Annotated in this window: 59 protein-coding genes and 1 tRNA gene (2 of these 60 cut by a window edge); 31 read left to right on the top strand and 29 right to left on the bottom strand. The window is 50.5% G+C overall.

Annotated elements, in window-relative coordinates:
• A protein-coding gene (locus ACF8OF_RS13030) for a helix-turn-helix transcriptional regulator (RefSeq protein ID WP_262882927.1) crosses the window boundary here: on the top strand, positions 1-247 show its 3' portion. It extends 53 nt beyond the left edge of the window; only the last 247 of its 300 coding nucleotides appear in the window; its start codon lies off the left edge, out of view; it ends in the stop codon at positions 245-247.
• A gap of 66 nt (positions 248-313) precedes the next feature.
• Positions 314-1,294 (top strand): tyrosine-type recombinase/integrase, encoded by a 981-nt coding sequence (locus tag ACF8OF_RS13025; RefSeq protein WP_392496922.1) that lies wholly within the window; start codon positions 314-316, stop codon positions 1,292-1,294.
• Positions 1,295-1,421: 127 nt separating this feature from the next.
• On the opposite strand, the gene lpxM is transcribed toward ACF8OF_RS13025, so the two are convergent.
• The 3 genes from lpxM to znuA form a co-directional block, all read right to left on the bottom strand.
• A complete protein-coding gene (lpxM, locus tag ACF8OF_RS13020; protein ID WP_392496871.1) occupies positions 1,422-2,402 on the bottom strand; it encodes a lauroyl-Kdo(2)-lipid IV(A) myristoyltransferase in 981 nt (326 codons plus the stop codon).
• Positions 2,403-2,560: 158 nt separating this feature from the next.
• Positions 2,561-3,931 carry a murein DD-endopeptidase MepM gene (mepM, locus tag ACF8OF_RS13015; RefSeq protein WP_262859955.1) on the bottom strand — a complete coding sequence of 457 codons (1,371 nt, stop codon included), beginning with the start codon at positions 3,929-3,931 and terminating at the stop codon, positions 2,561-2,563.
• A gap of 22 nt (positions 3,932-3,953) precedes the next feature.
• Complete coding sequence (znuA, locus tag ACF8OF_RS13010) at positions 3,954-4,871, bottom strand: zinc ABC transporter substrate-binding protein ZnuA (protein WP_392496869.1); 918 nt, start codon at positions 4,869-4,871, stop codon at positions 3,954-3,956.
• Positions 4,872-4,947: 76 nt separating this feature from the next.
• On the opposite strand from znuA, the gene znuC reads away from it, so the two are divergent.
• Positions 4,948-5,757: a zinc ABC transporter ATP-binding protein ZnuC gene (gene znuC, locus ACF8OF_RS13005; RefSeq protein ID WP_392496868.1), complete on the top strand. Its 810-nt coding sequence runs from the start codon at positions 4,948-4,950 to the stop codon at positions 5,755-5,757.
• The gene (gene znuB / locus ACF8OF_RS13000) at positions 5,750-6,535 is read left to right on the top strand and encodes a zinc ABC transporter permease subunit ZnuB (protein ID WP_262882925.1); all 786 of its coding nucleotides are present in this window, start codon (positions 5,750-5,752) and stop codon (positions 6,533-6,535) included. The genes znuC and znuB overlap by 8 nt, the downstream gene beginning before the upstream one ends.
• A 62-nt stretch (positions 6,536-6,597) precedes the next feature.
• Here znuB and ACF8OF_RS12995 read toward each other — a convergent pair whose 3' ends face one another.
• The 7 genes from ACF8OF_RS12995 to aspS form a co-directional block, all read right to left on the bottom strand.
• Entirely contained in the window at positions 6,598-7,350 is a 753-nt protein-coding gene (locus tag ACF8OF_RS12995; protein ID WP_262882924.1) for a glutamine amidotransferase, read from the bottom strand.
• Positions 7,351-7,547: 197 nt separating this feature from the next.
• Positions 7,548-8,558, bottom strand: a complete 1,011-nt coding sequence (gene ruvB, locus ACF8OF_RS12990; RefSeq protein ID WP_004237292.1) for a Holliday junction branch migration DNA helicase RuvB — start codon at positions 8,556-8,558, stop codon at positions 7,548-7,550.
• 37 nt (positions 8,559-8,595) lie between these two features.
• Positions 8,596-9,210, bottom strand: a complete 615-nt coding sequence (gene ruvA, locus ACF8OF_RS12985) for a Holliday junction branch migration protein RuvA (protein ID WP_392496866.1) — start codon at positions 9,208-9,210, stop codon at positions 8,596-8,598.
• Between the two features lie 99 nt (positions 9,211-9,309).
• On the bottom strand, positions 9,310-9,834 hold the full coding sequence (gene ruvC / locus ACF8OF_RS12980; protein ID WP_262859876.1) for a crossover junction endodeoxyribonuclease RuvC: 525 nt from the start codon (positions 9,832-9,834) through the stop codon (positions 9,310-9,312).
• An 89-nt stretch (positions 9,835-9,923) separates the two neighbouring features.
• On the bottom strand, positions 9,924-10,667 hold the full coding sequence (locus tag ACF8OF_RS12975) for a YebC/PmpR family DNA-binding transcriptional regulator (RefSeq protein WP_025154188.1): 744 nt from the start codon (positions 10,665-10,667) through the stop codon (positions 9,924-9,926).
• A 51-nt stretch (positions 10,668-10,718) separates the two neighbouring features.
• Positions 10,719-11,171: a dihydroneopterin triphosphate diphosphatase gene (gene nudB / locus ACF8OF_RS12970; RefSeq protein ID WP_025154187.1), complete on the bottom strand. Its 453-nt coding sequence runs from the start codon at positions 11,169-11,171 to the stop codon at positions 10,719-10,721.
• Positions 11,172-11,176: 5 nt separating this feature from the next.
• Positions 11,177-12,946: an aspartate--tRNA ligase gene (gene aspS / locus ACF8OF_RS12965; protein WP_262861895.1), complete on the bottom strand. Its 1,770-nt coding sequence runs from the start codon at positions 12,944-12,946 to the stop codon at positions 11,177-11,179.
• 257 nt (positions 12,947-13,203) lie between these two features.
• On the opposite strand from aspS, the gene ACF8OF_RS12960 reads away from it, so the two are divergent.
• The 3 genes from ACF8OF_RS12960 (at position 13,204) to cmoB (ending at position 15,418) form a co-directional block, all read left to right on the top strand.
• A complete protein-coding gene (locus ACF8OF_RS12960) occupies positions 13,204-13,602 on the top strand; it encodes an MAPEG family protein (protein WP_262859878.1) in 399 nt (132 codons plus the stop codon).
• Between the two features lie 84 nt (positions 13,603-13,686).
• On the top strand, positions 13,687-14,451 hold the full coding sequence (gene cmoA, locus ACF8OF_RS12955; protein WP_392496863.1) for a carboxy-S-adenosyl-L-methionine synthase CmoA: 765 nt from the start codon (positions 13,687-13,689) through the stop codon (positions 14,449-14,451).
• A complete protein-coding gene (cmoB, locus tag ACF8OF_RS12950; RefSeq protein ID WP_392496861.1) occupies positions 14,444-15,418 on the top strand; it encodes a tRNA 5-methoxyuridine(34)/uridine 5-oxyacetic acid(34) synthase CmoB in 975 nt (324 codons plus the stop codon). Before cmoA ends, cmoB begins: the two co-directional genes overlap by 8 nt.
• A gap of 55 nt (positions 15,419-15,473) precedes the next feature.
• Here cmoB and cutC read toward each other — a convergent pair whose 3' ends face one another.
• Entirely contained in the window at positions 15,474-16,226 is a 753-nt protein-coding gene (cutC, locus tag ACF8OF_RS12945; protein WP_262859881.1) for a copper homeostasis protein CutC, read from the bottom strand.
• Between the two features lie 161 nt (positions 16,227-16,387).
• Positions 16,388-16,942, bottom strand: coding sequence for a VOC family protein (locus ACF8OF_RS12940; protein ID WP_392496859.1), 555 nt, complete (start codon positions 16,940-16,942; stop codon positions 16,388-16,390).
• Positions 16,943-17,110: 168 nt separating this feature from the next.
• On the opposite strand from ACF8OF_RS12940, the gene argS reads away from it, so the two are divergent.
• A complete protein-coding gene (gene argS / locus ACF8OF_RS12935; RefSeq protein ID WP_279799384.1) occupies positions 17,111-18,841 on the top strand; it encodes an arginine--tRNA ligase in 1,731 nt (576 codons plus the stop codon).
• Between the two features lie 73 nt (positions 18,842-18,914).
• Here argS and ACF8OF_RS12930 read toward each other — a convergent pair whose 3' ends face one another.
• Complete coding sequence (locus ACF8OF_RS12930; protein WP_392496857.1) at positions 18,915-19,790, bottom strand: leucine-rich repeat domain-containing protein; 876 nt, start codon at positions 19,788-19,790, stop codon at positions 18,915-18,917.
• Between the two features lie 165 nt (positions 19,791-19,955).
• Between ACF8OF_RS12930 and ACF8OF_RS12925 the strand changes: the two genes are divergently transcribed.
• Positions 19,956-20,675, top strand: coding sequence for a hypothetical protein (locus ACF8OF_RS12925; protein ID WP_392496856.1), 720 nt, complete (start codon positions 19,956-19,958; stop codon positions 20,673-20,675).
• 59 nt (positions 20,676-20,734) lie between these two features.
• Here the strand turns inward: ACF8OF_RS12925 and murJ are convergent, their stop codons facing one another.
• On the bottom strand, positions 20,735-22,270 hold the full coding sequence (gene murJ, locus ACF8OF_RS12920) for a murein biosynthesis integral membrane protein MurJ (protein ID WP_262859885.1): 1,536 nt from the start codon (positions 22,268-22,270) through the stop codon (positions 20,735-20,737).
• A gap of 74 nt (positions 22,271-22,344) precedes the next feature.
• Entirely contained in the window at positions 22,345-22,929 is a 585-nt protein-coding gene (gene rimJ / locus ACF8OF_RS12915) for a ribosomal protein S5-alanine N-acetyltransferase (protein WP_045138698.1), read from the bottom strand.
• A gap of 167 nt (positions 22,930-23,096) precedes the next feature.
• Here rimJ and mdtH point away from each other — a divergent pair, with 167 nt between their 5' ends.
• Together mdtH and ACF8OF_RS12905 are read left to right on the top strand one after the other, a co-directional pair.
• Positions 23,097-24,296, top strand: coding sequence for a multidrug efflux MFS transporter MdtH (gene mdtH / locus ACF8OF_RS12910; protein WP_262859886.1), 1,200 nt, complete (start codon positions 23,097-23,099; stop codon positions 24,294-24,296).
• A gap of 64 nt (positions 24,297-24,360) precedes the next feature.
• Positions 24,361-24,918 carry a lipoprotein gene (locus tag ACF8OF_RS12905; RefSeq protein ID WP_274370052.1) on the top strand — a complete coding sequence of 186 codons (558 nt, stop codon included), beginning with the start codon at positions 24,361-24,363 and terminating at the stop codon, positions 24,916-24,918.
• A gap of 148 nt (positions 24,919-25,066) precedes the next feature.
• On the opposite strand, the gene ACF8OF_RS12900 is transcribed toward ACF8OF_RS12905, so the two are convergent.
• Complete coding sequence (locus ACF8OF_RS12900) at positions 25,067-25,300, bottom strand: hypothetical protein (protein WP_392496855.1); 234 nt, start codon at positions 25,298-25,300, stop codon at positions 25,067-25,069.
• Here ACF8OF_RS12900 and ACF8OF_RS12895 point away from each other — a divergent pair.
• Positions 25,291-26,604 carry a CitMHS family transporter gene (locus tag ACF8OF_RS12895; RefSeq protein ID WP_392496853.1) on the top strand — a complete coding sequence of 438 codons (1,314 nt, stop codon included), beginning with the start codon at positions 25,291-25,293 and terminating at the stop codon, positions 26,602-26,604. The genes ACF8OF_RS12900 and ACF8OF_RS12895 overlap by 10 nt on opposite strands.
• A gap of 64 nt (positions 26,605-26,668) precedes the next feature.
• On the opposite strand, the gene ACF8OF_RS12890 is transcribed toward ACF8OF_RS12895, so the two are convergent.
• Complete coding sequence (locus ACF8OF_RS12890) at positions 26,669-27,229, bottom strand: molecular chaperone (RefSeq protein ID WP_392496852.1); 561 nt, start codon at positions 27,227-27,229, stop codon at positions 26,669-26,671.
• Positions 27,230-27,292: 63 nt separating this feature from the next.
• The gene (gene ghrA / locus ACF8OF_RS12885; protein ID WP_279799368.1) at positions 27,293-28,234 is read right to left on the bottom strand and encodes a glyoxylate/hydroxypyruvate reductase GhrA; all 942 of its coding nucleotides are present in this window, start codon (positions 28,232-28,234) and stop codon (positions 27,293-27,295) included.
• 336 nt (positions 28,235-28,570) lie between these two features.
• On the opposite strand from ghrA, the gene ACF8OF_RS12880 reads away from it, so the two are divergent.
• From ACF8OF_RS12880 to ACF8OF_RS12870, 3 genes are all read left to right on the top strand, one after another.
• A tRNA-Ser gene (locus tag ACF8OF_RS12880) sits at positions 28,571-28,660 on the top strand.
• A gap of 268 nt (positions 28,661-28,928) precedes the next feature.
• Positions 28,929-30,653: a C4-dicarboxylic acid transporter DauA gene (gene dauA / locus ACF8OF_RS12875; protein ID WP_392496850.1), complete on the top strand. Its 1,725-nt coding sequence runs from the start codon at positions 28,929-28,931 to the stop codon at positions 30,651-30,653.
• Between the two features lie 78 nt (positions 30,654-30,731).
• A complete protein-coding gene (locus ACF8OF_RS12870; protein ID WP_392496849.1) occupies positions 30,732-31,181 on the top strand; it encodes a methyltransferase family protein in 450 nt (149 codons plus the stop codon).
• 466 nt (positions 31,182-31,647) lie between these two features.
• Here the strand turns inward: ACF8OF_RS12870 and ACF8OF_RS12865 are convergent, their stop codons facing one another.
• The 8 genes from ACF8OF_RS12865 to hemA all read right to left on the bottom strand — a co-directional run bounded on the left by ACF8OF_RS12865 (position 31,648) and on the right by hemA (position 38,731).
• Positions 31,648-32,229: a hypothetical protein gene (locus tag ACF8OF_RS12865; RefSeq protein WP_392496848.1), complete on the bottom strand. Its 582-nt coding sequence runs from the start codon at positions 32,227-32,229 to the stop codon at positions 31,648-31,650.
• A gap of 13 nt (positions 32,230-32,242) precedes the next feature.
• Positions 32,243-32,722: a type VI secretion system tube protein TssD gene (tssD, locus tag ACF8OF_RS12860; RefSeq protein WP_392496846.1), complete on the bottom strand. Its 480-nt coding sequence runs from the start codon at positions 32,720-32,722 to the stop codon at positions 32,243-32,245.
• A gap of 162 nt (positions 32,723-32,884) precedes the next feature.
• The gene (locus tag ACF8OF_RS12855; protein WP_392496845.1) at positions 32,885-33,787 is read right to left on the bottom strand and encodes a TIGR01212 family radical SAM protein; all 903 of its coding nucleotides are present in this window, start codon (positions 33,785-33,787) and stop codon (positions 32,885-32,887) included.
• A gap of 6 nt (positions 33,788-33,793) precedes the next feature.
• The gene (kdsA, locus tag ACF8OF_RS12850) at positions 33,794-34,645 is read right to left on the bottom strand and encodes a 3-deoxy-8-phosphooctulonate synthase (RefSeq protein WP_004237321.1); all 852 of its coding nucleotides are present in this window, start codon (positions 34,643-34,645) and stop codon (positions 33,794-33,796) included.
• A 66-nt stretch (positions 34,646-34,711) separates the two neighbouring features.
• Complete coding sequence (gene sirB1 / locus ACF8OF_RS12845; RefSeq protein ID WP_392496843.1) at positions 34,712-35,518, bottom strand: invasion regulator SirB1; 807 nt, start codon at positions 35,516-35,518, stop codon at positions 34,712-34,714.
• Entirely contained in the window at positions 35,515-36,351 is an 837-nt protein-coding gene (gene prmC / locus ACF8OF_RS12840; protein WP_392496842.1) for a peptide chain release factor N(5)-glutamine methyltransferase, read from the bottom strand. The genes sirB1 and prmC overlap by 4 nt, the downstream gene beginning before the upstream one ends.
• A complete protein-coding gene (gene prfA, locus ACF8OF_RS12835; protein ID WP_004237324.1) occupies positions 36,351-37,433 on the bottom strand; it encodes a peptide chain release factor 1 in 1,083 nt (360 codons plus the stop codon). Before prfA ends, prmC begins: the two co-directional genes overlap by 1 nt.
• 35 nt (positions 37,434-37,468) lie before the next feature.
• On the bottom strand, positions 37,469-38,731 hold the full coding sequence (gene hemA / locus ACF8OF_RS12830; RefSeq protein WP_262859899.1) for a glutamyl-tRNA reductase: 1,263 nt from the start codon (positions 38,729-38,731) through the stop codon (positions 37,469-37,471).
• 280 nt (positions 38,732-39,011) lie between these two features.
• Here hemA and lolB point away from each other — a divergent pair, with 280 nt between their 5' ends.
• From lolB to prs, 3 genes are all read left to right on the top strand, one after another.
• Complete coding sequence (gene lolB, locus ACF8OF_RS12825; RefSeq protein ID WP_025154162.1) at positions 39,012-39,641, top strand: lipoprotein insertase outer membrane protein LolB; 630 nt, start codon at positions 39,012-39,014, stop codon at positions 39,639-39,641.
• On the top strand, positions 39,626-40,501 hold the full coding sequence (gene ispE / locus ACF8OF_RS12820) for a 4-(cytidine 5'-diphospho)-2-C-methyl-D-erythritol kinase (protein ID WP_279799352.1): 876 nt from the start codon (positions 39,626-39,628) through the stop codon (positions 40,499-40,501). Before lolB ends, ispE begins: the two co-directional genes overlap by 16 nt.
• Positions 40,502-40,577: 76 nt before the next feature.
• The gene (gene prs / locus ACF8OF_RS12815; RefSeq protein WP_262859902.1) at positions 40,578-41,525 is read left to right on the top strand and encodes a ribose-phosphate diphosphokinase; all 948 of its coding nucleotides are present in this window, start codon (positions 40,578-40,580) and stop codon (positions 41,523-41,525) included.
• 120 nt (positions 41,526-41,645) lie between these two features.
• Here the strand turns inward: prs and ACF8OF_RS12810 are convergent, their stop codons facing one another.
• Positions 41,646-41,915 carry a stress-induced protein YchH gene (locus ACF8OF_RS12810; RefSeq protein WP_046892240.1) on the bottom strand — a complete coding sequence of 90 codons (270 nt, stop codon included), beginning with the start codon at positions 41,913-41,915 and terminating at the stop codon, positions 41,646-41,648.
• 302 nt (positions 41,916-42,217) lie between these two features.
• Here ACF8OF_RS12810 and pth point away from each other — a divergent pair, with 302 nt between their 5' ends.
• The 4 genes from pth (at position 42,218) to ACF8OF_RS12790 (ending at position 45,496) form a co-directional block, all read left to right on the top strand.
• Complete coding sequence (gene pth / locus ACF8OF_RS12805; protein ID WP_262859903.1) at positions 42,218-42,808, top strand: aminoacyl-tRNA hydrolase; 591 nt, start codon at positions 42,218-42,220, stop codon at positions 42,806-42,808.
• 106 nt (positions 42,809-42,914) lie between these two features.
• Positions 42,915-44,006: a redox-regulated ATPase YchF gene (gene ychF / locus ACF8OF_RS12800; protein WP_004237332.1), complete on the top strand. Its 1,092-nt coding sequence runs from the start codon at positions 42,915-42,917 to the stop codon at positions 44,004-44,006.
• A 185-nt stretch (positions 44,007-44,191) separates the two neighbouring features.
• Positions 44,192-44,482, top strand: a complete 291-nt coding sequence (locus ACF8OF_RS12795; protein WP_392496839.1) for a hypothetical protein — start codon at positions 44,192-44,194, stop codon at positions 44,480-44,482.
• 237 nt (positions 44,483-44,719) lie between these two features.
• On the top strand, positions 44,720-45,496 hold the full coding sequence (locus ACF8OF_RS12790) for an FRG domain-containing protein (RefSeq protein WP_392496838.1): 777 nt from the start codon (positions 44,720-44,722) through the stop codon (positions 45,494-45,496).
• Positions 45,497-45,662: 166 nt separating this feature from the next.
• Here the strand turns inward: ACF8OF_RS12790 and ACF8OF_RS12785 are convergent, their stop codons facing one another.
• Complete coding sequence (locus tag ACF8OF_RS12785) at positions 45,663-46,526, bottom strand: hypothetical protein (protein WP_392496836.1); 864 nt, start codon at positions 46,524-46,526, stop codon at positions 45,663-45,665.
• A gap of 231 nt (positions 46,527-46,757) precedes the next feature.
• Between ACF8OF_RS12785 and yedE the strand changes: the two genes are divergently transcribed.
• The 9 genes from yedE to ACF8OF_RS12740 all read left to right on the top strand — a co-directional run bounded on the left by yedE (position 46,758) and on the right by ACF8OF_RS12740 (position 56,914).
• Entirely contained in the window at positions 46,758-47,837 is a 1,080-nt protein-coding gene (gene yedE / locus ACF8OF_RS12780; protein WP_392496834.1) for a YedE family putative selenium transporter, read from the top strand.
• Positions 47,827-48,081: a hypothetical protein gene (locus ACF8OF_RS12775; RefSeq protein ID WP_392496833.1), complete on the top strand. Its 255-nt coding sequence runs from the start codon at positions 47,827-47,829 to the stop codon at positions 48,079-48,081. Before yedE ends, ACF8OF_RS12775 begins: the two co-directional genes overlap by 11 nt.
• Positions 48,082-48,250: 169 nt before the next feature.
• A complete protein-coding gene (locus ACF8OF_RS12770) occupies positions 48,251-49,717 on the top strand; it encodes a TrkH family potassium uptake protein (protein ID WP_392496832.1) in 1,467 nt (488 codons plus the stop codon).
• Positions 49,718-49,809: 92 nt separating this feature from the next.
• Complete coding sequence (locus tag ACF8OF_RS12765) at positions 49,810-50,301, top strand: YbaK/EbsC family protein (protein ID WP_392496831.1); 492 nt, start codon at positions 49,810-49,812, stop codon at positions 50,299-50,301.
• A gap of 503 nt (positions 50,302-50,804) precedes the next feature.
• The gene (locus tag ACF8OF_RS12760) at positions 50,805-51,779 is read left to right on the top strand and encodes a substrate-binding domain-containing protein (RefSeq protein ID WP_392496829.1); all 975 of its coding nucleotides are present in this window, start codon (positions 50,805-50,807) and stop codon (positions 51,777-51,779) included.
• A gap of 60 nt (positions 51,780-51,839) precedes the next feature.
• On the top strand, positions 51,840-53,333 hold the full coding sequence (locus ACF8OF_RS12755) for a sugar ABC transporter ATP-binding protein (RefSeq protein WP_279799333.1): 1,494 nt from the start codon (positions 51,840-51,842) through the stop codon (positions 53,331-53,333).
• Positions 53,326-54,321, top strand: coding sequence for an ABC transporter permease (locus ACF8OF_RS12750; RefSeq protein WP_262882895.1), 996 nt, complete (start codon positions 53,326-53,328; stop codon positions 54,319-54,321). Before ACF8OF_RS12755 ends, ACF8OF_RS12750 begins: the two co-directional genes overlap by 8 nt.
• Positions 54,321-55,268, top strand: a complete 948-nt coding sequence (locus tag ACF8OF_RS12745) for an ABC transporter permease (RefSeq protein ID WP_392496921.1) — start codon at positions 54,321-54,323, stop codon at positions 55,266-55,268. The genes ACF8OF_RS12750 and ACF8OF_RS12745 overlap by 1 nt, the downstream gene beginning before the upstream one ends.
• 11 nt (positions 55,269-55,279) lie before the next feature.
• Entirely contained in the window at positions 55,280-56,914 is a 1,635-nt protein-coding gene (locus ACF8OF_RS12740; RefSeq protein WP_349467399.1) for an FGGY-family carbohydrate kinase, read from the top strand.
• A gap of 151 nt (positions 56,915-57,065) precedes the next feature.
• Here ACF8OF_RS12740 and ACF8OF_RS12735 read toward each other — a convergent pair whose 3' ends face one another.
• Positions 57,066-57,125, bottom strand: partial view of an Lrp/AsnC family transcriptional regulator gene (locus ACF8OF_RS12735; protein WP_004237343.1) — the final stretch only. The gene runs 405 nt beyond the window's last position; 60 of the gene's 465 nt are visible here — the last part of the coding sequence; its start codon lies beyond the right edge, outside the window; it ends in the stop codon at positions 57,066-57,068.

Below are 57,125 nucleotides of genomic sequence, written 5' to 3'. Positions count from 1 at the left end.
AAAACTAAAGGAACTTACTGATTTGATAGGGGTTAATTACCATACCTATCATGGATACGAATCAGGAAAAATGAATATGTCTCTTGAATCAGCTGAAAAGCTATTTGCTGTTCCCCGATTCAGAAAATATATGACCTGGTTCATGTTTGATGAAGTCAATCCCGAGGCTGGTCAGATAGCACCAGCCCTCGCACACAATGGGCAGGACGAAACAACATCACCCCGCTCAGACAAGAAAACTGGTTAACAATACATCTGGATTTTTGTGAATTCATTGATTCACAAAGTCTTTGCGCCTTCGGAGGGCTTTCTTATGTCGATTAAGAAACTCGAAGATGGTCGCTATGAAGTGGACATTCGTCCGGCTGGCCGTAACGGAAAACGTGTCAGACGGAAATTTGGTAAGAAGTTCGAAGCAATCAATTTCGAACGGTACATCATGGCCAACCATTCAAAAGAATGGGAGCCGAAGCTGACAGATAAACGTAAGCTGAGTGAACTGACAAATTTATGGTGGAATTCGATAGGAAAACACCAGGAGCATTCACACAATCACAAATACCGTGTTGAACAGTTCTGCCGCCTGATGTCTGACCCGACAGCAGCACAGATCACGAAATCACTGATATCCCGTTATTGTCAGCTCAGGATGTCACAAGGGATCAAGGCATCGACAATTAACAGGGAAATCACATGTGTGAGAAGTGTATTCACTTATCTGATAGAAACGGAATTATTTAAAGCGGAGCATCCGTTTAACGGATTTAAAAAGCTGAAGGAACAACCGACAGAAATGTCGTATCTGAGTAGTGAGGAAATTGCAGCGTTACTGAGGAAATTAGAAGGTGACGACTATAACATTGCCGTTTTGTGTCTGAGTACCGGCGCACGCTGGGCGGAAGCTGTACGGCTGAAACGGGAACATATTATTCAGAACAAAGTGCGGTTCACTTATACAAAAACACGTAAACCGCGCATTGTCCCGATCTCGGACGAACTGGCTGAACTGATTTGCCGGGATAAAAAAGACCTGCTTTTCCCGAAGGTATCTTATCTACATTTCAGGAAGATTTTAAAAGAGACAAAGCCCTCTTTACCGGCAGGACAGGCAACCCATGTTCTGAGACATTCTTTCGCGACGCACTTCATGATGAACGGAGGGAGCATTATCACATTGCAGCGGTTACTTGGTCATTCAAGCCTCAGCCAGACGATGACCTATGCGCACTTTGCGCCTGACTTTTTGCAGGATGCGGTTATGTTCAATCCGTTGAAAGGAGGATGCGGGATCTGACAGAAAGTGTCCACACAGTGACCACGCTATAGCTAATTACGGCACTGTGTGGCTCTCAAAAGAGCACTGATAACATTATGATTTTATTACAAACCCTGATGTAATCAGGCCTGAGAATTGCCCCGTCTCAGGGCAATTCTTTGTGTTTATAGATTTTATACGGCTCTTCTTCGCCGTCTTTGCGGGTTTTCAGCAGTTTCAGAATCCAGGTGTATTGTTCTATATTCGGGCGCACCAGCGCTTCCACTTCTTCGTTCATGCGGCGGGCAATATACGGGTCATCCTGTCCGTCAATGTCATCCATCGGCGGGCGGACGTGGATATGGAACTGGTGATTTTTATGATCGTACACCGGAAACAGCGGGACAATCGCCGCTTTGCAGACTTTCATCAGCCGGCCGATAGCAGGCAGTGTGGCTTTATAGGTACTGAAAAACGGGACAAATTCACTGTGCTCTTCACCGTGATCCTGATCCGGCAGATAGTAGCCGCTGTAACCATTACGTACGCTGGCGATAAACGGTTTGATACCGGCCTCGCGGGAATGCAGACGGCCGCCGAAGTGAACCCGGGCTTTATTCCACAGGTAATCCGCCACCGGGTTTTTCTGATGGTGGAACATCCCCGCCACTTTGTTGCCCTGCGCGGCAAACAGCATCGCCGGTAAATCAATCGCCCAGCCGTGCGGCACCATAAAGATGATATTGCGCCCTTCTGCCTGTAATGCGTCAATAATGTCCTGCCCGTGAACCTGCGTGCGGGAAATCACCCGCTGCGGGTTGCGCAGACACAATTCCGCCAGCATCACAAAGGCATGCGGTGCGCTGGCAAACATCTCATCCGTGATCCTTTCCCGCTCCACTTTCGGCATATCCGGGAAACAGTAATACAGATTGATCAGTGCCCGGCGGCGTCCGCCTTTGGCAAAACGTCCGGCAATCCGGCCGATACCGGCCAGCATCGGATCACGTAATTTGACCGGCAGGTAGCTCAGACCTGCCAGTGCGCCTGCCGCGACCCACATACCCCAGTATTTCGGGTGCAGGTAGTGGCGGTGAAATGTCGGGATATAGCCCGCTTTGCTGTCTGTATCGTTTTCTTTATACACAGAGGGATACCCGTATTAAATTAAGCTTATTTATCATGATATTATAAATACCGTGATCTATTATTATTGATTATCTGAACTCAGAAGTACATTAAAATTCTGCATTCTGAAAATGCGCCGGACGGGCTTTTTCATACCCGTCCGGCGAAATGAGAGGATTAATCAAGTGTCAGCTGAGGACGATATTGTTTGACCAGCGCCAGGTAACCGGTACGATCTTTGCCGGTCAGCCCGCCGGAACTCGGCAGTTTTGCTGTCAGCGGATTCACCGCCTGTTGCCCGTTCCAGACTTCAAAGTGCAGATGCGGCCCGGTAGAGCGCCCGGTATTACCGGATAACCCGACTTTATCACCGCGTTTGACTTTCTGGCCCGGTTTGACCAGCAATTTACGCATATGCATATAACGGGTGGTGAACTGACGACCGTGACGGATAGCCACGAAATTCCCCGCCGCACCACTGAATTTAGCCACAACCACTTCCCCGTCACCGACTGCCAGAACCGGTGTGCCGACCGGCATAGCGAAATCGACCCCTTTATGCGGGGCAACACGCCCGGTGACCGGGTTTACACGGCGCGGGTTAAAGTGTGAGGAAACACGGAATTGTCTGGTGGTCGGGAAACGCAGGAAACCGCGCTCCAGCCCGTCACCTTTGGCATCATAAAAACGGCCGTCTTCGGCACGGAATGCATAATAGTCACGCCCGTTAGTATGCAGACGCACCGCCAGCATCTGGCTCTGTTCCTGTTTACCGTCCAGCATTTCACGGGAGGTCAGTACAGTGAAGCGATCGCCGTTTTTCACCTTACGGACATCCACCTGCCACTGTAACGCTTTGGAAATATCACGCACTTCGCTGCGGGTCAGTCCCGCTTTTGATGCACTGGCATTCAGGCTGCCGCTGACTTTACCGGTCAGGCGTTTTGTCTGCCATTCCCCTTCGCGCATCTCTTTGGTTTCTTTGAATCCGTTGCCGCTGCGGGCATAGGTGCGGGTTTCACGGCGGTTAACCGCCCAGCTCAGAGATTTCAGTTCGCCGTCGTCATTCAGTTCCCAGGAAAGGGTCTGGCCGATTTGCAGATTACGCAATTCTTTGAACTGGTTAGATAATAAGGCCACATCAGAAGAATCTATCCCGTACTGTGTCAGGATAGCAGACAGGCTGTCACCGCTGGCAACAGTGTATTCACGTGAGGTCGGGATAACGGTATCAGTCGGGGAGGCATCATCGAGATCATCAGATTCTTTGGCGAGACCTTCATCCGGCAGCTGATCGCTGCTGTCAGTGATAATATCGTCGGTATCCGTGTCCGTGCCGGTTCCCGCCTGTATGGCAAAAGTGTCCGCAGGCGGTGCAAAATCAGTTTCAGTATATTGTTCGTTATCAGCATTCCGCTCATGATATACAGCAAACGGGTGCCAGACAGCGACACCCAGTGTTGCGGCAGTTAACATTCCCAGCATCATACGATGCGCTTTGGGTAACTGGTTGTATACCAGAACGGCGGATTTTGCCAGTTGCTGCAATTGCACGCGTTCTGTTCCTTATTTATTGCTCCAGGCAGGATGCGTACTGTGCTGATAACCGTGACAGGAAGTTGGTATAACCGTCCCGATCCACTGCAATTCCGCTGCCCAGCGGGTCAAGGACGCCCATCTTCGCGTTCGTCCCTTTGGCCACCGCTTTAATGACTGCCGGCCTGAACTGCGGCTCAGCAAACACACACAAGGCGTTTTGCTCAGCCAGCTTTAATTTGATGTTATTGAGTGTCTGCGCACCCGGCTGAATTTCAGGGTTGACCGTAAAATGCCCGGAAGGCGAAAGATCAAAGCGTTTTTCAAAATAACCATAGGCGTCATGAAAAACAAAATAACCGTGTGTTTTCACCGGTGCCAGCTGCTGAGCAATATTCTTCTCAGTTTCAGTAAGTTGTCCATTGAATTTACGCAGGTTTACGTCCAGCACAGATTTTTTATCCGGATAACTCACCAAAAGTTTATTATACACTGCCTGAGCGGTCTGCCGGGCAATATCCGGCGACATCCACAAGTGCATATTGTACTCACCGTGATGATGATGATGACCGTCCTCATCATGATCATCATCTTCATCGTTTTTCAGCAGAAAAGGTCTGACAGACTCAAGTTCGCTGATAACGATCTGTTTTTGCTCCGGAACAGCTGAAAGCGGCTTTTGCAGGAAGGTTTCCAGCTCCGGCCCGACCCAGACAACCAAATCCGCTGAACGGATTTTTTTCAGATCAGACGGTTTGAGTGCATAATCATGCGGTGAAGCACCATCCGGCAGTAAAATCTGTGTGTCCGTGACGCCATCTGCAACCGCAGCAGCGATTAACCCGACAGGACGTACTGATGTTAACACATCTGCGCTGGCGGTTTGTGCGGTCAGACTCAAAAATGTGGCAATAAACGCTGTTTTTATTCCGTGCCGTGACTGGTGCTGCATAATGGAAACTCCGTGACATGAATGTTGAAATGTTATATTATAACGTTTCATTCATTCTGCAAGATAATAATTTGCCATGTCAACACTTATCGCGGTAAATGATGTCTCAGTCGCTTTTGGTGCCAATACGGTACTGGAGGACATTTCATTTACATTATCCCCCGGAAAAATTATCACCCTTCTCGGGCCGAACGGTGCAGGAAAATCCACCATTGTCCGTGTGGTTCTCGGCCTTACCGAACCAACGTCCGGCACCGTCACCCGTACGCCGGGACTGACTGTCGGCTATGTCCCGCAGAAACTCTATCTTGACCCGACAATGCCGCTGACGGTTGCCCGTTTTCTGCGTCTGAAGCACGGTGTCAGCAAAGGTGAATGCCTCGCGGCACTTGAGCGCGTCAATGCCGCCCACCTGACCGGAAAACCGATGCAACGGCTGTCCGGCGGGGAGATGCAGCGAGTGCTGCTGGCTCGCGCCCTGCTCGCCCGGCCGCAGTTGCTGGTGCTGGATGAGCCGACTCAGGGTGTGGATGTCAACGGCCAGGTCGCGCTGTATGACCTGATTACCCGGCTGCGCGATGAACTGAATTGCGCGGTCCTGATGGTTTCTCACGATCTGCATCTGGTGATGGCAAAAACCGATACCGTGTTGTGTATCAACCGCCATATCTGCTGTTCCGGTGAGCCGGATGTGGTCGCCGCCCATCCTGAGTTTACCGCCATGTTCGGTACCCGCGCCGCGACACAGATCGGCGTGTACCGCCATCATCATAATCACAGCCATGAAAACGGCAGCGCAGTGTTATCCCCTTCTGCGCCCTGCTGCGGGAATCACTCCCCGGCAGATACCTCTGTAAAATCCGCTCCGGAGTGCCGCCATGATTGAATTACTGTTACCGGGCTGGCTCGCCGGGATACTACTGGCGATCGCCGCCGGCCCGCTCGGCTCCTTTGTGGTCTGGCGGCGGATGTCCTATTTCGGTGATACGCTGGCGCATGCGTCACTGCTCGGGGTCGCCTTTGGTCTGCTGCTGAATGTCAGTCCGTTTTATGCTGTGATTGCCGTGACGCTGATTCTGGCTATGCTGCTGGTCTGGCTGGAGCGTCGTCCGCAACTGGCGGTGGATACCCTTCTGGGCATTATGGCGCACAGTGCGTTGTCTCTCGGTCTGGTGGTGGTCAGCCTGATGTCGAATGTGCGGGTGGATCTGATGGCTTACCTGTTCGGTGATCTGCTGTCAGTGACCTATGAAGATTTGCTGCCGATTGCCGTGGGTGTGACTATCGTGACCGGTTTGCTGATGTGGCAGTGGCGCAATCTGCTTTCTCTGACTATCAGCCCGGAGCTGGCGTTTGTTGATGGTATCAACCCGGGCAGACTGCGGATGATGCTGATGCTGGTCACCGCACTGACCATCGGCCTTGCCATGAAATTTGTCGGCGCGCTGATTATCACATCACTGCTGATTATTCCTGCCGCCGCTGCCCGCCGTTTTGCACGGACACCGGAGCAGATGGCAGTCGGTGCGGTTGTCACCGGAATGATTTCCATCACCGGCGGATTAGCCTTCTCTGCTTTTTATGACACCCCTGCGGGACCGTCCGTCGTGCTGTGTGCCGCCTGCTGCTTTATTCTCAGCCTGCTGGTGAAACCACATAATTAATTGTCTGCACAGCAAAAAGCCCTGTTTTTTCAGGGCTTTTTACTTTCTGCTAAACTGCATTATTACGCTGTTTCTGATTTTGTCCGCACTTTCGGTTTCACCGGATTCACACTCAGCACCAGCTTATCGAGGAATGTGATCAGTTTTTCATTCATTTCACTGTAACTGTGTCTGCGGATCGCACTTGGTGTATCAACAAAACGGAATCCGGAGGCCGATTTCAGATCATTTTCGCCGTTGAGGATCAGATACTCCACCACATCACGGGTCAGCTCCATATGGCACTGGAAGCCGTAAACACGTTTGGTATATTCAATAATCTGACGCGGACAACCGGCACTGAAAGCGATAATCTGCGCACCTTCAGTTAATCCCGGCATATCGTAATGCCAGTGGCCCACACCCAGCGAGTCGCCGAAATGAGAAAACAGCTGGCTGCGTTTCCCGGCGTTGGTCATGTGGATGGTAAATTTACCGAACTCTTTTTCCGGGCTTTGTGTATACGGCGCGCCTAATGCCTCACCGATAAGCTGTGCGCCGAGGCAGACCCCGATGACAACTTTATTTGAATTGATGGCGTTGGCGATAAACGCCTGCTCTTTTTTGGAATCAAAATAAGCGCACTGAGCAGTGGTGGTTTCCGGGTTTTGCGGCCCGCCCATGACAATCAGAAAATCAATTTCACTGATGCTGTCAGGTAACTTGTCACCTTCATACAGACGGGTGAACGTGACATCGTAATTGTTCTTCCTTGCCCAATACTCGTAAGCGCCGGGTGCTTCAAAATAGTCATGAATGATAAAATGAACACGCATAATCAGTTCCTTTTCCCTTTAACGAAATCCTCTTTTTACATTACAGGGTTCAGACAATGCATACCAATTTTTAAATGTCGAAAAACAACCAATTACAGGGAAATCCTCCCGGATTATTTCCCAAAAAGCCATTTAATTATCACATGAACAAAAGGGTAAACATATTAGGTTTACCCTCAGGTCTGAGGTCCGGGTTTTTAATCGTTTCCGCTGTGATCAATACCAAAGTGGCGATAGGCATGTGCGGTGGCAAGGCGTCCGCGCGGGGTCCGCTGAATAAAGCCCTGCTGGATTAAGAAAGGTTCGATGACATCCTCAATGGTTTCCCGCTCTTCGCCGATAGCCGCCGCCAGGTTATCCAGCCCGACCGGGCCGCCCATAAATTTATCAATAATGGTAACCAGCAACTTGCGATCCAGATAATCAAACCCGGCGGAATCCACATTCAGCATATCCAGAGCCTGACCGGCAATCAGCCCGTCAATACCGCCGTCACCTTTCACCTGGGCAAAATCCCGCACTCGGCGCAGAAGGCGGTTAGTGATACGTGGTGTGCCGCGTGAACGCATGGCAATCTGGCGGGCACCGTCATCCGAAATATCCAGCCCCATATAACGGGCACTGCGGCTGACAATATGCTGTAAATCGTCCGTATTATAAAATTCCAGCCGCTGCACGATCCCGAAACGGTCACGCAGTGGTGATGTCAGGGAACCTGCACGGGTGGTGGCACCGATCAGGGTAAACGGCGGCAGGTCGATTTTAATGGAGCGGGCAGCCGGCCCTTCCCCGATCATGATATCCAGCTGGTAATCTTCCATTGCCGGATAGAGAATTTCTTCCACCACCGGGGACAGGCGGTGAATTTCATCGATAAATAACACATCGTGGGGTTCGAGGTTGGTCAGCATCGCCGCCAGATCACCGGCTTTTTCCAGCACCGGCCCGGAGGTAGTGCGCAGATTAACCCCCATTTCATTGGCGACAATATTCGCCAGTGTGGTTTTCCCGAGCCCCGGCGGGCCGAAAATCAGCAGATGATCGAGGGCATCACCGCGCTGACGGGCAGCCTCGATAAAGATTTCCATCTGCGAACAGACCTGCGGCTGACCCACATATTCCGCCAGTAATTTCGGCCGGATAGCGCGATCCACCACCTCATCATCCGGCAGCGTTTCCGCCGTAATTAGTCTGTCAGCTTCAATCATGACCTGTCACCCCGTTGTGTCATCATCGTTTTTATTATTACAGCGCGGCGCGCAGTGCTTCGCGGATCAGTGTTTCGCTGTCTGAACCGGCTTTGGATACCTTCGCTATCATCCGGCTGGCTTCCTGCGGTTTATAGCCGAGGGCAATCAGTGCCTCAATGGCTTCAGATTCCGCATCTGCCTGGCTGTTGCCCGCCTGCTGACTGGCCGGAAGTGACATTTCCGTATCACGGAACAGGTCACCGTTAAGCCCTTTGAAACGATCTTTCATTTCCACCACCAGACGTTCGGCGGTTTTCTTGCCGACACCCGGCAGTTTGATTAACTGTGCTACGGCCCCCTGCTCAACCGCCGCCACAAACTGCTGCGCAGACATACCGGAGAGGATCGCCAGTGCCAGTTTCGGCCCGACACCGTTCACTTTGATTAATTCACGGAACAGCGCGCGTTCCTGTTTATCATTAAAACCGTACAGTAACTGTGCATCTTCCCGCACAATAAACTGCGTGAACAGAATAGCTTCCTGACCGGCATCCGGCAGTTCATAGAAACAGGTCATCGGCATATGGACTTCATAGCCCACACCGTTGGTTTCCAGTAATACGACAGGCGGCTGTTTTTCCAGCACAATACCTCTTAAGCGACCGATCACGCGTGTCTCCTTTATGATTGCGGCAGAGCCTGTTTATAGCATAAAAAAAGCTGGACGTATATCCAGCCATCAGAAAATCACGGGTATCTGCGACACCGGTTACTCTTTCAGTCGTCCGCGTGCCATCACCAGACGCGGCTGCCCCATCTGCACCAGATTCTGGTTAAAATGACAGTGGGTGATCGCAATCGCCAGTGCATCTGCCGCATCCGCCTGCGGTGCAGCTGACAGTTTCAGGATCGAGCGCACCATATGCTGAACCTGGGCTTTTTCCGCCGCCCCGGTGCCGGTGACCGTTTGTTTCACCTGACGCGCCGCATATTCAAATACCGGCAGATTATTATTCACCGCCGCCAGAATCGCCACACCACGGGCCTGTCCCAGCTTCAGGGCAGAATCAGCATTTTTGGCCATAAAGACCTGTTCGATAGCAAAACCATCCGGCTGATACTGGGTGATGATTTCACTGACACCGGCGTAAATTTTACCCAGACGGGACGGAAGATCATCCACCTGTGTGCGGATACAGCCGCTGCCGATATACAGCAGACGCCGTCCCTGCTGGCGGATAACACCATATCCGGTCACCCGCGAGCCGGGGTCAATACCGAGAATAATTGCCATAGGAGGACCGTATTGTCACAACAGGAAAAAAGCACGAAAACAGAGGGATGCGCACAACAGCGCATCCTCTGCGGAGTGAGTGACGGAAATTACAGCAGTGCTGCAACTTCGTCTGAGATATCGCCGTTATGGTAGACTTCCTGCACATCGTCAGAGTCTTCCAGCATATCGATAAGGCGCATCAGTTTTGGTGCGGTTTCCGCATCCAGATCCGCTTTGGTGGACGGGATCATCGATACTTCGGCAGATTCAGCGTTGAAACCGGCTGCATCCATCGCGTCTTTGACATCACCCAGAATTTCCCAGGCGGTGTAAACGTCGATAGCGCCGTCGTCAAAGGTTTCAACGTCATCAGCACCGGCTTCCAGCGCTGCATCCATCACCGCATCTTCATCCAGACCCGGTGCATAGGAAATGATACCTTTGCGGGTAAACAGATAGGCTACGGAGCCATCCGTTCCCAGGTTGCCGCCGGTTTTGGTGAACGCGTGGCGCACATCCGAAACCGTACGTTTACGGTTATCCGTCAGGCACTCCACCATCACAGCAGTGCCACCCGGGCCGTAACCTTCGTATACGATGGATTCCATGTTATCGTTTTCATCATTACCCGCCCCGCGTGCAATCGCACGGTTCAGGGTATCGCGGGTCATGTTGTTTGATAACGCTTTATCCACTGCCGCACGCAGACGTGGGTTAGATGCAGGATCAGGACCACCAATGCGCGACGCCGTGACTAATTCACGAATGATTTTCGTGAAAATTTTACCGCGCTTCGCATCTTGCGCGGCCTTGCGGTGTTTGGTGTTGGCCCATTTACTATGACCTGCCATTCTCTAATCTCCAGATTAAGTCTTACGACGTTCATTCATTTAAATCCGCTGTCACTGCGGAAGAACACACTGACGAACGAATTCTTCAATTGCTTCCCCGTTACTGGGTGAGATAGTTTTCACGGCGGCATCCGCTGCCGGTAACCATTCATACGCCAGATGCTCCGTTAAGGGAACCGCCTTCGGCGCGGGTAAGCATAACACAAACCAGTGTTCCGTATTGTGCGTCACGTCCGGTGCATACCGGTGACGGAAATGCGGAAAAATGGTATAGCGGACGGTGCGCTGACAATCCGTCAGCCGCAATCCTTCCGCAAGAATATCAATACCGGTTTCTTCTTTTACTTCCCGCAATGCGGCATCACGGGGAGTCTCTCCCGGTTCCAGACTGCCGGTGACGGACTGCCAGAAAGCAGGATCGTCACGGCGCTGTAACATCAGAACACGCCCCGTTTCCTGCTCACAGATAACCACCAGCACAGATTCAGGGCGTTTAAAAGCCATCAGATTCAGTCACTCTCTTTCTGAGTTACTGTGATCGCCAGCTCTTTCAGGGCATCGTCATTCGCGAAGCTCGGTGCGTCTGTCATCAGACAGGCGGCCGCCGTGGTTTTCGGGAACGCGATAACGTCACGGATGTTTTCAGTACCGGTCAGCAGCATCACCAGACGGTCGAGACCAAAGGCCAGACCGGCATGCGGTGGTGTGCCGTATTGTAACGCATCGAGCAGGAAGCCGAATTTGCGGCGCTGTTCTTCCGGGGTGATCCCCAGGATACCGAATACGGTCTGCTGCATTTCGTTACGGTGGATACGGACAGAGCCGCCACCCACTTCGTAGCCGTTGATAACCATATCGTAGGCATTGGCGATCGCCTCTTCCGGTGCATTCTTCAGCTCTTCCGGTGACATGTCACGCGGTGAGGTGAACGGATGGTGCATCGCGGTCAGGCCGCCTTCGCCGTCATCCTCAAACATCGGGAAGTCGATCACCCACAGCGGACGCCAGCTGTTCAGGTCGGTCAGATTCAGGTCACGACCGGTTTTCAGACGCAGCGCGCCCATTGCATCGGTTACGGTGCCTTTCGCGCCCGCGCCGAAGAAAATGATGTCGCCGGTCTGCGCATCGGTACGTTCCAGAATCGCTTCAACGGTTTCTGCGGTCAGGAATTTGGCGACCGGAGACTGAACACCCTCAATACCCACAGAGCGATCGTTCACTTTCATCCACGCCAGGCCTTTCGCGCCATAGATGCCGACAAATTTGCCATATTCATCAATCTGTTTGCGGGTCATTTCCGCGCCGCCGGTGACACACAGTGCCACAACACGGCCTTTCGGATCATTTGCCGCATCAGCAAACACAGAGAATTCAGAATTTTTCACCAGATCGGCGATATCAGTCAGTTCCAGCGGGTTACGTAAATCCGGCTTATCAGAACCGAAGCGGCGCATCGCTTCCGCAAATGTCATCACCGGGAAATCGCCCAGTTCAACATTGATGATTTCATTCCACAGTGAGCGGATCATGCGTTCCATGGTCGCACGGACCTGGTCCGCGGTCATGAAGGAAGTTTCCACATCGATCTGGGTGAATTCCGGCTGACGGTCAGCACGTAAATCTTCATCACGGAAACATTTGACAATCTGATAGTAACGGTCAAAACCGGACATCATCAGAAGCTGTTTGAACAGCTGCGGAGACTGCGGCAGTGCGTAGAATTTGCCTTTATGGACACGGCTCGGCACCAGGTAGTCACGGGCACCTTCCGGTGTGGCTTTGGTCAGCATCGGGGTTTCGATATCGAGGAACCCTTCGGTATCCATAAAGCGACGGACAAACCCGGTGATGCGCGCACGGGTTTTCAGGCGGTTCGCCATTTCACTGCGGCGCAGGTCGAGATAGCGGTATTTCAGACGCATCTCTTCGGTATTTTCGTGGTTGCTGTCGAGCGGTAACGGCTCGGAGCGGTTAAAAATGGTCAGGCCATCTGCATGCACTTCCACACTGCCGGTCGCCATCTCTTTATTAATTTGATTTTCTGGTCGCGCGCGGACAGTTCCGGTAATCTGAATACAGAATTCATTCCGTAATTCAGAGGCTTTGGCAAATGCTTCTTTTTGGTCGGGATCGAAGAAAACCTGAACGATGCCTTCACGGTCACGCATATCGATAAAAATCAAACCCCCGAGATCACGACGACGGTTTACCCAACCACTAAGGGTTACTTTTTGATCGATGTGAGCACTGTTGAGCTGCCCACAATAATTAGTACGCATACGATATCCTTTTGTCCGCTATTGTGCGTTTCTGCAAAATTTTGGCATGGTTCTTTATGAAGAAATGTCAAAAAGGCGATCATTATAGTGGAAAATTCCTGATGAGATAAGAGCAAACCACACATCTGCCGCAGAGAATTTAGCCACTAATTGATAATTTTCAAATAATTCAGTATGCATTAATATTAAAGATTGTGTTACCTGCTGCTTTGAGGTTTATCATTGTTTTGCTGTTTCAATTGGCCATGGAGTAAAAAATGGTTAGTTCCCTTTATATTGTACTGGGTGCGCTGTTAATCATTAAACTATCACTCGATGTGATTAAACTGCGGACACTTTACCGCGTCGCTTATGGTGACGGCGGTTTTTATGAGTTACAGACGGCGATTCGTGTGCAGGGCAATGCGGTTGAGTATATTCCCGTTGCACTCCTGCTGTTACTGGTGATGGAGCAGAACGGTGCCCAGGTGTGGATGCTGCATGTCTGCGGGATCATTCTGATTGCTGGCCGGCTGTTTCACTCTTACGGATTAAAACACCGCGAGAACCGCTGGCGGCGTACCGGGATGGCGGCCACCTTCACTGCCATGATCCTGATGGTGCTGGCGAATATCTGGTATCTGCCGTGGCAGCAGATTTTTTCACCGTACATGTAACCGCTCACGCCGGGACATAACACTTTCTGCGCCGGGTCACCTCTGTTAGAATGCGCGCATCTTTTTGTATTGCAGATCTGTGTTATGTCCAAAGAAATTCCGAATCCGCCGCAGGATACTCTGTTCGCGGCACCGATTGCCCGTCTTGGTGACTGGACGTTTGATGAGAAAGTCGCGGATGTGTTTCCCGATATGATCAAACGCTCAATTCCGGGCTACTCCAATATTATTGCTATGATCGGCATGCTGGCCGGTCGTTTTGTCACGCCCGGCAGTCAGGTTTATGATCTCGGCTGTTCCCGTGCCGCCGCCACCCTGTCTATCCGCCCGAATATCGCAGATAAACCCGGCTGCCGGATTATCGCCGTGGATAATTCCGCGCCGATGGTGGAACACGCCCGCCGCCATGTGGAAAGTTTTAAATCCCCGGTACCGGTTGAAGTCACCGAAGGCGATATCCGCCATATCAAAATTGAAAATGCCTCGATGGTGGTTCTCAATTTTACCCTGCAATTCCTGGCCCCGGATGACCGCGCCGCACTGCTGAAAAAAATCTATCAGGGTCTGCTGCCGGGCGGTGTTCTGGTGTTATCGGAAAAATTCAGTTTTGAGGATGCGCAGATCGGCGATTTGCTGTTCAGTATGCACCACGATTTCAAACGCGCCAACGGCTACAGCGAGCTGGAAATCAGCCAGAAACGCACCATGCTGGAAGATGTCATGCTGACCGACAGCGTGGAAACGCACAAATCACGTCTGAAAGCGGCCGGGTTTGAACATTGCGAAGTCTGGTTCCAGTGTTTTAACTTCGGGTCATTACTGGCAGTGAAAGAGAATAACCATGATTGATTTCGGCAATTTTTATCAGTTAATTGCAAAAAATGAGCGTCTGAGTCACTGGCTGGAAACGCTGCCCGCGCAGATAGCAAAATGGCATAAAGAATCCCTGCACGGCTACTATCCGGGCTGGGTAAAGACCATTGAAAACCTGCCGGACATGACACCGGACTTTCTCGATCTGAAAACCGGTGTCACCGCACAGCGCACGCAGCCGCTGACTGACGGGGAAACCCGCCGTATCAATAATATTCTGCGCAATCTGATGCCGTGGCGCAAAGGCCCGTTCTCGCTCTACGGTGTGAAGATTGATACCGAATGGCGTTCCGATCTGAAATGGGATCGCGTTCTGCCGCATCTTTCCCCGCTTGCCGGGCGCACCATTCTGGATGTCGGCTGCGGCAGCGGTTATCACATGTGGCGTATGACCGGTGAAGGCGCGGAACTGGTGGTCGGTGTCGATCCAACCCAGCTTTTCCTCTGCCAGTTTGAAGCCGTGCGCAAGCTGCTCGGCAATGACCAGCGCGTGCACCTGCTGCCGCTGGGTATTCAGGAGCTGCCTGCACTTCAGGCGTTTGATACCGTGTTCTCCATGGGGGTGCTTTATCATCGCCGCTCCCCGCTCGACCACCTCTGGCAGCTGAAAGATCAGCTGGTGTCCGGCGGCGAACTGGTACTGGAAAGTATTGTTGTTGAGGGCGATGAACATCAGTGCCTGATCCCGGGCGAACGCTACGCGCAGATGAGTAACGTTTACTTTATTCCGTCAGCAAAAATGCTGGCTGTCTGGCTGGAAAAATGCGGGTTCACTAATATCCGTATCGCGGATGAGTCCGTCACCACCACGGATGAGCAGCGCCGTACGGAGTGGATGATCAATGAATCCCTCGCCGATTTCCTCAATCCGGATGATCCGTCACTGACCGTTGAAGGCTATCCGGCACCGCGCCGTGCGGTTCTGATTGCGGAAAAGCCGTAACCCTGCATGCAGATACATCCGTATCGGTTTTGATACGGATGTACTGACCATCATATCAGTGCACCACCATACTGTGCAGATCCAGAACGCCTTTCATAGCCTCAACCGTTTCCCCGTCCACACAGGTATGGGAAAACTCATCGGCTTCACTGTCACTGCTCATCGCGACCCCGACTTTGCGGTAACGCATGGTGGATGGCTTGGTTTTGGATGCTGAGCTGTGTACTTCCTGAAGGCCGATATCCAGAAACTTCTGAATATTCGCCAGCCGCACACCGGCACCAGCCATAATCACCGGCCCCCTGCTGGCTTCCTGTAACTCTTTCAGCAACGGCAACCCCAGTTCCGCACTCAGCTGCTGCCCGGATGTCAGAATACGGCTCACCCCCAGGTCAGTCAGTTGCTGTAATGCCAGCATCGGGCTGGCACACATATCAAAGGCTCTGTGGAAAGTGACCGCCATATCGCCTGACAGTTTGCACAGCATCTTCATCCTGGGCAGATCAACATGCCCGTCTTCATCCAGAATACCGGTGACCACCCCGGGAAACCCCAGGTCGCGGATTTTGGCGATATCATTCTTCATGACCGCAAATTCCGAGGCTGTATAGCAAAAGTCGCCGCTGCGCGGACGGAGGATCGGGTGAACCGGGATCCGCAACCGGTCGATAGTTTGTTTCAGCATGCCCCAGCTCGGGGTCAGCCCGCCCTCTGACGGCGCGGCACACAGTTCAATCCGGTCAGCGCCGGCTTTTTCCGCAGTGAGGGCACATTCCACGCTGTAACAACAAATTTCCAGTTTCGCCATTGATTAGCCTCATCACTTAATTTCGCAGGTAAATATCTCTTGTAAACGATTCAGTCATCCTGATATACACTATTACATGTAATTTAGATTAATGAATTGTTAAATATCACAAGATGCGAAATATCCGGCCTGTTCGCACAGGGAAATGTCAGAATTGCTGGTTACCGCTCACTTTCGACAATTTCCTGCAAGGTAAACGGATGAAACTTAATGGTGATATTTTCCCGGCTGACCGCCAGTGTCGGGTTCGGCAACCGCTCCTGTCCGCCGCGCGGATGACTGGCTTTTGTGGTCACCCCGTCCGGTAACGGTGACGGCAGCAGTGCGGCAGCCCGTTCAGTCAGGGTCAGCGGATCGCCCGGCAGCACCAGTTCGATATGTTCCCAGCCCTGGTGTGCATACTGTTTGCCTTTCGGGAACGGCAGTTCCAGCACCGGGATCTGCCAGTGCAGCAGTGCCAGCGGTTCATGCAGTAAAAACAGATAAATCGGGCGGCCGTTAATCTGATTCTCCGATAACACGGTACCGCATTCGCGGAATCCGGCCAGCCACTGTTCCGCCAGTGCCGTATCGTGAGCCCGCAGTGAGATGTGATCCGCCTGATACTGCGTGAGATCGAGCTGCAAATCCGCCGCAAACTGCTGTATTTTTCCGGCAAACACCGGCAGCTCTGCCATCAGACCGGTAAGGGATGCTGTCTGTGTGCTTTTTTTCATTATGATCCCCTGTGAGAATTCATCCGCAAAGGCGCAGATAGTAGCATGAGACCCTGTTTTTGTGGTATAAAACCAGCCAAATTTCACGTCAACATCCCGTCCGGACGAGCCCGCTCCTCCGCCGCTGTTTCCGGGGTGTCATTTTGTTCTTTAAATTAAGGTAAACCGGTGAATATTCAGGCAATTCTTTCAGATAAGATCCAACAGGCTCTTATCAGCGCAGGGGCACCACTTGATTGTGATGCTATCGTTAAGCAGTCCGCCAAAGCGCAGTTTGGTGATTACCAGGCCAATGGTGTGATGGCTGCCGCGAAAAAAATGGGTATGCCGCCCCGACAGCTCGCTGAGAAAGTGATTGAACTGCTGGATCTTGACGGAATTGCGGAAAAAACGGAAATCGCCGGTCCCGGTTTTATCAATATTTTCCTGTCTCCGGCCTGGCTGACCGCTCAGCTGGAAACTGCACTGGCTGACGACAAGCTGGGCCTGACCCCGGTTGAGCCGATGACCATTGCCATCGACTACTCCGCCCCGAACGTGGCCAAACAGATGCACGTAGGCCACCTGCGTTCCACCATCATCGGTGATGCGGCAGCACGTACCCAGGAATATCTGGGTCATCACGTGATCCGCTGTAACCACGTTGGTGACTGGGGTACACAGTTCGGCATGCTTATCGCGTATCTCGAAAAAATGCAGAATGAAGATGCCGGGGATATGGCACTGGCCGACCTGGAAGCCTTCTACCGCGAAGCGAAAAAGCATTACGATGAAGATGAAGTGTTTGCTGAGCGTGCGCGCGGTTATGTGGTCAAATTACAGGGCGGTGATGAATACTGCCGTACCATGTGGCGCAAGCTGGTGGATATCACCATGCAGCAGAACCAGGAAACCTATAACCGTCTGAATGTCACCCTGACCGAAGATGATGTCATGGGTGAAAGCCTGTACAACGACATGCTGCCGGGCATTGTCAGCGACCTGATGAACCGCGGTATTGCCGAAGAAAGCGAAGGCGCAATCGTCGTTTATCTTGATGAATTCAAGAATAAAGAAGGCGAACCGATGGGGGTTATTATCCGCAAGAAAGATGGCGGATATCTCTACACCACCACCGATATCGCCTGTGCGAAATACCGCCATGACGTACTGCACGCTGACCGCGTTCTCTATTACATTGACTCCCGTCAGCATCAGCATCTGATGCAGGCGTGGACGATTGTCCGTAAAGCCGGTTATATCCCGGAGAGCATGACACTGGAACATCACATGTTCGGTATGATGCTCGGCAAAGACGGCAAACCGTTCAAAACCCGCGCAGGCGGCACTATCCGCCTGTCCGATCTGCTGGATGAAGCGGTTGAACGCGCGGAGAAACTGATCCGTGAGAAAAACAGCGACATGCCGGAAGATGAGCTGAAACAGCTTGCGGAAGTGGTCGGTATCGGTGCGGTGAAATACGCGGATCTGTCAAAAAGCCGTACCACCGACTATATCTTCGACTGGGACAACATGCTGGCCTTTGAAGGTAACACCGCCCCGTATATGCAGTATGCCTACACCCGTGTGGCATCCGTCTTCAAACGCGCGGATATTGATGCGGACAGCCTGACACAACCTATTATCCTGACCGACGACCGCGAGCGCCAGTTAGCCGCCCGTCTGTTACAGTTTGAAGAGACCATTACTGCTGTGGCCCGTGAAGGTCTGCCGCATATGATGTGCAGCTACCTGTACGACCTGGCAGGTCTGTTCTCCGGTTTCTACGAGCATTGCCCGATTCTGGCAGCGGAAAGCGAAGAACTGCGTCAGAGCCGCCTGAAACTGGCACTGCTGACACAGAAAACCCTGAAAGCCGGTCTGGATACCCTGGGTATCGGTACTGTCGAGAAAATGTAATCCCGCCGTTACCGGCGATTATTTCTGCAAAAAAGGAACCATCAGGTTCCTTTTTTATTGCCTTCTGACTCTGTTACAACAAGACCCGGCACCCAGCTGCCTGTAATTTTTCTGCCACCGGCGGAATGACGGAGAAATTATTCCAGCGCAGATCCAGTTTGCGCAGCTGTGTTAATGCTGCCAGGCTGTCCGGTAATGCGCTCAGCTGATTCGCACGCAGATCCAGATATAACAAAGATGATAATTCACCGGTATTTTCCGGCAAGGTTTTCAGGGCATTGAAACGCAGATTCAATGTATTGAGTTGTTGCAACCGGCTTATTTCCGGCGAAATAAACGCCACCCGGTTATTATTCAGATCAAGAATCTCCAGCGCTGTCACAGCAGCGATTTCATCCGGAATTTCGGTTATCTGATTATTCATCAGGTGTATTTCACGGGTATTTTTCAGTCCGCTGACGGCGGCTGACAGTTCCGTTATCCGGTTATGATAAAGGCGGATTTCTTCCATCTTTTCCATTTCTGAAAACCATGCCGGTATTGCCGTCAGGTGATTATCCGTTGCATTAAAATAACGCAGATTTTTCAGCCCGGAAAATGACGATGGTAAATTGCTGTATCCGTTCTCACTGAGATAGAGATAGCTCAGCTGATGCAATTCACCGATTTCCGGTGCAACATCGGCAATACGGTTATGCCCCAGATCCAGCATTTCACAGGCAGTCAGCTGTGCAATAGCCGGCGGAATATAAGCCAGCTGATTACAGGAAAGGTTCAATACCCGTAATGACGTACAGTGGCGCAGTGCAGCCGGATATTCCGTGAGATGATTATTATAAGCACTGATAACCTGCCGGGTATACGGCGGCGTGATAAATGCATCAATTGACGTATACCCGCCATTATCCAGGTTCAGTTCAGCATCAGAAACAGTGTGTTGGTGCAGCATAAACATGCTCCGGTGTCCGCAGTAACAGTCAGAATTGTTGTCATAATAGCACTGTTATCCGCTGCCCTGCCTGACATTCTTTCCGGTGGCAGCGTTATTCTGTTTTGATATCCCTGATATGAAATAACCAATGCTATGCTCTCCCGGTGAATAACAGGAGGGATTATGGCAGAGAATAAGATCTGTTTTTCTGATGTGAAAATGGCAGGGGATATGGAAATAATCACCGCTGCGGATAAATCCGTATATGGTTTTACCGGTGATAATGAGACAGATAACAGCGAATTATTAACCGCACTATTTCAGTTGCGTTATTTTTCCAACAGTATTATTTATAATCAGCAACAAAAAAATGATATTCACCTGATATTCAGGAATTGCACAGAATACACCCCGGCTGCCCGGACTCTGAGCACGGATAACTATATTATTCCAGCCGGTGATATTACCGAGCGTTTCCGGCCGTTTGTTCATGATCATCCGGTGGTATTTCTTGATCCGCCGGCTGATGATACGTCTTCCGCCATAACCGGTGCCGGGTTAAATACTGTTTTGCCGCTGTTGCCGCAATCCGGGAATACATCAGATCCGGGATTTTCCTCAATGGTGATATTAATTCAGCGTATTATCGCCGGATACGGTGAATTTACCACCACGGAAAAACCGGAAAACGTTAACGGTATCGTGTATATCACTATGCCGGAACATCACCTGAATATCCCGTGGCATGAACATTGTGTTGTACTGCTGAAAGCGACATTTCCGCAGACCGTTTTTTATCTTGCAACGCAGTCTCCGGTGATATTGTCGCAACTGAATGACGGTGAAGCATACCGTTTATTGCGGGACAACGACAATATTATCCGCACACAGGAATACCGCTGATTTACGGAAATACAAAAACGGGGCTGTTATCAGCCCCGTCGGTATTATATGAAAACAACTTATAAACTGCGCTGTGCAAAGTCCCGCAGGCGGAAACCAAGTGCATACAGTGCGGCAAAATAGGCACCGGCACCGGCAATTACCACCCCCATCAGGCGCAGCATGCGCATCAGCATATTACCCTGTGACCATTCCGGCATCAGGTACATCATACCCACCAGTACTGCCGCCATAAACAGCATTGCGATCACCAGTTTGAGGAAGAATTTTCCCCAGCCCGGCAGCGGTGTAAAGATATTCTGTTTACGCAGTTGCCAGTAAAGCAGCGAGGCGTTGAAACAGGCCGCGATACCAATCGACAGTGCCAGACCGGCATGTTTAAACGGCCCGATAAAGGCCAGGTTCATCAGCTGTGTCAGGATCAGCGTGGCAATCGCGATTTTAACCGGCGTCTTAATGTTCTGACGGGAGTAGAATCCCGGCGCCAGTACTTTAATCACAATCATTCCCATCAGACCAACGCAGTAGGCAATCAGCGCCTGCTGTGTCATCAGGGCATCAAAGGCGGTGAAATTTTTGTACTGGAACAGGCTGACTGTCAGCGCTTCCGCCAGAATCGCGAGCGCTACCGCACACGGCAAAGCCAGCAGGAAGCAGAGGCGCAATCCCCAGTCCATCAGTTTGCGGTATTCGGTGGTATCCCCTTTGGAAAAACTTTTTGCCAGTGATGGCAGCAGGATCGTCCCCAGCGCCACCCCGAGCACACCGGACGGCAGTTCCATCAGGCGGTCAGCGTAATACATCCAGGAAACCGAGCCGGACACCAGGAATGAGGCAAAAATCGTGTTGATAATCAGTGAAATCTGGCTGACCGAAACCCCGAGGATCGCCGGGCCCATCAGTTTCATCACCCGCCAGACACCGCTGTTACGGAAAGAAACTCTCGGCAGCACCAGCATGCCGATTTTTTTCAGGTGCGGCAGCTGATAGGCAATCTGTAATACCCCGCCCGCCAGCACGGCCCACGCCAGCGCCATAATCGGCGGATTAAAATACGGCGCGGCAAACAGTGCAAAGCCGATCATACTGACATTCAGCAGTGTCGGTGCAAACGCCGGGACGGAGAAACGGTTCCAGGTATTGAGGATCCCCCCCGCCAGTGAGGCGATAGAGATCAGAAAAATATACGGAAAGGTGACTTTCAGCAGATTGGCGGTCAGCGTGAATTTATCCGGGTCATCGGTAAAACCCGGTGCGGTGACATAGATAATCCACGGTGCAGCCAGCATCCCGAGTACGGTGACCACCGCCAGAATCAATGTCAGCATCCCGGAGACATAGGCGATAAAGGTGCGGGTGGCTTCCTCGCCCTGCTGGGTTTTGTATTCCGATAAAATCGGTACAAAGGCCTGGGAGAATGCCCCTTCGGCAAAAATACGCCGCAGCAGGTTCGGCAGTTTAAAGGCGACAAAGAAGGCATCGGCCGCCATCGATGCCCCGAAAATCCGGGCGATGATGGCATCACGGATAAAACCGAGTACACGCGAGAACATCGTCATTGAGCTGACGGCGGCGAGAGATTTCAATAAATTCATGCTGAATGTGCTGGTCAGATAACAAAGGCGGAAATAGTATCACGATAATGCGGGCGGAACAGAAAAACCCGCTGTTATCGTGGCTTAACCCAGTCCGGGGTGGTCAGTGCGGTCAGAACATGGTCACGCCACCGGCCGTTAATCATCAGATACTCTTTCGCGTAACCCTCTTTTTCAAACCCGAGCCGGGCGAGGAGTTGTCCGCTGCGCTGATTATGCGGCATATAGTTTGCCATAATGCGGTGCATGCCCTGCTGACGCTGCATATAGCGCAGTGTCGGCTCCAGGGCTTCCTGCATATAATGCTGCCCCTGCCATTTTTCACCCAGCGAATAGCCGAGAAAACAGGCGTAAAACACGCCGCGGATGACATTACTGTAGTTCGCCACCCCCATCACCTCATTTTCAGCCGGATCCAGCAGCAAAAAATGGAACGCGGTACCCTGCCGGTGCATATCCGTCATCAGCTGTAAGCGGGATGACCAGCCGGAGGGATGATAGTGGCTGCGGTCGCGGAGAGGCTCCCAGGGTTTCAGAAATGCTTCGTTTTCACAGTAATATTCACTGATGCGGTACGCGTCCCGCTCATGCGCCAGCCGGACCACCATTCTGTCCGTGTTAAAACGCAGCTGCGGCGTATTCGCGCGGTAGCCGAACAACATAATTCCTCTCTCAGAAGGCCGTAGTCAGGGTGTGCTTAACCACGTTCCGTCGATAAAAAAATATCATCCTGAATTCTCTGTTATCAGATGCTGAATAAGCAGAGAATAGAAGGTGTAATCATCTCCCTTTTTTCTATTCCTTTCAATATTTAATGTGGTGCTGAATGTCACTTGTCAGACAAGCCCGGACGCTGGGTAAGTACTGGTTGCTGGTGGATAACCTGCTGGTTGTTCTAGGCTTCTTTGTGGTCTTCCCGCTGATCTCCATCCGTTTTGTTGAACAACTCGGCTGGGCGGGGATTGTGGTCGGGTTTGCCCTGGGGCTGCGCCAGCTTGTCCAGCAGGGGCTGGGGATATTCGGCGGTGCGATTGCTGACCGTTTCGGTGCCAAACCGATGATCGTCATCGGCATGTTTCTCCGCGCAGGCGGTTTTGCCCTGATGGCAATGGCAGATGAGCCGTGGATCCTCTGGCTTTCCTGTATTCTCTCGGCTGTCGGCGGCACCCTGTTTGATCCGCCGCGCACCGCGCTGGTGATCAAACTGACCCGCCCGTATGAACGCGGCCGTTTCTATTCCCTGCTGCTGATGCAGGACAGCGCCGGCGCGGTGCTCGGGGCACTGCTCGGCAGCTGGCTGCTGATTTATGATTTTCATCTGGTCTGCTGGGTGGGTGCGGCAATCTTTATTATTACCGCCCTGTGCAATGCGTGGCTGCTGCCCGCTTACCGTATTTCCACCACCCGCACCCCGATAAAAGAAGGGCTGACCCGCGTACTGCGCGACAAACGGTTCTCCCGCTATGTACTGACACTGACCGGTTACTTTATCCTCTCCGTGCAGGTGATGCTGATGTTTCCGATTATCGTCAACGAACTGGCGGGCACACCGGCGGCGGTAAAATGGATGTATGCCATCGAAGCGGCGTTATCACTGACTCTGCTCTATCCGCTGGCCCGCTGGAGTGAAAAACACTTCCGGCTGGAAACCCGCCTGATGGCCGGGTTATTCCTGATGAGCCTGAGTATGTTCCCGGTCGCCCTGACGCATTCACTGCATGTATTATTCGCGATTATCTGTTTGTTCTATTTAGGTTCGGTAATTGCCGAACCGGCACGGGAAACCCTCAGTGCGTCACTGGCGGATCCGCGCGCACGCGGCAGTTACATGGGATTCAGCCGTCTCGGGCTGGCATTTGGCGGCGCCATCGGTTATACCGGCGGCGGCTGGCTGTATGATTTGGGTAAAGAAATGCAATTACCTGAACTTCCCTGGTTTTTACTCGGTACAATCGGGCTGATGACACTGATAGCACTTTACCGCCAGTTTAACCCGAAGAAGATAAGCCCTGCCGTATTAAATTGATCCGGATATTTTGGATTTGCCGCAGCACAGGTTAGTATCGGGTGGTATACAACAGGAGATACCGATGAGATTATTCCTTTTTACCGCGGCACTGGTCGCAGCAACGGTTTTAACAGGCTGTGATAAATTAACCGAAATCAGTGTCAGTGAAGAGACCATTAACAGTGCGGTGGCAGAGAATATCCGTCTGAACAAACAGATTGGTATGGATGGTGTGGCAGATGCGGATTTTACCCTGGAAAAACTGCTCACCGAAATCGGACGTGAAGAACCGGGCAAAGTAAAACTGACAGCAATCGGCTCGCTGAAGCTGGTTTCGCTGTTCGGATCCCGGGATTTTACCATTTCAATGACGCTCAGTGCCGCGCCGTATTTTGACGCCGCCACCGGGTCAATCTATATGCGGGATATTGAAATCACCAATTATACGCTGGACCCGGACAAATGGGACACCCTGATTTCCGCACTTATCCCTTATCTCAACCACACACTGAGCACCTTTTTCAATATCACCCCGGTATATGTGCTGAATGGCGATAATACCGCCGAGGCAGCAGCGAAGAAATTTGCCAAGGGTATTGAAATCCGTCCGGGCCGGATAGTCATTCCGTTAACCGACTAATTTCGATTAAATTTTTTAATTGTGCCAGTAAATTATTAACTATCTAAATTATGATGCCGTTTCTTCACTATTCCGCAGGAAACGGTATCACCTTCCCGTTTTGTAAAAGAATATGACGAAAATTCAAGGCATACGAAAATATACCTGGTTATCCCATTCCGACATATCCGCAGTACATTCCTGGGGAAATGAGACGAAATACTGTTTTTTCTTCTGCCGCAGATAAAATTAATTTGTGATTGACCGCTTTTTTCTGACTCTGCCAGCTCCCTTTTTGATGACATATTTCACAATTCATAAACATTTTTAACACCATTATCATCCCTTTCAGTAACATCAGAAAATAACCACTTTCCGGATAAGGATCATCTGATGCTGACACTGATCGGGCTGCTGATCATCATTTCTATTGTCGTTCTGCTGATGACAGGAAAAACCAGCCCTATAATTGCCATGTCTGTTATTCCCCTGCTCGGCGCGTTGCTGGCAGGCTACTCCCTGCCTGAAATCACGGCATTTTTTGATTACGGTATCAAAAAAGTCGCCAGTGTCGCGGTGATGTTCCTGTTCGCCATTCTGTTTTTCAGCATTATGAAAGATCTGCATATCTTCAATCCGTTTATCCGTCTGATGATCGGCCTGACACGGGGAAATGTGGTGATTGTGGCGATGGTCACCGCTCTGGTGGCAGCCGTGGTGCATCTCGACGGTTCCGGAGCGGCAACGTTTCTGATTATCATCCCGGCGTTTCTGCCAATCTACCGGCGACTGGGCATGAGCCCGTATCTGATGCTGCTGCTGATGTGCATGAGTATGGGGGTGATGAATATGGTGCCATGGGGCGGACCGCTTGGCCGTGCATCTGCCGTGACAGGGATCCCCGCATCTGAACTGTGGCAGCCGCTGATCCCGGTGCAAATTACCGGCATTATCGCATCCGTGCTGGTTGCCGCGCTGTTTGGCCTGCGGGAAAAACGCCGTATCGCCCGTGCGGCACAATACGGCACCACGCCGTATCAACAGGATTCGCTTCTTGAACTGTATGATGAGGCGGATAACGAACACGGTACAGAAAAACCACAGCGCTTTCTGATTAATATCTCGCTGATCCTGCTGGCGATCCTCAGCCTGGCACTGGGCTGGCTCGCGGCACCGTATATCTTTATGCTGGCCCTTTCCGCCGCTCTTATCATCAATTACCCGAAGCCGAAAGATCAGGTAGCGGTGATTAATCATCACGCCCCGCAGGCGTTATCTATGGCTGCGATTATCATTTCCGCTGGGGTATTCCTGGGGATTATGGATAAAGGCGGTATGCTGGAGTCGGTCGCAAAAGATCTGCTGCTGATTATTCCGGGACGGATGGCGGAACAGTTCCACATTATTATCGGGATGATTGGTGTACCGCTGGATATCTTTACCAGTACCGATGCTTATTACTTTGCCCTGCTGCCGATTGTCCGTGACGTGGTGGCATCCGCCGGTATTCCGCCTGCAGATGTGGTGTATGCCATGGCTATCGGTAATAACGCCGGTACCTTTGTCAGCCCGTTTTCACCGGCGGTCTGGCTGGCAGTGGGCATTGCCGGGGTGGATATGGGACGGCATCTGCGCTACTCCTTCTTCTGGATCTGGCTGTTCAGCTTTATCACCCTGGCGGCAGGCTGGTTCCTCGGGCTGTTCTAAGCCGGAGACAAAAAGCCCGGTCATCTGACCGGGCCTGAAACACAATATGTGACAGCGTCACATACTAATCATCATTTTCGTCTTCTTCTGCATCTTCTGCCAGCTCTTCATACAGCGCTGACAGCGCTTCACGGGTCAGAATAGCCAGGGTGCGGTAAAAGCCGTGCTGTGCATGAGATTCGACTTTCCCGAGAAATGCATCACTCCACGGCAGCAGATAGTCCGCAAACAGCGCCGTCTGCGCACTGACTTCATCTTCCTGTGCCTGATCTTCCAGCCAGGATGCCGCCAGCAGCAGAGACCCGAAACTGTCTGTTACCGCATCAGTCAGCGGCATCCCGCGCTCACTGAGAAACTGACGGACTTCACTTTCCGGCTCACCGGTATAGTCCGACCGGTGCTGAGCCACCGCCCCGTCAGCAAACAGCTGCTGATAGTCTGCAGCCAGTTCCGTACTGTCACAATGTTCAGCCAGCCGTGTCAGCAGTGCATCCTGCTCCAGCGGCCAGTGGGCTTTCAGCTGCCCCTGCTTAATCATCGTCAGAACCGGTGCCAGCACGGGATCAGCAGGAGCACGGTTAAACAGCGTTCCGAGCAGGCGGCAGACCAGTGAAAATTCATTCATACTTCAAATCCTTATTAACTGAGTTGCCGCTATTGTCCGGATTGTCCTTATCACTGTAAAGAATTAATACCCCAGTTCCATATTCACCACGCCCTGTGGTGCTTCGCCCCGCTCAATCCGCTCAATATTGGCAACAATGGCTTTCATTGCCTCTGACGGAATGGTAAATGCGGCAATGTGCGGCGTGACATCCACCCGCGGGTGGGTCCAGAACGGGTGCATTTCCGGCAGCGGTTCGGTGGCGAACACATCCAGGCTGGCACCGGCTATTTGTCCGTCATCAATGGCTTCCAGCAGATCGTTATCCACCAGATGCGAACCGCGCGCCAGGTTGATCAGGTAAGCACTTTGCGGCAGCTTACTGAACAGCGACTGGTTGAGGATCCCTCTGGTCTGCGGTGTGTCAGGCAGCAGGTTGATCAGCAGGCGGCTGTGGCTTAAGAATTCATCCAGCTGGTCATTACCGTGGAAACTGGTCACGCCCGGGATCTGTTTCGGTGTCCGGCTCCAGCCATGGACTTTAAACCCGAACTCCGCCAGCCTTTCCGCCACGGAACGCCCGAGAATACCGGTTCCGAGCACGCCGATTTCAAACTCGTCAAACGTAAATGCCGGTTGCGCTTTCCAGATACGCTGTTCCTGCTGGCGTTTATAGATATCCATTTTGCGGAAGTACCACAGCGCCTTGGCAACGGCGTATTCCTGCATCTGCGCCCCCATCCCTGTATCTTCAAGGCGGATCACCGGCACCCCGGCAGGCAGTGTGCCCGGGTTTGCCTGCTCCTGCTTCAGGATGGCATCCACCCCGGCCCCCAGAGCAAAGACCGCCTTCATGGTGGTCCGCCCGGCCAGACACTCACGCGGCGGTAACCACACCAGGGCATAATCCGCCGGCTGATTATCACCCGGAACCCATTTGCGGATATCCGCCTGCGGCAGGTGTTTTTTCATGCCGTTGATCCACAGCTCAGAATCAAAAAAAGGATGGTAGAAAATAATATTCATGCGGCGCTCCTCTGTTTTTTTACCAGCCTGATAGGATTACGCAAAGAATTCAAGCCCCGGAGAGATTTTCGTATCGTTAAAATGTTGTTATTGTTAACTGACCTGCATATTTTTCCGGCAGATGATTTCCCGCCGGAAAAAAATCAGCGGTCATTTTTCAGGCGACCGGTATGCTGTTTTCAGCGGATTTGCTATGTTAATCACCAATATGCTGTTTTTTTGGTTAAACAAGCGAAAAAACACATTTTTTTTCGTGCCGTGTATTGACGGGTTACGTCGCTTCCCCTATAGTAGCGCCCCGTTGCAGCGAGATATCAACGCAACGAACAGTACCCCGGTGAGATGTCCGAGTGGCTGAAGGAGCACGCCTGGAAAGTGTGTATGCGCGAAAGTGCATCGAGGGTTCGAATCCCTCTCTCACCGCCATCTTAAGAGAAGAGCCTGCTGAGCAATCAGCAGGCTTTTTTCGTTTCTGTCCTTTCTTTTTTTATGCTGCTATCCGGTCAGGCGGCAGAATATCCTGTTTTATTAACCCTTAACTGCTTCATATTTTTGATTTTATTTCAATATCCGCTATTGTATACAGTGTCATTTGATGTATCTCAGCTAAATCTCTCCCTGTTTTGCGTAGACTAATGTGCTTTGGCGTCTCCCTATTTTTTTCATATGACTCAGAGGTGACAGTTGTCCGGAAATGAAAATTTCAACATTTAAAGGATTATCTCTTTTTTCTGCATTAATTGACTCGTGCTGGAAACAGCCTTACTCCGTTTCCCGTCTGATAAAAGATACCATTGCAGGTATCACCGTCGGGATTATCGCTATCCCGCTGGCCATGGCACTGGCTATCGGCAGTGGAGTAGCTCCGCAATATGGCCTGTATACGGCGGCTATTGCCGGTATTGTGATTGCGGTGACCGGTGGCTCCCGTTTCAGTGTCTCTGGGCCGACAGCCGCATTTGTGGTGATCCTCTACCCCGTTTCCCAGCAGTTCGGGCTGGGCGGATTACTGATAGCCACCCTGATGTCCGGGATTATCCTGCTGGCAATGGGTCTGGCGCGTTTCGGTAAACTCATTGAATATATTCCGATTTCTGTGGTGCTCGGCTTCACCTCGGGAATTGCGATCACTATCGCCACCATGCAGGTGAAAGACTTTTTCGGTCTGACCATGGTGCATGTACCGGAAAACTATGTGGATAAGGTGATCGCCCTTGTCAGAGCGATGCCGACCATTAATCTCTCCGATACCCTGATTGGCGTGACCACGCTGCTGGTACTGATCTACTGGCCGAAATTGAAACTGCGCCTGCCGGGACACCTTCCCGCTGTGATTGCCGGGATGCTGGTGATGCTGGTGCTGTCGCTGTTCGGCATGGACGCAGCCACCATCGGCTCCCGCTTCAGTTATACCCTGGCGGATGGCACACATGGCACGGGGATCCCGCCGATTCTGCCGCAGTTTATCCTGCCGTGGAATTTACCGACCCCGGACGGCAAAGAATTTGAGTTCAGCTGGGCCACCATTACCGCTCTGATGCCGGCGGCGTTTTCAATGGCAATGCTAGGCGCAATTGAATCCCTGCTCTGTGCCGTCGTACTCGACGGGATGACCGGCAAGAAACATAACTCCAACGGCGAATTGCTGGGTCAGGGGCTGGGTAATATCACCGCGCCGTTCTTCGGCGGCATTACCGCCACTGCGGCTATCGCCCGTTCGGCGGCTAACGTGCGTGCCGGGGCCACATCACCGGTCTCTGCGATTATTCATTCTCTGCTGGTGCTGCTGACTCTGCTGATTCTGGCACCGTTGCTCTCGTATCTGCCGCTGGCGGCAATGTCTGCTCTGCTGCTGATGGTAGCGTGGAATATGAGTGAAGCAGCTAAAGTCATTGAACTTATCCGCCGCGCACCAAAAGACGATATTATCGTGCTGCTGCTGTGTCTGAGCCTGACGGTGCTGTTTGATATGGTGATAGCCATCAGTGTCGGGATTGTGCTGGCTTCGCTGCTGTTTATGCGCCGTATCGCCAATATGACGCGCCTGAGTGAGTCTTCCTTTACGGATCACGACAAGGGGCTGCTGGTGGTGCGTGTTAACGGTCCGCTGTTCTTTGCCGCTGCCGAGCGGATTTTTGATGATCTGAAAGTCAAAAGCGCGGGATATCACACCATTGTGATGCAGTGGGATGCGGTGCCGGTGCTGGATGCGGGCGGATTAAAAGCCTTCCGCCGTTTTATCGACGAAGCCGGTGTGGATACACACATCGTGGTCACCGATATTCCGTTCCAGCCGCTGAAAACTCTGGCACGGGCACGGATTGTGCCGGTTGAGAATAAAATCAGCTTTTACCCGTCAGTCAGTAAGGCACTGATTGAACTGGGGCTGATGGATGGTGTGACATCGGAGGCACGATAACCTCTGTAATCAGGCTATAATGAACAGAGCGGCGGGCGTAATGTCCGCCGTTGCTTTATCTGTCACCGGAGAAAAATCATGGCTGTGTTCCGTCTTCCTTTCCTTAACTGGCTGATTATCAATGGCATTGCGGCTGTCTGGCTGTATGCCAAAGATGCACTGGTGATCCAGTTCAGCGGCTGGAGCGGTATTTTAGCCATCTTGATCGGGCTGGAAAGTCTCGGCTGGATTGGTGCGTCACTGGTGTATTTCCGCCGCCATAACACCACCCCGAACCCGCTCGGCGAAGCCACGCATCTCATCACCGGCGGGCCGTTCCGGCTGTCACGCAATCCGGTCTATCTCGCACTGACCACCGCCTGTATCGGCTTTGCCCTGCTGACTCACTCTTACTATTTTCTCACCGGCGGCCTGATTTTCTGGCTGATCACCGATCTGTTCAGCATCCCGCAGGAAGAAAAGTTCCTTGCCGCAAAATTTAAACAGGAATGGACGGCCTATTGTCAGCAGACACGGCGCTGGTTGTGATAAGACTTACCCCGGTGGTGTTTTTTTGTTCCGGCAGAACAGAAAGCTCAACAGAAAGTCACAGGTATACGCCACCAGCGGGACAAAGAATATGCCATGTACAATAAAAGAAAAGATAAAAAAATCACCCATCTTTTGTGATTTCACTCTGACCGTCTGATTATGTGTTTCAGTTCCGTAATGATCAAAAAAATACCATACAACTACACTGGTTATATAAGGACATAGTAAATAAACTATCACTCTGAATATTTTGCTTACTTCCGTTTGTTGCCGGTAAATGATTACTGCACCGATCACGAAAATGAAAAAAAAGAAAATAAAGGATACTAATGTATTACTCTTAATAATTGCTATGTTATTTGCTGCATGTGAGTATATCCTGAAAAAAAATGCATGAACCATCTCAAGATAATAAAAAACAGCAGAAATACTGAATGATAAATACATGATAAGTGATTTATTTTTAATAAGCACCTGAAATTACCCCTCCATATTCAGGGTAATAAATACCCAATAATTTTTCTCTCAGTTGCCAGGGATTTTCTTTGAGAACCGGTGTTTCCTCGAGCACATTAAAAATTCCGCCGCTCTCTTTCAAAATTTTAAATACTGTTTTTGCACAAGAAAATGATCCTGCCATCCCATGATTATAAATCATCTCCGTTATTCTGGCCGCCTGTTCACCGGGGATAACAAACTCAATCACCATCACATCCGGCCCGTCCCACAACTGAAAAGAAAGATAATCATCCCAGTCAAATTCCGGATAGTGAAAAAACTCCCCGGAACTGCGCGGGTAACGCATTGCATTTCTGTCTTTATAACATTCACGTGACGGACATTCTGAATACCCGCCGGACGGATCATGCAATATTGCTTTTTCTCCTTCACCAATAACCAGCCCGATATGTCCTATTCCCCAGTTATAATTAACCATTACAAAGATTTTTACCGGGTCAGGCACAGACATGAGCACTGACTGGTCGGGTGATGATACAATCCTGATATTAAACCGGTTACTATACACATCATTAACTTTTGCCATTACGCTTTGCTTTTTATCTGACAGATTCATTTCTGATACTGTAACCGGACGTTCCGGCACTGATATGCTGGTACGTAATACTTTCGTATTTCAGTGAAATCGTTTCGGCAGGTTGTAAATCATTGTGGATTAGTGAATCAGGCGATTGATTAACAATCCGGATAACAGAGGCTTTGGTTAATCTTATTCTTTTATAATTAATCAACATACCTTGCTGACTAATACGATAATAATCAAAGACACAATCCAGAATCTCATTATCTGATATGGATGAAAGCAAAAGCGGAGAGGATTTATCATCCGCTTTCACCAGCAAAAACGGTGCATGTGCGACATTCTGTTGGCGGAGAAGATCATACGTTGTGGAATAAACCAGAATCTGATCTTTATGCTTATCCTGATATTTATTTCCGATTGAATCATAATTGGAGCATCCGGCAGAAATAAGCCCCTGCCGGTTACCTTTCAGTGTCAAATAGATGATATCGGCCATTCAAATTCCTTTGAATTATAGAAACCTGATTATTTCCAAACATAATCAATGATTGCCAATAGTCATGACAAAAATTGTTCCGGTAATAATGTCTGGTGAATGACCGTAAATGAAGTTGCCGGCGATTAATTGCAAAAAACAACCCTGCTTCCCCGGCACCGATCAGATTGCGCTGCCCTGACCGCCGTTTGCCAGCAGATACTGCCACAGGCCATTCATGCCGAGCCAGCGGTTGCTGCACCAGTCCGGTGCCAGTAACGTCGGACGCCGCGCACTGGCACAGATGCGGTGATAAATAACGTCTGGTGGAGTGTGGCGGATCATCTCCCCGGCGGTGGTGACATACTCCTCGAGAGAAATGGTGGGCAGGCGCCCCGCCCGCCAGGCTTTTGCCATGGTACTGCCTTCCACAATATGCAGGGGATGCAGTTTGATACCTTCAACGCCGGTGTCCAGCACACGCTCAAGTGTGATGAGATTATCGACTGCGGTTTCTCCCGGCAGGCCGGTGATCAGGTGGCAACACACTTTCAGCCGGCGCTCACGGGCGGCCCGGGTGGTGGCCTGATAACAGGCGAAATCATGACCGCGGTTGATGCGCTTCAGGGTTTTATCATGCGCGGTCTGTAGTCCCAGTTCCAGCCATACCTCATAGCCCTGCTGCTGATAGCTTTGCAGCAGATCCAATACGGCCTCCGGCACACAATCCGGCCGCGTACCGACACACAACCCCACCACATCGGCCTGTGTCAGTGCGGATTCATACATTTCACGCAGCAGTTCCACTTCCGCGTAGGTGCTGGTATAGGCCTGGAAATAAGCAAGATAACGTTTGGCGCGGGTGATTTTTCCGGATTGCTGACTCAGTTGCTCCTCGATGGAATCATACTGTGCATTTTCATCCGCAAAAGAAGCCACATTACAGAAGGTACAACCGCCGCGCCCGAGGGTGCCGTCACGGTTAGGGCAGCTGAAGCCGCCGTGGAGGGTGATTTTATGGATTTTTTCGCCATAACGGCGCTGAAGATCAGCGCCGAACATGTTAACAACAGTGTGAAGCTGCATCGGAAATTATTCGGTATCCAGCTCAGGGAAGCTTTTCACCAGATCGTCGATGGCTTTAACCTGCTGCAGGAACGGCTCCAGTTTTGCCAGCGGCAGCGCGGAAGGGCCATCACAACGGGCATTATCCGGGTCCGGATGCGCTTCCAGGAACAGACCGGCCAGACCGACTGCCATCCCGGCGCGGGCCAGTTCAGCCACCTGACCACGGCGGCCGCCGGATGCGGCACCAAACGGGTCGCGGCATTGCAGGGAGTGTGTGACATCGAAAATCACCGGGCAACCGCCGGACGCTTTTTCCATCACTTTAAAGCCCAGCATATCCACAACCAGATTGTCATAACCGAAGTTTGCACCGCGATCACATAAAATGATCTGGTCATTGCCGCCTTCACGGAATTTTTCCGCAATATTACCCACCTGCCCCGGGCTGATAAACTGCGGTTTTTTGATGTTAATGACCGCGCCGGTTTTCGCCATCGCTTCCACCAGATCAGTCTGACGCGCCAGGAATGCCGGTAACTGGATCACATCCACCACGTCCGCCACAGGCTGTGCCTGCCAGGATTCGTGGACGTCAGTGATAATTTTCACGCCGAAGGTTTTTTTCAGCTCTTCAAAAATCTTCATCCCTTCTTCAAGGCCCGGACCACGGTAGGAATTGATGGAAGAACGGTTTGCCTTGTCAAAAGAGGCTTTGAAGACGTAAGGAATATTCAGCTTCTGCGTGACAGTCACGTAATGTTCGCAGATTTTCATCGCCAGATCGCGGGATTCAAGAACGTTCATGCCGCCGAACAGAACAAACGGCAGCGCGTTGCCGACACGAATATCCCCGATAGATACGACTTTCTGTTGCATGGTATAACCTTTTGGCAGAGGCAATTAAATTGCGTTTATGAAAATATGTAAAACGATATCCGTTTATCAGTGCAGAACGATATGCTGCTGTTCGTAAGTGTGGATCTGCATTTTTATCATTTCCGATACCGGATCCTGCGGACATTGCTCAATAAAATAGTTCAGATCAGAAACCGCAATATGGCTGCAGTCCAGCTGGGCATAAATCAGCCCTCGATCACGGATTTCATACGGGTCATCCGGATCAAATAATAAAATGGTTTCGCTGACTTTCAGTGCCAGCTCCATTTTTTTCTCTTCCATCAGCGCGACTTTAATACTGTCGAGGTATTTGCGCACCACATGGCTGTTTTCGGCTTCCTCGAGATCGTCCCCGGTCAGGTGATGCGCCGGACTGACCGTGCCTTTAATCCAGACATCCAGCGTGTGCTGATCCAGCAGATCGCCGTTAATCGGGTTGATAAACAGGGTTTCGTCATCGAGATCTGCCCGCAGAATCAGCTGGGTCGGGAAAACCACCGGCACAACCGGCAAACCGATAGCCTGTGCAATATGCAGGAACAGGATGCCGAGTGATACCGGCGAGCCGCGCTGAGTGCGCAGCACCGTATCCAGCCACAGGGTATCAGACAGCGAATAAACACCGCTGGCGCCACCGAACTGCCATTTGTGGTAAAAAAGCGTGATCAGGGTCTGTAAACAGGTATGTTCGTCGGAATACGGCGGGAGGCGTTTACGGGTCTGACGGATAAGCTCATTGATGTGTGTCTCTGCCTTTTCCTGGTCAAAATCCGGGCGGACAGTTTTTAACACTAACATGATGCCGCTCAGTAACGGCGCACCATTGAATTCAAAATCGGCAATGCTTTTCATTTCTCTTCCCGTTGACCTAAAGTAACCCGATCATTTCCGCCATAATCGCGGCGGGTCTCCACCCGGTAAAATCCGTTTTCCCGGAACAGTTCGCGGACAGCGTTTCCCTGCCGCCAGCCATGTTCCACAATCAGCCACCCGCCGGGTGTCAGATAATGTGCGGACTGCGCAGCGATTTCCGCCAGATCGGCCAGACCGTTCTGCGGGGCGACCAGCGCACTGCGCGGCTCGAAACGGACATCCCCCTGCACCAGATGCTCATCATTCTCATCAATGTATGGCGGGTTACTCACTATCATAGCAAATTGATGAATCGGCAGTGAAGCAAACCAGCGACTTTCTTTAAAGGTTGTATTCGTCAGCCCCAGACGGGCGGCATTGCGCTGCGCCAGCACCACCGCATCCGGCTGAATATCCGCGCCGGTCACGTGACAGTCCGGTCGTTCAGAGGCCAGTGCCAGCGCAATCGCACCGGTACCGGTACCGAGATCCAGAATATCGCAGGATGCGGCCGGTAACAATTCCAGCGCCGCCTCCACCAGACATTCGGTGTCCGGACGCGGAATAAGTGTGGCGGGAGACACTTCCAGCGGCAGTGACCAGAACTCACGCACACCGGTGATATACGCCACCGGCTCGCCCTGCTCCCGGCGGACAAGCAGCGCCTCAAGACGCTGCTGTTCATCCCCGCTGAGCGGGGTTTCATCAAAGGCAATAATGTAGCTGCGGGGACGACCGGTGACAAACGTCAGCAGAATTTCCGCATCCCGTTTCGGGCTGTCGCTGTGCCTTAAACGGCTGACAGCCTCTGTCAGCCAGTGACGAAACGTCATCAGTCCTGCTCAGACAGCGCGGCGAGCTGATCTGCCTGATATTCGTTTACCAGCGGCTGGATCAGTGCATCCAGCTTACCTTCCATGACCTCATCCAGACGGTACAGTGTCAGGTTGATACGGTGATCCGTCACCCGTCCCTGCGGGAAGTTATAGGTGCGGATTCGATCCGAACGGTCACCGGAACCCAGCAGGTTGCGGCGCTCAGAGGCTTCCGCCTCATGACGGCGGGACTCTTCCGCTGCTTTGATTCTTGCTGCCAGTACCGAGAGTGCTTTGGCTTTGTTTTTGTGCTGCGAACGCTCGTCCTGACACTCCACCACAATTCCGGTCGGGATATGGGTGATACGGATAGCGGAATCCGTGGTGTTAACGTGCTGACCACCGGCCCCGGATGAACGGAAAGTATCAATGCGCAGATCCGCCGGGTTGATATCCGGCAGTTCCGCTTCCGGTACTTCTGCCAGCACCGCGACAGTACAGGCGGAGGTGTGAATACGGCCCTGGGATTCGGTTTCCGGCACACGCTGCACGCGGTGACCGCCGGATTCAAATTTCAGGTTACCGTAGGCATTTTCACCGGTGACTCTGAAAATAATCTCTTTATATCCGCCGTGCTCGCCGTCGTTACTGTTCATGATCTCAATCCGCCAGCGGCGTGATTCCGCATAACGGCTGTACATACGGAACAGATCACCGGCAAACAGCGCCGCTTCATCACCGCCGGTACCCGCACGGACTTCCAGGAAGCAGTTGCGTTCATCATCCGGATCTTTCGGCAGTAATAAGACCTGTAATTCCTGTTCTAAGGTTTCATTCCGCAGTTTTGCGTCTTTCAGCTCTTCCTGTGCCATTTCCTTCATTTCAGGATCATCAAGAAGCATTTGCGCGGTGTCGATATCATCCTGAATGGTCTGCCAGGCTTCAAAACATTTCGCAACGTCAGTCAGCTGCGCATATTCTTTCGACAAGGCACGGAATTTATTCTGATCAGCGATAACATCGGCGTCCGCAAGGTGCGCCTGAATTTCTTCATAACGTTCTTTCAATGCTTCCAGTTTTGCGACAATAGAAGGCTTCATTCGTAGTCTGCTACCTTAAAAATATATAGAGGAAGTTAATGATGCTCCAGCCCGAGGCTGTCGCGTAACAGCGTCAGGCGGCCGGTATCACCGTCACCGGCGGCCTGCTGAAGTGATTTGGTTGGTGCGTGGATCAGGCGGTTGGTCAGCTGCTGAGACATCTGGTTGATAACCTCTTCCGGGTCATGCCCCTGCTGAATCAGTGCCACGGCTTTTGCAGCCATGGCGGCGCGGATCTCTTCGGCCTGTTCGCGGTATTCGCGGATCGTATTGACCGCACTCTGGGCGCGCAGCCATTCCATAAAGTGCCCGCTTTCCTGCACCACAATGGATTCCGCCTGTTGTGCCGCCACCTGGCGCTGCGCCAGGTTGTGCTCAATAATCGCCTCAAGATCATCCACAGTGTAGAGATAGACGTTACTGAGTTTTTCCACATCGGCTTCGATATCACGGGGAACCGCAATATCCACCAGCAGCATCGGGCGGTTACGGCGCGCTTTCAGGGCGCGTTCCACCATACCTTTACCGATAATCGGCAACGGGCTGGCCGTGGAGCTGATAACAATATCCGCCTCCGCCAGCCGGCTGTCGATTTCCGGCAGTGTGATCACCTCTGCATTGACTTCCTGCGCCAGCACGCGGGCCCGCTCACGGGTACGGTTGGCGATCATCATATGTTTTACGCCGTGCTCGTTCAGGTGACGGGCCACCAGTTCGATGGTTTCCCCCGCCCCGACCAGCAGGATATTCAGTCTGGATAAGGATTCGAAAATCTGGCGCGCCAGGGTGCAGGCGGCAAACGCCACCGATACCGCATTAGCACCGATATCGGTTTCAGTACGTACCCGTTTGGCAACCGAAAAGGATTTCTGGAACAGACGTTCCAGTTCACGGGAGAGTGAACGGTGTGTCTGTGACTGCGCAAAGGCTTTCTTGACTTGTCCCAGGATCTGCGGTTCGCCGAGCACCAGGGAATCCAGCCCGCTGGCCACCCGCATCAGATGGCTGACCGCCTCATTATCCTGATGCCAGTAAAGACTGGACATCAGTTCCTGCGGGTTGATGTTGTGATAGCGGCACAACCAGTTGATCAGCTGATCGCGCTGATCGTTCTGTTCATCCACACTGAGATAGATTTCTGTCCGGTTGCAGGTAGACAGCACAACGCCGCCGCTCACGGACGGTTGTTCGAGCAGATTGGATAATGCCGCTTCCATACTGTCCGGAGAGAAAGTCACTTTCTCACGTAAGGCAACAGGTGCGGTTTTATGATTAATGCCGAGAGCTAATAAAGTCATATCCTGCAATACAGACCGGGGTAAGTGTGTAAAATACCGGTTAAGTATACCGGAAATCAACACCCTTACTAAGGATAACTGCATGCATTTTAGCAGCCGATCCCGCGCAATTAAAGCGTTAAACGGGAAACCGTGATAATAAGCACGTAATACGGTGCGCAACAGGCCATGTCAGCCGGGCGGATAATTGCGTAAATCAGCGTAAGAGAGGTAGGAAACAGCCACTGAAACAGGCACAATACTGTTATTGCTTTTATCAGTTGTTAAAGGAAATTACAACGTGGCCTCTATTCAATTACCGCGCTTTATCCGGCTTCTGCCCCTGTGCAGCCTGATACTTGCCGCCTGTACCCTGCCTGACAATACAGAGAAAGGCGATGTTTCCGCCACCTCTGCCGGCTGGAAAGCACAGACAGAACAAATAAATCAGTTACAGCGTTATCAGACGCGCGGCTCGTTTGCCTACATCGGCACCACCCAGAAAACCTATGCCCGTTTCTTCTGGCAGCAGTACTCCCCGGACAGCTACAAACTGCTGCTCACCAACCCGGTCGGCAGCACCGAGCTGGAACTGATTGTCAAAGACGGACAAACCCAGCTTACCGATAATAAAGGTCAGAAATATTACAGTGATGATCCGGACAGTATGATTTACCAACTGACCGGTATGACTATCCCGATGGAAAACCTGCGTCAGTGGATTGTCGGCCTGCCGGGGGATGCGCAGTCCTATGCCATCAGCAATCAGTATCACCTGAAAGCGCTGAGCTGGGCTCAGGGCATGGAAAAATGGAAAGTCACTTATCAGTCCTATGATGAAAAAGTCTCTCCGCAACTGCCGAACCGCCTGGATATCGAACAGGGCGATAACCGCATCAAGCTGAAAATGGATTCATGGACACTCAACTGACATCACTGACCTGGCCGTCTCCCGCCAAGCTGAACCTGTTTTTATATATCACAGGCCGCCGCGCGGACGGCTATCACACACTGCAAACCCTGTTTCAGTTTCTGGATTATGGTGACAGTGTCACAATTACACCGCGCACTGACAGTGAAATTCGTCTGCTGACCCCGCTTGACGGCGTACCGGATGAGCAAAATCTGGTGATCCGCGCCGCCCGCCTGTTACAGAGCTATGCCCGCGAGCATCAGCTGACAGCGGATTTACCCGGTGCGGATATTGCCGTTGAAAAAATTCTGCCGATGGGCGGCGGTATCGGCGGCGGTTCCTCCAATGCCGCCACAGTACTTATCGCCCTTAACTATCACTGGCAGTTACAGTTACCCGACGATACGCTTGCAGAGCTGGGTGTGACCCTCGGTGCGGATGTCCCGGTCTTTGTCCGGGGCCACGCGGCAATTGCTGAAGGAATAGGCGAAATTCTGCACCCGGCGTCTCCGCCGGAACGCTGGTATCTGGTTGCACACCCCGGAATTTCGGTTCCGACACCGCTTATCTTCACAGATCCGCAATTAATTCGTGATACCCCGATCCGCTCTCTGCCCGCATTATTACAGGCTCCGTACGCAAATGACTGTGAACCGGTTGCAAGAAAACGTTTTCGTGAGGTTGATGATCTTCTTTCCTGGCTGCTACAATATACCCCGTCACGCCTGACCGGTACGGGTGCATGTGTGTTCGGAGAGTTCGAAAACCAGGCAGCCGCCCGACAGGTGTTAATTAACGCGCCGGCGTGGGTGAAGGGCTTTGTGGCACGTGGTGTCAACATTTCGCCGCTTCATCAGTTCCGCGCTGGTCTACTGTAATTGCCCCTGATTTCGTCCCCGGACGCTTTCAGGTTCACAATTCAATCTCTCTGGACGCATGCCTGAGGTTTTTCTCGTGCCTGATATGAAGCTTTTTGCTGGTAACGCCATCCCGGAACTAGCACAACGTGTTGCCAACCGCCTGTACACTAACCTCGGAGACGCTGCGATCGGTCGTTTCAGCGACGGTGAAGTCAGTGTTCAAATCAATGAAAACGTGCGTGGTGGTGATGTTTTCATCATCCAGTCCACCTGTGCGCCGACCAACGATAACCTGATGGAACTGGTTGTTATGGTTGATGCGCTGCGCCGTGCTTCTGCGGGTCGTATCACTGCTGTTATCCCGTATTTCGGCTATGCCCGTCAGGATCGCCGCGTCCGCTCCACACGTGTGCCAATCACCGCTAAAGTGGTCGCTGACTTCCTGTCAAGTGTGGGTGTTGACCGTGTGCTGACAGTGGATCTTCACGCTGAGCAGATTCAGGGCTTCTTCGATGTTCCGGTTGATAACGTCTTCGGCAGTCCAATCCTGCTGGAAGATATGCTGCAGAAAGATCTGGACAACCCGATTGTGGTTTCTCCGGATATCGGTGGTGTGGTCCGCGCCCGTGCGATCGCCAAACTGCTGAACGACACTGATATGGCTATCATCGACAAACGCCGCCCGCGCGCGAACGTTTCTCAGGTGATGCATATCATCGGTGATGTTGCCGGTCGTGACTGTGTACTGGTTGACGATATGATCGATACCGGGGGCACGCTGTGCAAAGCGGCGGAAGCACTGAAAGAACGTGGTGCGAAACGTGTGTTTGCATACGCCACTCACCCTATCTTCTCCGGCAACGCGGTCAACAATATCCGTGATTCTGTGATTGATGAAGTGATTGTCTGTGACACCATTCCGTTATCAGCGGAAATCAAAGCACTGAATAACGTCCGCTCTCTGACGTTATCCGGAATGCTGGCAGAAGCCATCCGCCGTATCAGTAATGAAGAGTCTATCTCCGCGATGTTCGAACACTGATTTCATAATCAGTGTACACATTGCGTGCTTAAACCCGTTGTGAAGACAACGGGTTTTTTGTTGGCAGGCATTTAACCGCAGCAGGTAATAACCGTTCCCGGTTATTTTATGACACTCGTGTTACGGCATCCGGCGGCGATAGCGGCTGTGGAAATGACGCAGCCAGTAATATTTATCCGCGATAGATTCACGACGCCCGCTCAGACCGGCTCCGCCCAGCCACACCAAGGCACCGATAAAGATCCCCATCAGAGAGGCTTCGGAATAGATATCCGGTAGCGGGAGTGCGAAAATAAGGACACTGACAGTAAAGGCCATGCTGCCGACCATCAGTAACATACCGACAACCATCAGCAGGTTACCGAGTAATAAGGATAATTTACGTTTCATAGGGACCTCCGCCACTCTTTTGTCTTTTAACAACTCAAAGTACGAAAGCAGGAATTCCTTCTTGACACAGAGTATAGCCCGAATTGATACGTATATGTTGCGTATGAGATCACATAGACCAAAAATAAAACGTTTTATTTGGCTTATTGTGCCAAAAAGCGAAACTTAATAATTCATCACTAAATTATTGCACAAATAGTCACATCCGTCCGGGAAGGACGTTTCTTTTGTACTCCGCGCGGGTGACGGGTAGAATAGCCCTCTTTGCAGTCAAACCTGCCTGAACAACAAGTGATACAAGTGTGAGTCAGATAAAATTAATTGTGGGGCTGGCCAACCCCGGTGCAGAATACGCCCAAACCCGCCACAATGCCGGTGCCTGGTATGTGGATGAACTGGCCCGCCGTTATAATCAGTCATTAAAATCAGAAAGTAAGTTTTACGGTTATACTGCGCGCCTGAATATTCAGGGCAATGATGTCCGCCTGCTGGTGCCGACCACCTTTATGAACCTGAGCGGTAAAGCGGTCAGCGCCCTCGCCGGTTTTTACCAGATTGCCCCCGATGAAATTCTGGTGGCGCATGATGAACTGGATCTTCTGCCCGGCATAGCAAAAATGAAACTCGGCGGCGGCAACGGCGGTCACAACGGCCTGAAAGATATCCAAAGCAAATTGGGTAACAATCCGAACTTTCATCGTCTGCGTATCGGCATCGGTCATCCGGGTGATAAGAGTAAAGTGGTCGGCTTTGTGCTGGGCAAGCCCCCTGCCTCCGAACAGCAACTGATTGATGAGACCATCGATGAAGCCGTGCGCTGCACCGATGTGCTGATGAAAGACGGCATGGCAAAAGCCATTTCGCGTCTGCATACATTTAAAGCCGGTCAGTGAGCCGCAGGTATCGTCTGTTTATCCGTAACCGTGTATAATCGGCGGCAATTATTTAACGTGCTTGCAGGCCGTTTTGGTCTGCTGTCATTTTTAAGGTGAAGAATTTATGGGTTTCAAATGTGGTATCGTCGGTCTGCCGAACGTCGGGAAATCAACGCTGTTTAACGCGCTGACCAAAGCAGGTATTGAAGCGGCGAACTTTCCGTTCTGTACAATTGAGCCGAACACCGGCGTGGTGCCGATGCCGGATGCCCGCCTGGATGCACTGGCGGAAATCGTAAAACCACAGCGTATTCTGCCGACCACCATGGAATTCGTCGATATCGCCGGTCTGGTGAAAGGCGCATCCAAAGGTGAAGGTCTGGGTAACCAGTTCCTGACCAACATCCGCGAAACAGAAGCTATCGGCCACGTTGTCCGCTGCTTTGACGATGATAACATTGTTCACGTTTCCGGTCGTGTTAACCCGGCTGAAGATATTGATACCATCAATACCGAACTGGCGCTGGCTGACCTCGACACCTGTGAACGTGCTATCCACCGTGTGCAGAAGCGCGCCAAAGGCGGCGACAAAGACGCGAAACTGGAGCTGGAAGTTCTGGAAAAATGCCTGCCGCTGCTGGAAAACGCACAGATGCTGCGCACGCTGAACCTGAACAAAGAAGAAATGGGCGCGATCCGCTACCTGAGCTTCCTGACCCTGAAACCAACCATGTACATTGCCAACGTCAACGAAGATGGCTTTGAGAACAACCCGTATCTGGATCAGGTGCGTGAAATCGCAGAAAAAGAAGGTTCTGTGGTTGTACCGGTATGTGCAGCCATTGAATCCGATATCGCTGAGCTGGAAGATGGTGACCGCGAAGAGTTTATGGCTGACCTCGGTATCGAAGAACCGGGTCTGAACCGCGTGATCCGCGCCGGTTACGCCCTGCTCAACCTGCAGACCTATTTCACCGCCGGTGTGAAAGAAGTCCGTGCATGGACCATCCCTGTTGGTGCAACCGCACCGCAGGCAGCCGGTAAAATCCATACCGACTTTGAAAAAGGCTTTATTCGCGCCCAGACTATCGCATTTGAGGATTTCATCCAGTACAAAGGCGAACAAGGTGCAAAAGAAGCCGGTAAAATGCGTGCAGAAGGTAAAGATTACATTGTGAAAGACGGCGACGTGCTGAATTTCCTGTTTAATGTGTAATCTGTATTCTCAATAAAATATAAGATAACGCTCTAGCGAGGGCGTTATCTTTTACTATATATCTATTAATTTTCGTTACCTCTATTTACTTATTTTCTATAATTTCGAGTTACTTCACAGACAATATCAATCATACTAATTAATCTGGTATGCTAATTTTCATCACTTGGTGAATTGAGTAATACATGTTAAATCTGATTATGGTTTCTAATGATGACGACTGGGATATCCCTATAGATCGGATTGGATACAGTACATTCCCTTTATCTCGTTACCTAGAACATACAAATAATGAAATTGCTTATAAATTCAGCAAGCTAGATAATGCTACTTTAGAAAATCTAAAATCATTACCTTGTGTCTTTATGACAGAATTAGAAAACAATCAATCTCACATCCGGATAGGTGAGATTACCAAAATATCAGTAGACAATATAAATATATCTTATGGCTTCAAATTTACAAAGGATTTTTGACTAATAACCCTGGATGAAGATAATTTATTTCGAAAATTATTTTTATCCGGCCGCTGGGAAATACACCGGACTCACTGGGCGATAAAAGATTTAACTATTAATGAACTTTTTAAATCTCTTGATTTATCACCTGATAACTTAGTAAATAAAAAAAAGCAATCTTTAATAAAATCCAATAATGATAGCCCCACAGTAAGTTCTGTTGAAGGATTCCTTCGTCAGCTAAAAAAAATAACAATGGATAATGGAACGGAAATATTCTATCGTGGGCATGGCGATATTAAGTACAAATTAGAACCATCTATTCTTCGAAAGAATGAAAATGGTGATTACCTTTATCTTCCAAATGAAACACAAGCTATAAATGAATTATTAACTGCACATCCGAATGAGTTCCACACTGACCACTTTATGTTGGATAAGTTGGTTAGAATGCAACATTTTGGTTTACCTACAAGACTTTTAGATGTTACTGCCAATCCATTAGTTGCATTATACTTTTGTTGTTCAGACCCTGAGAAAAAAGAAGTTGATGGTGATATAAAAATATTTAAGGTAAAATCTAAAGATATTAAATTTTATAATTCAGATACCGTAAGTTGTATAACTAATCTTTCAATGCTTGGATTGGAGATGAAAAACTCATTGACTATTAATAATGAAAATGAACAAATAACAAATGAAAATAAGAAAAAATTACTACATTTTATCCAGGCAGAAAAGCCTTATTTTTCAGATCAGGTAGACTTTGCTGTTTTGAAAAAAATAATTCTCGTCAAAGGGCGTAATGCAAATCCAAGAATATCATCGCAATCTGGTGCTTTTTTGTTATTTGGACATGATGCAGTTCTTCCTGATACCGGCCACAGTAATTTAAATGTAGAAAATATAGTTGTAAAAAACAAAAGTAAAATTTTAGATGAACTTGAACAGTTAAATATAAAATCCAGTACAATCTTCCCCGGAATAGAACAAACCGCCCGTGAGATAGCTAAAAAATATAAAATTGAGTAGATAAAAATCACTTCATAAAAACAGTGGAGTGATATTTTTATTTAGCAAACAAGATTGAATATCAATATCACAATATGATAACGTACAAAATAGCATAAAATATAGAGAAATCATCTGATTCTATGCTATTTTACTCCTCGGACGCTACCCAATATTATATTAAAAATTAATAAACATAATCATAATTAATTTCCGCATGATGCTTATAGACACCGTCCTTTTCACCATTCTCACTTTCAATTAACACCGTTATATCCTGTTCTGCACGTGTACATCTGCCGAATTTATTCCAGTCCTTACATGTTGTCACGGTTGTTTCGGTTGTGGAAAATGTCTGAACCATTGTGCTGCCTGATTGCTTGCCATCATCTGTATAGGTATATTCTTTCGTTGTGGAGTCAGACTGAGTCCGTATTAAGCGGTCTTTATCATCATAAAAATAGCGTGTATTTGAGCTGTCATTTGGTTGTGTACTGACTCTGTCCAATTTTGACAACCGTCCTTTATTATCACTTAAAAAGCGGGTCTCCGCTTTGAATTTCATACGTTCATCACCGATCGTGGCATAAGACGTATCTTCCGATTTTGTTATTTTCCCGTTGCGGTCAGTCAGGAATTTCCCGTGCTGTCTTTGAACCATAAATGTGTTATCAACACCATGCTGGTCAATATCAGACAGTTTAAATGTCATATTATAGCGCCAGTTTTCATCCTGCTTATTTATCCTGATGTTAAAGACATTGACGATAACATGCTCTTTTATCCGGGATCTAATGATTTCGCTGTTTTCCAGTATCAGCAATCCGCCGCAGCCATCAAATTTTGCATACGCGCTATTATCAATATAGTCATCACTACTTTTTATATGTACTTTCATTTCTTTCACAGAGTCGTTAAAAGGCCGCTCCTGAATAAAAATAAAATTATTAAATGCGTTAACGGCAGCCGTTTCTGCTGAACAGGTATTTTCACCGGCATACATATTATAAGAAAATCCACATATCAGGCTTAACAGCAATAATCTTTTCAACGTACAGCCCCCCGGTAATATAATAAAAAATTAATATTTAAAGATTATAAATTGATGGCCGCTGACTGCAAGGTGTATTTCTGTTCTTCATCGGATATTTCACTCACCGGTTCATTGCGTTCAAAATCTTTGACCCGGTTAAAAGATATTATTTTTCACTACGGTACATTGACCCTGTACTTAATAGGTCCTATTAGTCAGGAGATAACATCTCCATAACGGAGTCATACAATGTCCGCAACAAAAATAATTATCATCATTTCCGGTATTATTATAGGGATCAGCGCTGTGCTCCTTGGTATATACGGAAACCCGCCAAATATGGGTGTTTGTGTCGCTTGTTTTATCCGGGATAGTGCAGGCAGTATGGGATTGCATAATACCGAAACCGTCCAATATCTGCGTCCTGAAATTTTTGGTTTTATTCTCGGTTCATTCGGGGCTGCGGTTATTTTTAAAGAATTTCAGTCCAAAGCCGGTTCCGCACCGGTTATCCGGTTTACACTCGGTTTTCTGATGATGGCCGGTTGTCTGGTCTTTTTAGGGTGTCCGCTGCGGATGGTCCTGCGGATTGGTGCCGGTGATTTAAATGCCGTTGTCGGGTTATTCGGCCTGGTTGCCGGTATTGGCATCGGTAGTCTGTTTATTAAAAAAGGCTTTTCATTACCGCGTAATTATCAGCAGTCTGCCGCTGAGGGCTTAATATTACCGGCCGTGTGTCTGGTGTTATTTGTGCTGTTTATTATCGACAGTTCTATTTTCACATCCAGTGTCAAAGGGCCGGGAGCTGCTCATGCTCCGGTCTGGATGGCAATAACAGCCGGGCTTATTATCGGTGTGATTATTCAGCGCACCCGTTTCTGTTTTATCGGGATGGCAAAAAATATCTTCCTGTCACGCAATTACACCATTGCAATCGGCGTTCTCGCTCTGCTGCTGGTTGTTATTGCCGGTAATATGCTCACCGGAAAAATTAATATCGGCTTTGATAACCAGCCGATTGCGCATAATGACGGGCTGTGGAATTTCCTCTCCATGTCGCTGGTCGGATTATGCGGTGTTTTTATTACCGGCTGCCCGCTGCGGCAATTAGCCAATGTCGGACAGGGTAATACCGATGCGGCGGTCAGTGTGCTGAGAATGCTGACCGGTGCGGCCTTTGCACATAATTTTTTCTATGCCTCAAGCCCTGCCGGTGTGACTGAAAACGGTAAACTGGTTGTTATTATTGGCCTGGTACTGACCGTCGCCGTCGGCCTTATTTACACCCGGCTTGCCAATAAAAAATCCGGAGCTGAGAATGTTTCATAATTATTTGTTTCTGTTCCATGTGCAGCACGGATTAAAAAAACTGAAAATCCGTTTACAGGAAGATTCCGTGGCGTCATCTGTTATCGATGCACCAAGAAAGATAACCACGGAGTGTGAAACGGCACTGGTGGTACAGTTTTCTGCTGAACATGATTATCTCAATTATACCGGTGAGAATATCCGTGAAATCTGGCGGGTGAACGGTTCGGATTATCAGCGGGTATGGGCTGACGAAACGATGTAATATGGCTTTTTTGTATCGTTATACTGACAGAAGGCTGCTGCCGGTTGCAGCCTTTTTTGATCCTGCTGCTCTGTTCAGCTGAAAACAATTTACAACCGGCTGCGATCAGTTCACTATCAGGAGTTAAGTATTATCTGCTATTTATTTTGGAAAAACCGGTGGTCGCTCTGTGATATCAACCCGTTCCCGAGTCATTATCCATCTGAGCAGTTTTCTGATAGTGATTTACAGCCTGACATTATTATTACCGATGCTGGTTGCGCTGATTGCGCAGGAGCAGAGTTTTTTCGCGTTTGCCGGTAGTTTTCTGATTTTCTTTCCGGCCGGATTAGTGTGCTGGTACCGCAGTAAAACCACCGGCCTGCAATTACAGACGCGGGACGGCTTTCTGGTGATTGCAGTATTCTGGCTGTTATTTTCTGTTATCAGCGCCATGCCGTTCTGGCTGGATGATCATCTGAATATGGCCTTTGAGGATGCCTTATTTGAAGGTGTTTCCGGTATTACCACCACCGGTGCATCGGTATTTCACAATGTCACCGATTTACCCCGCTCGGTTTTATATTACCGTGCCCAGCTCAATTTTATCGGCGGCCTCGGTGTTATTGTTCTGGCAGTGGCGATATTCCCGTTGCTGGGTATCGGAGGGATGCGTTTATATCAGTCAGAAATGCCCGGCCCGTTTAAGGATGAAAAATTAACACCCCGCTTAGCCAGCTCGGCCCGCAATTTATGGTTCACCTATTTATTACTGGGATTTTGCTGCACCGTTGCCTTTAAACTGGCGGGTATGACCTGGTTTGATGCCTTATGCCATGGGCTGTCTACCGTCTCTCTCGGCGGGTTTTCCACTTACAGTGAGAGTATCGGCTATTTTAACAGCGCCGCGATTGAGTTAGTGGCGGGGACTTTTTCTTTATTATCTGCCGTCAACTTTACCCTCTATTTTGTGGCGCTGGCAAAACGCAGCCTGAAGCCCTTATTCAGTAATACGGAATTACGGTTTTATTTTGCTGTGGCCGCCTTTATTATCGCGCTGGTCTTTTTTGAAGTGTGGCGGGCAAATATGTATTCGTCCGCAGAAGAATCCTTTGTCCATGCTTTTTTCCTCACCAGCTCCATGCTGACAGATAACGGACTTGCCACCGGTGATTATGCGCAGTGGCCATCCCATATTATTGTTCTGCTTCTGTTTGCCAGTTTTTTCGGTGGTTGTGTCGGCTCCACCTGCGGCGGAATAAAAGCGATCCGGTTTTTAATTCTCTCCAAACAGAGCTGGCGGGAAGTCTATTCCCTGATCCACCCGAAAGCTCAAACCCTGATTAAAGTCGGTGATACGGTTGTGCAGCACCGGCTGATTAATTCCGTCCTGAGCTTTTTCTTCCTTTATGTTATTTGTACCTGCTTTTTTATCTGGTGCCTTAATCTGATGGGCTACGATTTAATGACCTCGTTTGCCAGTGTCGCCGCCTGTATTAATAATATGGGGCTGGGATTCGGGTTAACCGCACCGGGATTCGGGGAGATCTCACCGGCAGCAAAATACCTGCTCTGTTTTGCCATGTTATTAGGCCGTCTGGAGATATATACCCTGCTGGTGCTGTTATCGGTCAGTTTCTGGCGTAACTGGCCGTAGTTCACATCACATTCCGGACGCAAACACATTGGTTTTCCCTGTGTTTTTGATTAACGTGATCGGTAATCACAATCAATAACAGGGAAAACCGCATGTCTTCGTCCGATAGTATCCTCCGTAAAATCACCACCCTTCTGGATAATCACCACGCCCGTTATGAAATCATGAGCCACGATGCGCTCGGGTTTACCTCTGATGAAGTGGCTCAGGTGCGCGGCGTTGAATTAGGGCAATGTTCCAAAGCCGTGGTTTTAAAGGTGAAGGGAAACGGCGTGAAGAAAAATGTGCTGGCAGTATTACCCGGAGATGAAAAAATTGATGGCGAAAAACTGGCCGGTTTTTTCGGTGGTAAAAAAATCTCTTTTGCCACCGCCGAACAGGTGAAAGCACTGACAGACTGTGTCCCCGGGGCGCTGGCACCCTTTACCTTTAACCCGGCACTGGAACTGGTGATTGACCCGGTTCTGTTTGAACGCTACTCCGATATCGCCTTCAACGCCGGGACGCTGACAGAAACCATTGTGCTGAATGCAGAGGATTACCGCACGATTGTGAAACCACAAGAGTTCAGTTTTATTCTGTGATACCTTCCAATAACCCCAGACGAAAATCACAATAAAATCAAATAATAAGAAATTCACAGCTGTTATTTGTGTTGTTTTATTTCAGAATCAATATCACCTGTGAATTTTGTTTTGTGAAATAAATCACATAAAAATGAAACAAGATATATTATTACATTACAAACAATCGGTTCAGCGCGATTTTATCATAAGTCATAAGTGTTTTTACAAATGTCAATGAAAATACCTTCCGGATAGCAATAATAAAACGCACAAATTGTTTTTATTTATGGTTTATTTTGTTAATTTTATGTTTCGTTGATATGGTTTCATGTAATTTAATTACATGAAATATAAAATCAAACATTAATGCATCAGATAATTAACACAACCATATCAATAATAGGCACAGATCACATTTTTCAGTTCTCCCTCCCCTTTTTATCATCCCTGCTCCTATAGTCAGGCTTCTATTTGGTCTCCCTGCAACACTCTCTGTATCCATATAAAAAGGGTTATTACCGATGAAGAAATCATTTTTTAAAGTCGCTGCATTATCTGTTGCGCTTTTCTCTGCCAGCGTCATGGCAAAAGAATACGAAATCGTCAACGTTGTCAAAGTCTCCGGGATTCCGTGGTTTAACCAGATGGATAAAGGGGTTCAGCAGGCGGCAAAAGATCTGGGCGTGAATGCGTATCAGGTCGGGCCTTCCACGCCGGATCCGGCTCAGCAGGTAAAAATCATTGAAGACCTGATTGCCAAAAAAGTGGATGCCATCACCGTGGTACCGAATGATGTGACTGTTCTTGAGCCGGTCTTTAAGAAAGCTCGCGAACAGGGCATCGTTGTGCTGACTCACGAAGCACCGGACGGTCATAACGCTGACTGGGATATCGAAACTATCGATAACGATGCCTATGCCAAAGCGACCATGGATGAACTGGCGAAAAACATGGGTGGCAAAGGCGGCTATGTGATTTATGTCGGTTCCCTGACGGTACCTCTGCACAATAACTGGGCGAACCTGGCTGTTGAATATCAGAAGAAAACCTATCCGGAAATGTTCGAAGTGACCAGCCGTATGCCGGTTGCCGAAAGCATCGATGCCTCTTTCGCGGCAACCAATGACCTGATGAAAGCCCATCCTGAAATGAAAGGGATTGTCTCTTACGGTTCACTGGGCCTGATCGGTGCCGGTGAGGCAATCAAGAAAAAACGTGCGAAAAACAAAATCAGCACCGCGGGTATTCTGATGCCGGCTCAGGCGGCACCGTATCTGAAAGGCGGCGAAATCAAGAAAGGTTTCCTGTGGAACCCGGCTGATGCGGGTTACGCGCTGGTGTCGGTCTCCAAAGATATGCTGGACGGCAAAAAAGTGACTGACGGTGTGGAAGTCAAAGATCTGGGTAAAGCTGAAATCGATACTCAGAAACAGGTGATTAAATTCAATAAAATCCTGGAAGTTGACAGCAGTAACGCCACCTCGCTCGGTTTCTGATCCTTCTTTATTTTTTGTTAAAAAGGGCAGCATCCGTGCTGCCCTGTCATGGGCTGGTATATGTCAAAAGACGCACTGATTACCTTAAAACAGGTTTCCAAACACTTCGGCTCCGTCATTGCACTCGATAATATAAATCTGACGTTTAACCGGGGTGAGGTTCATTGTCTCGCCGGCAAGAATGGCTGCGGCAAAAGTACCTTATTCAAGGTGATCTCCGGTGTTCATCCGCCGGAAAAGGGCGCAGAAATTATTATTAACGGGCAAAGCTACAGTAAGTTAACCCCGCAGCAATCTATTGAGCAGGGTATCCAGGTGATTTATCAGGATCTCTCGCTCTTTCCTAATCTGACTGTTGCTGAAAATATTGTGATTCAGGAACATGTCAGGTGGTACAAAGGGCTGGCTAACCGCCGCCGCCAGATGAAACAGGCGCAGGAAATTATCAGCCGTATTGGCTTGTCCCTGCCCCTGCATAAACGTGTTGAACAACTTTCCATTGCTGAATGTCAGCTGGTCGCTATCTGCCGCGCGATGGCAAATGATGCCCGGCTGGTGATTATGGATGAACCGACAGCCTCACTGACACGCAGTGAAGTCAATCAGCTGATCCGCGTGGTCGCTGATCTGAAAGCCAACGGCGTCACTGTAGTGTTTGTCAGCCATAAGCTCGATGAAGTGATGGAAATTTCCGACCGGATCTCCGTGATCCGTGACGGAAAACTGATCGGAACGTATGACGCAGATAAGATGAACAGTGATGAGCTGGCCTATCTTATGACGGGTCAGCGTTTCGAGTTCACACCACTTTCTGCGTACAACACCGGGGGACTCTTACGTCTCAGCGCAGAGAAACTGACAAAGCAACATCAATTTTATGATATTGACCTGAAGCTGCATGCCGGTGAAGTGGTCAGCATTACCGGGCTGCTCGGTTCCGGACGCACAGAGTTGTGTCTGTCACTGTTCGGCATGACGAAACCTGACAGCGGCACCCTGCTGATCAACGGTTCACCGGTTCAGCTGCACTCCAACCGGGATGCGATTAATCACGGCATCGGCTATGTGTCGGAAGACCGCATGAGCACGGGACTGGTGATGGCGCAGTCTATTCACGACAACACCACCTCGGTGGTGCTGCCGCGTCTGACCCGCAAAGGCGGACTGCTCGATCACACCCGGGCGCATGAACTGGTCAGCGGACTGATTGAGGCACTGCAGATAAAAGTGTCCGATCCGGCGCTGCCGGTCACCAGCCTGTCCGGCGGGAACGCCCAGCGTATTGCGATCGCCAAATGGATAGCGGCGAAACCGGATATTCTGATCCTCGATTCCCCGACGGTCGGCGTGGATGTCGCCAACAAAGAGAGTATTTATCAGATCATCAGAATGCTGGCTGCCGAAGGCATGGCGATTTTGATGATCAGTGATGAAATTCCTGAAGTATTCTATAACAGTCACCGGGTCATTGTGATGAAAGAAGGTCGTTTTACCCATGAGTTCAATCCGTTAACCACAACGGAGCAGGCAATTACGGAGGCGGTTAATGCTTAAGTCATGTCGTCATCTGTTTGCACATCATGAGTTCTGGCTGGCGGTATTAATTGTTCTGCTCAGTGTGTTTCTCAGCATCACCAATGAAGATTTTATGACATTGGGCAATGTGTTTGATATGACCACCAGCACCGCTATCCTGGCGATTATGGCCTGTGGTCTGTTTGTGGTGCTGGTCTCCGGCGGGATTGACATCTCCTTCCCGGCCACAGCGGCCACCGCACAGTATGTGATGGCAACGTATGTGCTGTCACAGGGTGGTAACTTCTTTATCGCCTTTGCTATCGCGGCGGTGGTGGGTCTGCTGCTGGGGCTGATCAACGCCCTGCTGATCTACCGCCTGAAAGTGCCGTCTATTATTATCACCATTTCCACTCTGAACGTCTTTTTCGGCCTGCTGATCTATTTCACCAACGGCGAATGGCTGTACGGTTTCCCGGAGTGGTTTATGGATGGTGTCGAGGTGATGTCATTTACCGGCAGTGACGGTTATGACTACGGTTTGTCCCTGCCGATTCTGACTCTGATTGCGGTGGTTATTTTCACCGGTTTTCTGATGAGCAAAACCCGTGTCGGCCGTCAGATTTATGCGGTCGGCGGTAATGCGGATGCCGCAAAGCGTGTCGGTATCAGTATTCTCGGCGTGATGCTGTTTGTATACGGCTATATGGGCGCACTGGCGGGGATTGCTTCTGTGGTACAGACACAAATCACCCAGTCCGTTGCACCGAATGCCCTGATGGGCTTTGAACTGACGGTGCTGGCCGCCGTGGTATTAGGCGGTGTCAGTATGACCGGCGGCAAAGGCTCTCTTACCGGGGTTATCCTCGGGGTTGCGCTGCTGGCGATTGTCAAAAACGGCCTGACTCTGGCTGGTGTACCATCTTACTGGCACACCGTGCTGACCGGGCTTATCATTGTTATCAGTATCAGTTTCACCGCGTATAACGAAAAACGCCGTGCCGCTGCGGGAGGTCATCTGTCATGATGTCAATGCTGAATCTGCGGAGTGACCGCAACATTATTTACCTGCTGGTGATCATGGCCGCTATCCTGCTGTTGCAGGGGGTGTTTAATGCAGGCGCGTTTTTCTCTGTCTCCAACTTCCAGTCCATGACCTCCCAGATGCCGCTGCTCGGTATGCTGGCACTGGCGATGTCTGTCTGTATGCTGACCGGCGGAATCAACCTGTCCATTATCGCGACCACCAACGCCTGCGGGCTGGTGATGGCAAGCGTGATGGCGATGAGCCCGGGCGATGGCGCAATGTTACTGCCTGCCCTGCTGGCCGGGCTGGTCACCGCCGTAATTATCGGGCTGATTAATGGTTTTCTGATTGCCTTTGTCGGTGTGTCTCCGATCCTCGCCACCCTCGGGATGATGACCTTAATCAACGGCCTGAATGTGCTGATTTCCGGCGGTACGGTAATCTCCGGCTTCCCGCCGTCATTACTGTGGCTGGGTAACGGCACCCTTCTCGGCATCCCGATGCCGCTGATCCTGTTCCTGCTGTTTGCATTCCTGCTGTGGGGATTACTGGAATATACACCGCTTGGGCGTACCGTTTATCTGATGGGTTCTAATGAGAAAGCAACGCGCTTTTCCGGCCTGAACACGCAGAAAACCATCATGGCGGTGTATGTGATTTCGTCCGTCCTGTGCTGGGTGGCTGCGATTATTATGATGGCTAAGTTTAACTCCGCCAAAGCGGGATACGGAGAATCTTATCTGCTGATCGCCATTCTGGCTTCCGTGCTCGGCGGCGTGAACCCGGACGGTGGTTTCGGGCGCATTATCGGTATTGTTCTGGCCCTGTTTGTCTTACAGATGCTGGAAAGCGGCCTGAACCTGCTGGGTGTCAGCAGTTACCTCATCATGGCGCTGTGGGGCGGTATTCTTATCTTATTTATTGCATTGCAGAAAGCCCGGTCATAAGGGAGCGGATTATGAGTGTCTATTTTATTGGTGTGGATGTCGGGAGCGGCAGCGCCCGGGCCGGGGTTTTTGATGCAGCCGGACGCAAGAAAGGCGAAGCAAAGCGGGATATCCGTCAGTTCAAACCACAGGCGGATTACGTGGAACAATCCTCTGATGATATCTGGCGCAGTGTGTGTCTCGCGGTAAAAGATGCGGTGGCACAGGCCCGTATCGATCCGATTCAGGTCAAAGGCCTGGGTTTTGACGCTACCTGCTCCCTGGTGGTGCTGGATAAACAGGGTCAGCCGCTGACGGTCAGCCCGACCGGCCGCAGCGAGCAGAACATTATTATGTGGATGGATCACCGGGCTATCAGCCAGGCGCAGCGGATCAATGACACCAAACATCCGGTGCTGGCGTATGTCGGTAACCGCATCTCGCCGGAGATGGAAACGCCGAAACTGTTATGGCTGAAGCAGAACATGCCGACCACCTGGGCGAAAGCGGGCTATTTCTTTGATCTGCCGGATTTTCTGACCTGGAAAGCAACCTATACCAACAGCCGGTCACTCTGCTCCACCGTGTGTAAATGGACCTATCTCGGCCATGAAGATCGCTGGGACACCCACTTCTTCCGCCAGATTGGCCTGGACGATTTGCTGGAAAACGATGCGCAGATTATCGGCCGTGAAATCCGTCCGATGGGTGAACCGGTCGGTAACGGCCTGACACCGAATGCAGCGGCAGATCTGGGGCTGATCCCGGGCACGCCGGTTGCCACCTCTATTATTGATGCCCATGCCGGCGGGATCGGCGTGCTGGGTGCTGCGGATGCTACCGGCGCACAACCGGACTTCAACACCCGGCTGGCGCTGATCGGCGGTACCTCATCCTGTCATATGGCGGTATCCAAAAATGCCCGGTTTATCGACGGGATCTGGGGTGCCTATTACAGCGCCATGATTCCGGGTTACTGGCTCAATGAAGGCGGACAATCCGCAACCGGCGCGCTGATCGACCATATGATCACGTCACACCCGCAGTACAATGACGCGAAAAAACTGGCTGAACAGAATCAGCAGACGGTGTATCAGCTCCTCAATGACCGTCTGCTGGCACTGGCGGGTTCAAAACAGGATATCGCCCTGCTGACACGGCATATTCATGTGCTGCCGTATTTCCACGGCAACCGCTCGCCGCGGGCGAACCCGAATCTGCGCGGTGTGGTGACCGGTCTGCGTATGACCCAGACCCTTGATGATCTCGCGCTGATTTATCTGGCGACCATTCAGGCGATTGCGCTGGGCACCCGACATATCATTGAAGAAATGAATAAAGCCGGATATGCCATTGATACCATCATGGGTTGCGGCGGTGGCACCAAAAACCCGATCTTTATTCAGGAACACGCCAACGCCACCGGCTGCGCCATGCTGCTGCCGGAAGAGAGCGAAGCGGTTCTGCTCGGTTCTGCCATGCTCGGCTCGGTAGCGGCGGGCTTCTATGCCTCGATTCCGGAAGCGATGCAGGCCATGAGCCGGATCAGCAAAACCGTGACCCCGCAAACGGAGAGTATCAAACAGTTTTATGATGCCAAATACCGCGTATTCCATCAGCTGTATCATGATGATCAACGTTACCGGCAACTGATGTCAGAAGTATAATATGCTGGTTTTATCCGCAGAGGCGCGTTTTTTAACGCGCCTTTTTCTTTGCCTCTGATTTGACTCTCATCACAAAATCGCTGCGCAATCCTGTTGCTTATAACCTGCCTGACCGCACAATTCTGTTGCGTTTCGTGATAACCCTCACAGTTTACAGGGGTAACGCGTGTGTCACCTTCAGGGTTTCCATCGGCACTTCCGTCTTAACACT

This window comes from Morganella sp. TYF_1 (genome assembly GCF_043105645.1).
GTDB lineage: Bacteria > Pseudomonadota > Gammaproteobacteria > Enterobacterales > Enterobacteriaceae > Morganella > Morganella morganii_B.
This window is presented reverse-complemented; position numbering and strand designations above follow the sequence as displayed.

Bases quoted from the DNA above. Each gene is read 5' to 3' on its own strand.
- ACF8OF_RS12855 (WP_392496845.1), bottom strand. From the start codon at position 33,787: ATGCAGCTTCACACTGTTGTTAACATGTTCGGCGCTGATCTTCAGCGC.
- ACF8OF_RS12750 (WP_262882895.1), top strand. From the start codon at position 53,326: ATGCTTAAGTCATGTCGTCATCTGTTTGCACATCATGAGTTCTGGCTG.
- znuA (WP_392496869.1), bottom strand. From the start codon at position 4,871: ATGCAGCACCAGTCACGGCACGGAATAAAAACAGCGTTTATTGCCACA.
- cutC (WP_262859881.1), bottom strand. From the start codon at position 16,226: ATGGCGAAACTGGAAATTTGTTGTTACAGCGTGGAATGTGCCCTCACT.
- ACF8OF_RS12795 (WP_392496839.1), top strand. From the start codon at position 44,192: ATGTTAAATCTGATTATGGTTTCTAATGATGACGACTGGGATATCCCT.
- ghrA (WP_279799368.1), bottom strand. From the start codon at position 28,234: ATGAATATTATTTTCTACCATCCTTTTTTTGATTCTGAGCTGTGGATC.
- yedE (WP_392496834.1), top strand. From the start codon at position 46,758: ATGTCCGCAACAAAAATAATTATCATCATTTCCGGTATTATTATAGGG.
- ACF8OF_RS12765 (WP_392496831.1), top strand. From the start codon at position 49,810: ATGTCTTCGTCCGATAGTATCCTCCGTAAAATCACCACCCTTCTGGAT.
- ruvC (WP_262859876.1), bottom strand. From the start codon at position 9,834: ATGGCAATTATTCTCGGTATTGACCCCGGCTCGCGGGTGACCGGATAT.
- ACF8OF_RS12755 (WP_279799333.1), top strand. From the start codon at position 51,840: ATGTCAAAAGACGCACTGATTACCTTAAAACAGGTTTCCAAACACTTC.
- ACF8OF_RS12775 (WP_392496833.1), top strand. From the start codon at position 47,827: ATGTTTCATAATTATTTGTTTCTGTTCCATGTGCAGCACGGATTAAAA.
- ACF8OF_RS13025 (WP_392496922.1), top strand. From the start codon at position 314: ATGTCGATTAAGAAACTCGAAGATGGTCGCTATGAAGTGGACATTCGT.
- ACF8OF_RS12890 (WP_392496852.1), bottom strand. From the start codon at position 27,229: ATGAATGAATTTTCACTGGTCTGCCGCCTGCTCGGAACGCTGTTTAAC.
- ACF8OF_RS12810 (WP_046892240.1), bottom strand. From the start codon at position 41,915: ATGAAACGTAAATTATCCTTATTACTCGGTAACCTGCTGATGGTTGTC.
- ACF8OF_RS12790 (WP_392496838.1), top strand. From the start codon at position 44,720: ATGGATAATGGAACGGAAATATTCTATCGTGGGCATGGCGATATTAAG.
- ACF8OF_RS12740 (WP_349467399.1), top strand. From the start codon at position 55,280: ATGAGTGTCTATTTTATTGGTGTGGATGTCGGGAGCGGCAGCGCCCGG.
- tssD (WP_392496846.1), bottom strand. From the start codon at position 32,722: ATGGCCGATATCATCTATTTGACACTGAAAGGTAACCGGCAGGGGCTT.
- hemA (WP_262859899.1), bottom strand. From the start codon at position 38,731: ATGACTTTATTAGCTCTCGGCATTAATCATAAAACCGCACCTGTTGCC.
- ispE (WP_279799352.1), top strand. From the start codon at position 39,626: ATGGACACTCAACTGACATCACTGACCTGGCCGTCTCCCGCCAAGCTG.
- murJ (WP_262859885.1), bottom strand. From the start codon at position 22,270: ATGAATTTATTGAAATCTCTCGCCGCCGTCAGCTCAATGACGATGTTC.
- ACF8OF_RS12865 (WP_392496848.1), bottom strand. From the start codon at position 32,229: ATGGCAAAAGTTAATGATGTGTATAGTAACCGGTTTAATATCAGGATT.
- sirB1 (WP_392496843.1), bottom strand. From the start codon at position 35,518: ATGAAAAGCATTGCCGATTTTGAATTCAATGGTGCGCCGTTACTGAGC.
- aspS (WP_262861895.1), bottom strand. From the start codon at position 12,946: ATGCGTACTAATTATTGTGGGCAGCTCAACAGTGCTCACATCGATCAA.
- ACF8OF_RS12870 (WP_392496849.1), top strand. From the start codon at position 30,732: ATGGCTGTGTTCCGTCTTCCTTTCCTTAACTGGCTGATTATCAATGGC.
- ACF8OF_RS12930 (WP_392496857.1), bottom strand. From the start codon at position 19,790: ATGCTGCACCAACACACTGTTTCTGATGCTGAACTGAACCTGGATAAT.
- ACF8OF_RS12975 (WP_025154188.1), bottom strand. From the start codon at position 10,667: ATGGCAGGTCATAGTAAATGGGCCAACACCAAACACCGCAAGGCCGCG.
- ACF8OF_RS12745 (WP_392496921.1), top strand. From the start codon at position 54,321: ATGTCAATGCTGAATCTGCGGAGTGACCGCAACATTATTTACCTGCTG.
- kdsA (WP_004237321.1), bottom strand. From the start codon at position 34,645: ATGCAACAGAAAGTCGTATCTATCGGGGATATTCGTGTCGGCAACGCG.
- prfA (WP_004237324.1), bottom strand. From the start codon at position 37,433: ATGAAGCCTTCTATTGTCGCAAAACTGGAAGCATTGAAAGAACGTTAT.
- prmC (WP_392496842.1), bottom strand. From the start codon at position 36,351: ATGACGTTTCGTCACTGGCTGACAGAGGCTGTCAGCCGTTTAAGGCAC.
- ACF8OF_RS12960 (WP_262859878.1), top strand. From the start codon at position 13,204: ATGGTTAGTTCCCTTTATATTGTACTGGGTGCGCTGTTAATCATTAAA.
- ACF8OF_RS12905 (WP_274370052.1), top strand. From the start codon at position 24,361: ATGAGATTATTCCTTTTTACCGCGGCACTGGTCGCAGCAACGGTTTTA.
- ACF8OF_RS12895 (WP_392496853.1), top strand. From the start codon at position 25,291: ATGCTGACACTGATCGGGCTGCTGATCATCATTTCTATTGTCGTTCTG.
- mdtH (WP_262859886.1), top strand. From the start codon at position 23,097: ATGTCACTTGTCAGACAAGCCCGGACGCTGGGTAAGTACTGGTTGCTG.
- ACF8OF_RS12995 (WP_262882924.1), bottom strand. From the start codon at position 7,350: ATGCGTGTTCATTTTATCATTCATGACTATTTTGAAGCACCCGGCGCT.
- ACF8OF_RS12760 (WP_392496829.1), top strand. From the start codon at position 50,805: ATGAAGAAATCATTTTTTAAAGTCGCTGCATTATCTGTTGCGCTTTTC.
- cmoA (WP_392496863.1), top strand. From the start codon at position 13,687: ATGTCCAAAGAAATTCCGAATCCGCCGCAGGATACTCTGTTCGCGGCA.
- dauA (WP_392496850.1), top strand. From the start codon at position 28,929: ATGAAAATTTCAACATTTAAAGGATTATCTCTTTTTTCTGCATTAATT.
- ACF8OF_RS12940 (WP_392496859.1), bottom strand. From the start codon at position 16,942: ATGAAAAAAAGCACACAGACAGCATCCCTTACCGGTCTGATGGCAGAG.
- ACF8OF_RS12925 (WP_392496856.1), top strand. From the start codon at position 19,956: ATGGCAGAGAATAAGATCTGTTTTTCTGATGTGAAAATGGCAGGGGAT.
- cmoB (WP_392496861.1), top strand. From the start codon at position 14,444: ATGATTGATTTCGGCAATTTTTATCAGTTAATTGCAAAAAATGAGCGT.
- ychF (WP_004237332.1), top strand. From the start codon at position 42,915: ATGGGTTTCAAATGTGGTATCGTCGGTCTGCCGAACGTCGGGAAATCA.
- znuC (WP_392496868.1), top strand. From the start codon at position 4,948: ATGTCAACACTTATCGCGGTAAATGATGTCTCAGTCGCTTTTGGTGCC.
- nudB (WP_025154187.1), bottom strand. From the start codon at position 11,171: ATGGCTTTTAAACGCCCTGAATCTGTGCTGGTGGTTATCTGTGAGCAG.
- ruvB (WP_004237292.1), bottom strand. From the start codon at position 8,558: ATGATTGAAGCTGACAGACTAATTACGGCGGAAACGCTGCCGGATGAT.
- znuB (WP_262882925.1), top strand. From the start codon at position 5,750: ATGATTGAATTACTGTTACCGGGCTGGCTCGCCGGGATACTACTGGCG.